Below are 56,626 nucleotides of genomic sequence, written 5' to 3' on the forward strand. Positions count from 1 at the left end.
AGCCGGTTCTTGGCGAACGGGGGTTGCTGGGGGGCGGGGGGTGGCAGGTGGATGTCGATGTCTATGGGGCCAGGGGCAGGGGGCGGCGGTGCGGGGTTGCTGGGGGGCGTCGGCAGGGCGCATCCGCCGAGAGTGAGCGCGAGGGTCGTGCTGAGGAAGAGCTTTTGCACGGTGGTCGGTATGTGCACGGCTTGACCCCTTCCTGAGGGATGGTCAGGTGGATTCGAGGGTGCGTATGAAGATGCTGAGGGAGGTGAAGAATTGGTCGGTGGTGCGCCAGGTGTTGGTGATGGCGTGGGCGAACTCGCTGGGGGCGGTTCCGATGATGTAGAGCACGATGATCAGCACCATCCAGAACACGATGCTCCGGGGGCGGGTCAGCATGGAGAACTCCCTGCGCTGCTGCGTGTGGTGCAGGTGGCGGTCGGATGGTGAGGCGGAGGTGGGAGGTGGGCGTGCGGTCCCCGTTCTCTCGGTGCCGGGAGCGTGGGACCAGGGCGCGGTGTGCGTCCGCCCGCGCGGTGGCGGGCGGACGCATCCGCGTCGTCACTCCGCGAAGAGTGCGGCGGCCTGGGCGCGCAGGTCGCGCCGGAGCTCCTTGGGCAGCGAGAAGGTGATCGACTCGTCGGCGGTCCTCACCGTCTCGACGTCCGCGTAACCCCGCTCGCCGAGCCACTCGAGCACACCGTCGACCAGGACGTCGGGCACCGAGGCACCCGAGGTGAGGCCGACCGTGGTGACGCCGTCCAGCCAGGCCTCGTCGATCTCGGAGGCGAAGTCGACCAGGTGGGCGGCCGGCGCACCGGCGTCCAGGGCGACCTCGACCATGCGGATCGAGTTGGATGAGTTCTTCGAGCCGACGACGATGACCAGTTCGGCGTCCTCGGCCAGCTTCTTCACCGCGATCTGGCGGTTCTGCGTGGCGTAGCAGATGTCGTCGCTCGGCGGGGAGAGGAGGTTCGGGAACTTGCTCTTGAGGGCATCGACCGTCTCCATCGTCTCGTCGACGGAGAGGGTGGTCTGGGAGAGCCAGACGACCTTCGACTCGTCGCGGACCTCGACGTTGGCCACGTCCTCGGGTCCGTCGACCAGGGTGATGTGGTCGGGGGCCTCGCCGCTCGTCCCGATGACCTCCTCGTGGCCCTCGTGGCCGATCAGGAGGATGTCGTAGTCCTCCTTGGCATAGCGCACAACCTCCTTGTGCACCTTGGTCACCAGGGGGCACGTCGCGTCGATCGTGGCGAGCTTGCGCTCGGCGGCCTCCGCGTGGACGGTGGGGGCGACGCCGTGCGCGGAGAACATCACGATGGAGCCCTCGGGGACCTCCGCGGTGACGTCGACGAAGATCGCGCCCTTCTTCTCCAGGGTTTGCACGACGTATTTGTTGTGCACGATCTCGTGGCGGACGTAGATCGGGGCCCCGTACTGCTCCAGGGCCTTCTCCACGGCGAGTACAGCGCGGTCGACTCCTGCGCACCAGCTGCGAGGTGATGCGAGCAGGACGCGGCCGGGCCGCCGCGCAGGCGTTGAAGAGGAAGGTGCCGGATTCATGTGGTCCTCGCAGTCGCGCTGAAGGCTATGGACCGCAATGCGGCCACCATGTGCACGGGTAGGTCGGCGGTGTCCAGGGTGGTCAGCGCCTCTTGACGGCGCTGGGCGATCATTGCTTCGACTGTTGTGCGGGCTCCGGTGTCGATGAGGATGGTGCGGACCTGTTCGGCGCCATCGTCGTCGAGAGTCCTGTCGCCGACGTGGCGGAGCAGCGTGCGGTGTTGCGCGGGGGTGGCGCTACGCAGCGCGAGGGCCATGAGGACGGTGGCTTTGCCTTCTCTCAGGTCGTCGAGGGCGGGTTTGCCGGTGTCGTGGGGATTGCCGAAGACGCCCAGGAGGTCGTCGCGGAGCTGGAAGGCTTCGCCCACGGGGATGCCGTAGGCGGTCAGGGCCGGCCTGCATGTGTGGCTGCCGGGTGCCGGGGCGAGGGACGCCCCGAGCAGTAGGGGCCCCTCGACGGTGTATTTCGCGGTCTTGTATCGGGTGATGGCCAGCGCTTGGTCCAGGCCGACGGTGGGTTGGCCGGTGTGGGAGAGGTCGAGGCACTGCCCGTAGATGGTGTCGGCGCGCAGGGTGTTGGCGACGGGCAGGGCCGCTTTGAGCTGGTCGGAGGTGAGGCCCGCGCCGTGGAGGAGTTCGTCGGCGAAGACGAGGGCGAGGTCGCCGATGAGGATGGCGGCTTCGGTACTGATCTTGCGGTGGACGGTGGGCCGGCCGCGGCGGGTGTCAGAGGCGTCGATGATGTCGTCGTGGATGAGCATGGCGGCGTGGAAGATCTCCAGCGACGCCGCAGCCCGGAGAACAGGGTGGGGGGGCACCGGTGCCCCCCGCGGCCTGCCAGCCGGCGACGCACAGCACGGGGCGGATGCGTTTGCCTCCCGCGTCGAGGAATCCACTCAACGCTTGGGCGGCCTGTTGCGGCAGGTTCCTGCGGTGGGCCTCGCGGGTCTGGAAGGCCAGGAAGCCGGTGAGGACGGTGTCGACCGCGCGTCGCACAGCGTCCTGGTCGAAGAAGGCTGCTGGGGCCTGGGTACTCATGAGGTCTCACCCTCTTCCGCGGCGGCCGCGTCGAGTCCCTCGCCCAGCCGGATGGCTTCCTCGACGAGTGCATCGACGATTTTCGATTCGGAGACGGTCTTGACGACCTTCCCCCTGACGAAGATCTGGCCCTTGCCGTTGCCGGAGGCGACGCCGAGGTCGGCTTCGCGGGCCTCGCCGGGGCCGTTGACGACGCAGCCCATGACCGCGACGCGCAGCGGGTAGGGGAAGCCGTCCAGGGCGGCAGTGACCCGTTCGGTGAGGGCGTAGACGTCGACTTGGGCACGGCCGCAGGAGGGACAGGAGACGATTTCCAGCCGGCGGGCGCGCAGTCCCAGCGACTGCAGGATCTGAATGCCCGTCTTGACCTCTTCGACGGGGGGAGCGGTGAGGGAGACGCGGATGGTGTCGCCGATCCCCTCGGCGAGGAGGATCGCGAAGGCGGTCGCAGATTTGATGGTGCCCTGGGGCGGAGGGCCGGCTTCGGTGACGCCCAGGTGCAAGGGGTAGTCGCAGGCGGCGGCGAGCCGCCGGTAGGCGGCGACCATGGTCATCGGGTCGTGGTGTTTGACGGAGATCTTCAGGTCGGTGAAGCCGTGCTCCTCGAACAGGGAGCATTCCCACAGCGCGGACTGGGCCAGCGCCTCAGGGGTGGCTTTGCCGTGCTTGGCCAGCAGCCGACGGTCCAGACTGCCGGCGTTGACGCCGATGCGGATCGGCACCCCGGCCGCCGTGGCGGCCTTCGCGATCTCTTTGACTTTGTCGTCGAAGGCTCTGATGTTGCCGGGATTGACCCGCACCGCGGCACAGCCGGCGTCCAGCGCGGCGAAGACGTAGCGAGGCTGGAAGTGGATGTCGGCGATGACCGGAATCTTCGACTTCCGGGCGATCGCGGGCAGGGCGTCGGCGTCGTCCTGGGAGGGCACCGCGACCCTCACGATTTCACAGCCGGCCGCGGTCAGTTCGGCGATCTGCTGCAGCGTCGCGTCCACATCCGCGGTGGGAGTGGTGGTCATGGATTGCACGGAAACCGGTGCTCCGCCGCCCACGGGCACGTTGGCGACGCGGATCTGCCGACTGCGCCTGCGTTCTGTCGCGGGGGGAGCGGCGGACAAGGTCGGCATGGGTAGATCGACAGCGGTCATCGGGGGCTCCCGTCGGGGGTCATGGTGTGGTCCAGGGGCTTTGCGGCGCCGGCACGCAGGGCTGTGGAAACGATCTGGACGGATGACAGGCCTGCGCGTGTGAGTAGTTGTTCGCGCCCGCCGTGCGCGAGGAAGGCGCGTGGCAGTCCCAGGACGTGTACGGGGGTGGTGATGGCGTGGTCGCGTAGGCACATGGCGAATGCGTCGCCGAGGCCGCCGGCGCGGGAGTTGTCTTCCACCGTGATCACCAGCCGGTGGCCGGCGGCCAAGTCGAGCAGCCCCGGTGTGACAGGGGCGGCCCACCGCGGGTCTGCGACGGTGACGCCGATTCCCTGCTGCGTCAGCTGCTGGGCCGCTTGCAGGCACATGGGTGCCATCGGTCCGTAGGAGAGCAGGAGTACATCGCGGATTCCCCCCTCCGACAGGACGTCGACACCGTCCATGTGACGTACGGCCTCGATGTCCTTGCCAGGTATCCCCTTGGGGAAGCGGATGGCGGTGGGCCCTTCGTCGTGCGCGGTGGCTTCGCGCAACAGGGCCCGCAGCTGGCAGCCGTCGCGGGGGGCAGCGATGCGCAGCCCCGGCACCATGCCCAGCAGGGAGGCGTCCCACATGCCGTGGTGCGAGGCTCCGTCGGGTCCTGTGACGCCGGCCCGGTCAAGAACGAAGGTCACGGGAAGCCGGTGCAGGGCCACATCCATGAGGACTTGGTCCGCCGCCCGGGTGAGGAAGGTGGAATAGAGGGCGACGACGGGGTGGAAGCCGCCCATGGCCAAGCCTGCCGCAGAGGTGACTGCGTGCTGCTCGGCGATTCCGACGTCGAAGACCCGATCGGGGTACTTCACCGCCATCGGATACAGGCCGGCGGGCCGGAGCATGGCTGCGGTGACGGCGACCAGTTCCTCACGTTCGTCGGCCAGCTCCAGCAGGGCTTGACCGAAGAAGCTGGTCCATGACGGGGCGGGCGGGCTCGTGGTGGCGACAGGCCGGCCGGTGACCGCGTCCACGGTTCCGACCGCGTGCAGGCAGTCCGCCTCATCGCCCTCGGCCGGCCCGAACCCCGAACCTTTGACGGTCACCGCGTGGACCAGCACCGGCTGCCGCAACGAGCGGGCCTGCTCCAAGGTGGCCTGCAGGGCGCCGATGTCGTGACCGTCGACGGGCCCCAGGTAGGTGAACCCGAGCTGAGTGAACACCGTCGTGACCGCCTGGCCCGTGGGGGCGCGGTCGCCGGGGCGCTTGAGGGTGCGCAGATGGTTGGCGAGAGCTCCGCCGGTCGGGGCGTAGGAGCGGCCGTTGTCGTTGAGGACCACCACCACTGGACGCTCGCAGGCACCGATGTTGTTCAGCGCTTCCCACGCCATGCCGCCGGTCATGGCACCGTCGCCGATCACGGCTACCACAGACCTGTCGGTACGCCCACGCAGCTCGTTGGCCTTGGCCAGGCCGTCGGCATACGAGAGTGAGGCGGAGGCATGGGAGTTCTCGTACCAGTCGTGCTCCGACTCACTGCGCGAGGGATAGCCGGACAGTCCTCCGGCCTGACGTAGCCGGTCGAAACCCGCGGCGCGGCCGGTCAGGATCTTGTGGACGTATGCCTGGTGGCCGGTGTCGAAAAGGATCGCGTCGCGAGGCGAGTCGAAGACGCGGTGCAGGGCGATGGTCAGCTCCACCACACCCAGATTCGGTCCCAGATGCCCGCCCGACGCACACACCGTCTCGATCAAGAACGTGCGGATATCTTTGGCCAGGACCTCGAGCTGCCCGGCCTGCAGGCGGCGCACGGCTTGCGGGCCATCGACAGCCGTCAGGTCACGATCTTTCATTGCGGTGAGTTGCCCGGTCATAGGTGCCTCGGAGAACTCAGTCATGTTGACCTCCAGGTCTCAGCAGGGACATCGCTGCGGTCCATGTATGCGTGCGTAGGCGAACTCGACGTGCCGAGGGGCAGGGCCACGGATGCGGTGCGGACAAGCGCGAAGGGGTAGCGGGCGAACGTGTGACGGCCTTCGAAGCACGTCCTTCCGCCGCAGCCGAACCCCACCCGATTCGACGACACGCGGTTCAGCCGCCCCGGCCATGCGGCGCGCTGGGGAACGCGCGCCAGTCGAGCAGACGGCCTCGCCCACACCGTGCTGCCTGGCAATTCGCCGACCGCGGCGGCAACTTGGCTGCCGCGGGGGTGACAGCGCGTGGTAGCTGTGGCTGCCTGCGCGGCCTCCCCGACCGCCGTACGCCTCGTCCTCTCACGGCCCGTATCGACTCGCCGGCACTCTGTCGCGTCCACGGGGACCGACCGCTCCTGCCGAACCCGCGACAGCGGCACGCGCACCGCGCTCATTCGCGCTGCGCGGCGCGGTCGCCGGAGTTCGAGGCGGAGGCCGGTCGCAGGACGACCGGTAGAGCGGCGAGGCCGTTGATCGCCGTGGAGATGACGGGCTTCAGTTCCGACTCGGGCACGGCCAGCCGCATGGCGGGGAACCGACCGAAGAGCTGGGAGAGGCCGATCGAACTCTCCAGGCGGGCGAGCGGCGCGCCGAGACAGTAGTGAGGGCCGGCACCGAAGGCGAGCTGGCGTTGGTACTGGCGGGAGTCGTGCACGTCGAAGGGCGCCGGAGCCGTCGCGTGTTGTTCGCGGTTTGCGGCGGCCAGACTGACGGCGATCGGCTCGCCGCGGCGCACGCTCACCCCGTGCAGGACGGTGTCCCGCAGTGCGTAGCGCATGAACACGGTGCGCACCGGGGCCTTCCAGTACAGGCCCGCCTCGACAGCGGCCGGCCAGCTCAGCTCACCGCCGAGGACCGCGGTGAGCTGGTCGGGGTGGCTGAGCAGGGCGAGGACGGTATTGGTGAGCGCGTTGACCGTTGTCTCGTGGCCGGCCGAAAGGATGAATTCCAGGGTGTCGATCAGTTCCTTCGGCGTCAGCTTTCCACCGCCGTCGTCGAGCGCCTCGATCAGCGCGCTGGTCAGGTCGCCGAGCGGGGCAGCGCGCCGGTCGGCGACCAGGCGTGCCAGGACTTCGCGCTCCCCCATGGTGGCCGCCTGCCGCTCGGCGCTGCTCACCTCGACGCTCAGTATCGTCCGGAAGTGCGCGCGCAGCTGGTGCTGCTGCTCGGGGTCGGTGAGACCGTAGAGCTCGCAGATGATGAGTAGCGGGAGCGGGTAGGCGAAGGTCTCCTTGAGGTCGATCACCTCCTCCGGCTCCACGGACTCCAGGCCGTCCAGCAGTTCCCGCGTGATTTCCTGGATCCGGGGCGCGAGCGCCTCGATGCGCCGGGGGGTAAAGGCGTGACTCACCAGGCCCCGGAGCCTGCGGTGAGCGGCCCCGTCCGCGTTCAGCAACGATTCCCCGACGATCAGGTGGAGCAGCGGCCATCCGGCGGGTATCTCCCCGCGGGTGTAGGCACCCCAGTGCCGCGGATCGCTGGAGAGGTCGGGGTGCGGATTCAGGACGCTCCGGGCCGCCTCGGCCGACACGGCTGCCCAGGCACGGACATCGTCCGGAAGAGATACCGGCACCACGGGGCCGTGCCGCTGCCACTCGGCTGCTTCCTCGTAGGTCCCCCGGCTCGGGTCGAGTGAGGACACGGGCTGGTCGAGCGAGAACTTCGAACGGTCGATGTACATCGGCAGCTCCAACTGGATGTGGCATACGTTTCCTTGGGTCCGTGTCCTTGCGTCCGTCTGCTGTGTTCGGCTCACCGCGACGGAAGCTGTACCGAGTCCGGGCCGAACGCCAAGGCCAGAACTGTTGTGAGGTGGGAGGCCTACGCCCTGAAATGCACACCGCTTGCGAGCTGTGGGGCCGGGGCGGACCGCCGATCACACGTCCCCCCGACAGCACCTACGAAAGTGCGGCAGAGCGGTATGAGTTCTCGTTCTCGTACCACTCGAGCACCGCGGCGCGAGGCGGTGCCGGACAGTCCGGCCGGCCTGACGTGAGTGGTCGAAATCCGCGGCACGGGCCGACCAGGCCCTTGTGGGCGTAGACCTGGTGGGTCGGTGTCGAAAGGACACGGCACGGGGCGATTCGAAGACGAGAGGCAGGGCGGTTCCGCCACGCCCACGCACGGTCCCGGGCGCCCGCCGGATGCACTTCCCTCTTCATGAGTAGCGTGCAGCCTGTCCTGCGCCGGAGCTTCGCTGTCTGGCCGTCATCGCGCGTACGGCTTCCCGGCCACTGATCGTACTGACATCCAAAACGGCGAGCGCTATGGCCTGCGCGGCCGGGGGTGCTTCGGGGAGCCACTCATGGCGTTTCCGGGTCTCTCTCGGAGCACTGCGAAGGCGGGAACGCGACCCCGCACCGAACGACGGATGGCGTACCGAAGACGGCGGAGGGGTGTGGGGGCAGGGCAAGATGGCAGTGCCATTTCGGGCGATCCTTCCGGCGCGGACAAACGTCTCGAGGATCGCGGGATCCGTCGTGGATGCACGGCCGTTGTGTGAGGGGAACACCTGTTCAGGTGCCCCTGTCTACAGGCCGCCAACACCGAAAGGGAGGGCGCACCAGGAGCACTGGGCGTAAATCAGCCCCTGGTCCGCGCCCCCGCACTCGCCACGCCGCACACCGGTGCACGGCTCAGTAGCGGCATCAGGAATCGGTGGCCCCACCTGCAGCAGCGCCACGCCGCGGCAGCGCAAGGTCGTCACGGCGCAAGCGAGAGTGTCCGCAGACAACGCAGGCCGGCCTGCCGCAACGGCATGACCGGAGGTCACATGCCTCTCTGCCTGCCTCGAACTGCCCCGGGCAGCCCGATCGCGGTCGGGCTGCCCGGGGTGACCGCAGTTGTCGCGGCCGCGGTCGCCTACTTCAACGTATGGCGTGCGCCCCGGTCGCGCTCCAAGGGCAGCGCGCACCCCCCTGTGTGCTGCGCGCTCTCCCCTCGTAAGGGTTGCGTCGACGTCCAGGAATGCCGAATGGTTGAGAAATGCGATCAACGTACTAACTGGCCGAACACCGGGTGCAGACGGCCGACAGCGGGTCATCGCACCGCCCACGATGCCGGGGGCCCGTCCTCCGTTCGGTCCCGGTCGTAGACGAGGGACGTCGGCCGGCGGCACATTCGATCGCAACATCCAACAGATCGGGAAATCCTCCATGTCCACAAGTTGGGAAAGCCTCGTCAATGAGGTCCTGGACCGGGCGAGCGATGTCGGCCGGAGTGCGCGTGACACGACGCGCAGAGCGCTCACCGGAAAGAAAAAGAAGAAGGAGAAGAACCGCAAGCTCGTCCAGCGCAACATACGCGCGATGGAGAAGCTCACCGTGCAACTCGACCGGTACATCGAGCACGACCGGGCCAAGCAGCAGGGCCGCGAAGCCGGCTGAGACCGCACGACACCCCCTCATTCTTCCGACACGTCAGCTTCAGACGGCGAGGGAGCGGGACCCCGGTGGTTGAACATCGCGCGCGACACACAGCTCATGTACTGGCCCAACTCGGTATGAAAGAAGTGTCCCGGGCCACCCGACGACGCCGCAGACAGGCCGACGGCATACCGGGGACAACCACCGAACAACAACGTGCCCGGGCGATCCGACAAGCCCTGGAACAGCTCGGCCCCCTCTATGTGAAGGTCGGCCAGATCCTGTCGACCAGACCGGACTTCGTGCCGGACTACATCCGCGAGGAGCTTGCTCTACTGACCGACCAAGCAACCGTGCGGCCGTTCGCCACCTTCGTACCCACGCTGGAGGCAGAGCTCGGGGCCGGCTGGCGAGAAGCATTCACTTCGTTCGAGACCGACCGGCCGCTGGGAGCAGCATCGCTCGCACAGGTGTACCGCGCCACTCGCCGGGACGGCACTCCATGCGTCGTGAAGATTCAACGACCGGGCTCCCACCAGACCGTGCTCGGCGACATGACTGTCCTGCGGCGCGTCACCGGCGTGATCAGACGGGTGGCACCACGGTTCAACGAGGTCATCGACACCGGGGCCATGCTCGACGTCATCTTCCGCGCCATGAGTGACGAGCTGGACTTCACCCGGGAAGCCGCCAACATGAAGAACGCGCGGAAGGCCGCGAGAGATTTCAAGACCATCAAAGTACCGAAAGCCCTCATCGCCACTCCGCGGGTCCTCGTCCAGACCCTGGCCGACGGGCAGGCCGCCCACCGGCTGAAAGAAGACGAACTGAGTCGAAAAAAGCGCAGGAAGATGGCCAAAGAGTTTGTCGCCTTCATGTTCAAGGCATTCTTCGTCGACCGAACCTTCCACGCCGATCCACACTCCGGGAACGTCCTGGTCAGTCCGGACGGAAAAGCCCACGTCATCGACTGGGGCATGGTCGGCCGCATCGACCGCAGCACCAGCGCTGCGATGCTCGGCACGATGATCGCCATGGCCTACAACGACGGACCGGCACTCGCGCAGTCCTGGATCCAGCTGGGCTCCACCACCCCCTGGAGCGACATCGGCGGCTTCACCGCCGACATCGCCCGCTTCGTGCCCCACGTCGCCGACGCCTCGCTGGCCGAACTGAACTTCGGCGTCGCCCTCACCGCCGTCCTCGCCTTCTCCACCAACCGCGGCATCCAGACCTCACCCAACGTCTCAATCCTGGGCAAAGCCGTGGCCAACATGGAAGGCACCGTCCGCCATATCCACGCGGACCTGAAGCTGTCTGACAGCATCCGCGACGTCCTGCAGGACATCCTGATCGAAATGGCCCGCGACAGCGTCTCGCCCGAACAACTGGCGCAGTACAGCCTCCACGCTCTACGTGCCCTGACCCAGGGACCCGGTCAGGGACTCCACACGCTGAACGACATGGCCAACCGCCAGCTCACCGTGCACAACCACACGCGCTTCAACGACACCCGAGCCAGCAAAACGACGGTGGCACTCACCCTGCTGGCCCTCGCAAACCGCCACCGACCGAACTGACACCCACGAACACCGTCCCGCAGGGGGACAACGCCGGTGCCCCGGAGCCCACCGACAGCATCCAGGCCAGCCACGCAGTAGCCCCAGCCGTCCCGACGCCCATTCAACCCGGACTACGACAGACCCCCTCACGGGGCTGCCCCCACTTTCCTCCCGCCGGGATGCCCACCACACCTCCACCCCCGGCTGCCCCGCCACCGAATCCCCCTGGAAACCATCGCCGAACGGCAGCGCCAGCAACCCCCGCATAAGGCATCTCGAAGCCTCGGATTCCCCGGGCATGGCACGCAGTGAAGCGGCGGACGGGATGGCAGCTGCTCCCGCTGACCGGCTAAGGGGTGTCCCGCAATTCCCGGTGGATCAGCGCGCGGCGTCAGATGCGGGGCAACGCGCGGCGGAGAGGCGTCCGCATACTGGATGTACAGGGGCGTTCCGACGACGCGCGAGGTGCCGCAGCCGTCGTCGCGCGCCCGCTGTGCATTGCGGGACAGCCCGCAGGCACCTCCAACTACGCCGTGGGACATAGCGCCCCTTTGGGCTACCCCCACCGACGGCCTGCCGTGCAGAACCCGGCGCGTCACATCCGGACGCCCACGCAGGGAGCGCAACCCGAAAGCCGCTCGAAATCCCGTCTCGGACACCGGCTCTGACGACCGTCGAAGGAGAACTCCATGGGTACCCCCCACGCTCCCAGCCTGGACAAGGCCCTGAGCGAGATGAACCGTTGGTCCACGACCTACTACCGGCCGATTACCCAGATGCCGGCCGGGCTCCAGGAGGCGAAGCTCTCCTTCTATTTGCTCTTCCGGGGCATCGACGAGATCGAAGACCACCCCGGGCTTCCCGCGTCCGTCAAGGACCGCCTGTTGACCGGAGTGGCATGCGCGCTCCAGACCCGCAACATAGGCGGTCGCCTGGATGCCGTATTCGCCGAGCATCGCGATGCCCTGCCAGAAGTGTCCCTGCGCCTGGCCGACTGGTGTGCGCTGGCGCCACCCTTCATCGCGCCACGAGTCGTGGACGCCGCGATCGCCATGTCCGACCGCATGGCCGTATGGTCCCGCGGCAACTGGCGCATCCGCGACGTCGACGACTTCGACCACTACGCCTTCTCCGTCGCCGGGGTTGTGGCCACCCTGCTGTGCGACATGTGGGCCTGGCACGACGGCACTCAGGTGGACCGCACCGCCATGATGAGCTACGCCCGCGGATGCCAAGCCGCCAACATCCTTGCAGATCTTGCCGTCGACCGGGCGCGAGGCATCGACTTCCTGCCTGATGGATGGTCGATCGCCGACCTGCGAACCTACACCCTGGCCGAACTGGAACTGGCCGACGTCATGCTTGCCGCACTTCCCGACCCCAGCCCTGCCCACACCTGGTGCAGTCGCGCGATGGAAGTGGCGTGGGCCCAAGTCCACAAGGCCGGTCCTGCCCGATCGCCGAAGGAGCACAGTCATGAGTGACCCCCGCACGGCCGAGACACTGACGATCCCTCCGCTGCCCGTGCTCTTCCAAGCCCGCCTTCACCTCCGCGCCGACTGGATCGATCAGCGCACCATCGACTGGATGCTGAGCCACCGGCTGATCGAGCCTGGACGGGAGGAAGCCTTCGCACGGCAGATGCACATGGGCCGGCTTGCGGCATGGAGCTGCCCTGACGCCGAGCCTGACCACGCCCTTCTGCTGGGCTGCGTGCTTGCCTGGATGGTCTTGCTGGATGACCGCCTTGTCGACCCGGTGGCTGACAAAGACGAGATGCGCGAATTGGCCGAGCGATGGCTCAGTTTCGACATCATCGTGCATGACCCCCAAGCGGCCACAGTCCACAACACCCCCATGGAGAGGGCTTTGCGCGAACTGTGCCGGCGCATCAGGCCCCTCGCCACCTTGGACCAGTGGTCCCGCATTCAGGAAGCGATCCTCCGCACCCTCATCGGTTATAGCGCCAAGGCAGGCCATAAGAGCGACAGCTACCGCCCGAGCCTCGCCCAGTTCCGCCTCATCCGCTACTACACCAGCGGACTGCTGATCTTTCCCCCGCTGCTCGAAATCTTCTGCGCAACCGAGCTGACACCCGACGTCGCGCTCGACGCAGACATACAGGCACTGAACACGACGTCCGCCGCAATAGTGACCACCATCCACGAGATCGCCACCTGCCCCCACGACGTACGCCGCGGCGTCCGCAATCTCCCCGTACTGCTCGCTGAGGAACACGGGTGTTCCGTTCAAGACGGCCTTCATCTGGCGGCCACCGAACTGGGTGACCTAACAGCCCGGTTCCGTGACCGGTGCAGGCAGGTAGAGGCCCGGAATCTGCCAGGCAGCGCTGCCTACATCAAAGCTTTGCAGCACCTCATCGCAGGACACCCGTGCTGGACGGAGGAGACCAAGAGGTACGCCCCTGGAGCGCCTGTCGAGTCGTGATCATTCTGCGGATCGCCTCGGTGACCGCCTGAACGGCGCGTACCGCTCAAGGCACGACGCCACAGACGGACCTGCCTCAGAGCGCGGCGCTGGGCGACCTGCTGCGGCAGCAGATCTTTCCGCAGGAGCAGGCCGCCTTGCTCTATCAGGGGTGGGAGCTGCAGAGCAGACCGACATCGTCACCATCGGCGTCGGCGGCATGCGCCTCAAGTGCCTGCAACTGGGCGCGATCCCCCGCCAGACCTGCCAGGAGTACTACACCAATCCGCCCGAGGGCGAGGAGAGCATCCAGGACAGGGTCGGCCGGGTCCAGGACGAGTACATCCAGATGCTGGCCACGATGCACGAGGCCGCGCCCAGCGCCCAGGTGATCACGGTCGGCTACCCGGCCGTCCTGCCCGAGGAAGGCAGCACCTGCAACCTCCCCGTCCTGACCGAACTGGGCTCGATCAAGCACACCGACGTCGACTGGCTGCGCGAGAACGCTCTTCAGCCGCTGAACAGCACGATCCAGCGGGCCACGTAGCTCTTCGGCGACCGCTACGTCGACGTGTACTCCTCCAGCGTCGGCCACGACGCCTGCCAGCCCGCCGACACCAAGCGGGTCGAGGACATCTGCGGCGACGCCGAGGTGGATATGGCCGGCGCCGTAGCGGTCAAGGGTGTCGGAGTGCGATGAGGTCGATCCCGTCCGGATTGGTCAGATCGATCGTGTCGGGTTCGGGCACGATCCGGGCCTCCTGCGCGTATCGGATGCAGGTGGATGTGATGTTCTCGGGCGATCCTTCGTTCCTCAGTCCCACCTGGACACCGGTCTTGTTGTTGTACACGTCCATCAGCTGAGCGTTGGGGGTCCAGTCCGGGTTCTTCCGCCCGTCGAGTTCGTGGGCGCGGGCCATCCTCTGCGCGAATCCCTGGTTGGCCCCCTCGGTCATGAGCCCGTTCCAGATGCAGTGCCGTGCGGCGTCGATCCGATTGTCGTCCGTCTCCGTCGCCTCGGGAAAGGCTTCCTTCGACAGGTTGTACGCAGGCCCACGCGCGTTGCGGACCCGGGCGCAGTCGTAGGGTTCGTCGTGGCATGTCAAGCGTTGCTCAGCCCCGAGGGACCACCACTCCTCCAGGGCGTCCCCCTTCGCCGCGATCATGGGAAACTCGATCGGATACGCAGTCGAGTTGCCCAGCTGGACCCGCAGCCTGTTGCCCTCAAAACTCGTCTGAACCGGTACCGATGCTCCACTCGCATCGAACCCCATGGGCAGTCCGACGCCCGCGACGACCGCTCCCGCCGAGTCGACGAGTTCGACCCGTTGCGGCGTCGCACGAAGGCTGTAACCAGCAGGTGCACCGAACAACAAGTCCAATGACGTGGGCGCCCCGGCGTCCAGCCGCACCAGCGAAGCCTCGAACGAACCGTCGTCGGCTACGCGCTGGAACCGGGCCTGGAAGCCGGGACCGTTCAGTACGACTCCCTCTGCCACGGCTTCGGGTCGGAGGTCGCCGGCCGACGGCACGCCCAGCGACAGCGCAACCCCTGAGGCGACGGGAATCGTCAGGCCGGAGCTGTAGATACGGTCGCGCTGGAACTGTTGCTCCTGGACTCCGCCCGGGTGGGTGACTGGATCGGCCGTCGGGTAGCCGTAGGAACTCACTTCGAATCCGGCGCGAGACCACTGGTCCAGGACAGCGCCAGTGACGGCGTACGCCCCTGTGCCGGGTGACCAGTAGACGACGCCGTGCTCGAAGCGGTTCATACGGCCCTGGCCGTCGGGCAACTTGGTCTCGTCGCTGATCGGGTAGCCGAGCCAGCCGCCTTCCGCACCGGACGTGGCCCACTTGTCACGGATTGCGCCCGTGACGTAGTAGGCCTCATTGAGTCGCCAGTAGATGGTGCCGCCCTGAAAATGCTGTCGCCGACCGACGTTGTCGGGGTTGACGATCTCGTCCGAGGTGGGATAGCCGAGCGACCCGGCTTCCCAGCCGTTGCGCTGCCAGGCGGCGAAGAAGTGGTTCACCACGGGGTGCGCGCCTCTTTCGGCCGACCAGTAGATGGGCCCGTTCTGGAAAACCGACCGTTTGCCGTGCCCATCGGGATTGGTCAGTTCGTTCGACGTAGGAAACAGGAGGAAGCTGTTCGGGCCACCGAGCGCGTTGTACTTGTCACGGATTGCACCGCACACCTCGTAGGGTGCGGGCCAGTACACCTGACAGTCGGCTGCGGCGAGGGACGCCTCCTGAGGCTGCGCCTGCGGGCCCTTGGCCCTGGCCAGCAGCGCGGCTTCCATCGTCTCGGCCCTGTCGGCCTGCTCCTTGGTGAACCCTGCGGGGATCACCGCGCAGTCGGACCGCATCAGTGTCGATACGACCGACGTCTGGGGGTTCTTCGTCGGCGCCCACTGCGCCGGTCTCACCTTCTGTTCAGGCGAGGCCGTCGAGCACGACTCAGCCGCGAAAGGTGCCGTAGCCGGCGAATGCGGAGCTTGCCCAACCGTCTCTACCGACGATCGCGGAACCGGAGTGACGGCGTTTACCGGCGGGCATGCGACCAAGGACATGACTGCCAGAAGTGCGGCAAGGCTGAGGCTGCGCAGAACACGTAACATGCGGTCCCTTCCGCGTGACATCGCGATGGGCGACCTGAACCCCGCGGAATCCGGCGACGGAAATGATATTTCGTTTCTAGCAGGCCGCACCCACGCGTCACAGCGACTAACAGGCCAAAGACATTGGCTTGCGTCTCGCCCTGCGGGCACGGCACCTTCTCCCCGTAAGTCCGACCACCGGGACCCTGCCCGCAGCGCCGGGAGAAAGATCCCGGAAACAGCACTGCACGTCGCAGGCATCTTCCTCCGATCTGCCCGGCGACCCGAACAGAGCGGCCCAGCCCGACACGACCGTTGACCGTGAATGCGTACTGCCACGAAGCCGACGCCGAGCTCGACGGCCACCGCACCGCCGAGCAGGAATCCCGCGACTCGATGGCCCGGACGGCCGTGACGCCGTCGTCCCGGAACGGCCCGGCCAGCAGACCGGTGGGCGACACACCGCCCTCGCAGCGATCCTGATCCGCACCTGAAGCTGTCCGAAGAGACAGGACCTAAGGGCTGTCCCGCACTTCCCGGTGGATCAGCGTGCGGCGTCAGATGCCGGGCATCGCAAGGCGGAGGAACGCCCGCATACCGGATGCATGTGGACGTTCCGACAACGCGACGAGGTGCCGTAACTGTCGTGGCGCGCCCGCCGTGAACTGCGGGACAGCCCTTAACCGTACGGGTTGAGGGCCCGGAAGCGGACGGTGTCGCTGCGACGGTCGAACCACATTTTGGTGGAGTGGCCGTTGCCGTCGCGGTCGAGCTCGGGCGACCGGATCCACTGGGGGTTCTCCGGCCCCTCCCCCTTGAGCGGCTTCTCGAACCACGAGGGGAAGTCATCAGCCGGCCCCTCGGGGACGAAGGCGTGGGCCGCCGTCAGTTCGGCAAGTTTCCCCCGTGTCAGCCGGGCGAAGCCCGAGATCACCAGCTCCGGCGACGGTATGCCCCGGTCGTTGTCCCGGCTGCTCACCCACTTGGCATCGGTGAGCGGGCCCAGCAGCGGGAATGCCCGCTGCAGCGGTGCCGTGTCGGTGTGCCAGTCCCCCTGGGCCCCGTTCGCCACCTGCCGCAGGGCCCACCAGGCGGGTAGGACCGCCAGCCCCGCCCCGATCCCGATCCCGATCAGCTTCCGTCGCTCCAACGAGATCCCCCTGATGCCTGACTTCGGAGGGCAGCATATCCGGCTCGAGCACCTCACCCGGAGCACCTATTGATCACAACCTCACACGCGCCCCAACCGCGGAAAGTTCCACGCGGCCCCGCTTCGGGCCCAGCACGACGCTTCCCGCAAAGTCCCTCACGGACCGATAACAGGACCGCGCACTCCCCGGACCCGGCATGACCGTTGCCCTCCGTCGAAAGCATGACCCGGGAGGAGATACCACCAGGCCCGAACAGCACACCGTCACAGACACCGACAAGACATCCGGCCACCACACGGCCCGGGCAACCTCGAACAGTCGGTCAACGACCGGAACCCCCGCACAACACCCCGACACGGACGCCCACCCACCACACCGACACCACACCGACGACGGCCCCGAACACACCCGCACCCGAACGGAAACCCCCACCCACCAACAGAGCACGCAGGAAGAAGCCCCCACCCCCACAACCCTGATGTGATGAGCCACCGTCTCCCGACCGCGGAGGTCCCCACATGACCACCAGCACAGCAACACCACCGCACACATTACGGAACGGGATCGACTCCCTCAACAGCCGCCACCACCAACTCGGCCTGCGCGTCTTCCTCCTCATCGTCGTCGCACACTGGGCCGAACACCTCGTCCAGGCCTACCAGATCTACGTCATGGGCTGGCCCATCCCCCAAGCACGCGGCGTACTCGGCATCCCCTTCCCCTGGCTCGTCACCTCCGAATGGATGCACTACGGCTACGCACTGATCATGATGATCGGCCTGGCCCTCCTACGCCCAGGCTTCACCGGCCTCTCAGGCACCTGGTGGAAAACCTCCCTCGCCATCCAGATATGGCACCACCTCGAACACCTCCTCCTCCTACTCCAAGCCCAGACCGGCACCCACCTACTCGGCAAACCCGCACCCACCAGCCTCATCCAACTCCTCATACCCCGCGTAGAACTCCACCTCTTCTACAACACCCTCGTCACCATCCCCATGATCATCGCCATGTACTACCACACCCGCACCAACCGACCCGACAACACCACCGCACCCTGCACCTGCATACCCAAACAACCCAACCCGTAGCACCGCGACGGGCTTCCGTGTGTAGAAGGTCTGTGCTCGGTCATCCTCGTGAACGCCGGCTCGTGACGCGGGCGGGTGCGAGACGTAGGGCGGGCCGGGGCGGATCAGTCGAATGGGATGGTCTCGGCGGCACCTGTCTGCGCGTACATGTCGTTGACGATCTTCTGGGCCAGCGTGCGGTGCCCGGGCGGGACCTCGATGCGCACCCAGAGCAGAAAGGCGTGCTGGGTGCGTTCGCTCTTGTCCTGCCAGGCCCAGAACCGTTTCATGGCCATGCGGTAGCGGTTGTCGCCGACGGAGCCGTTCCCGCACGGGCCCGTGCGCTCCTGTGCGCGTCGACGCGGGAGGCCATGAGTGCTGCCCTGTGGAAGAAGTACGTGTCACCCGACCTGGCCTACGACCCGCCCTGCGGCGGATGACACCGGCGCGCGAACCCCGGCATGCCGTGCCGCCCGGCAGAGTGGCACCACGGAAGGTCGCCGAGTCGTGCGAGCGGGGCACGGCCGAGTGTGCCCGGTGTCCACGTCCGACGCCATCAGGGTGCGGAGGCCGGTCCGCGACCTGCTGCACGCCGCTGACGCGCATGCGGCGGACTCACGCAGCTCCTGCCGGCCGCCGCCCCGGACGGGCTCGCCCTCACGCGCCGTCCGCACAGCTGGCCACGGGTGATCACTGCGGGTCACGACACATGTGAGCACTGGTCGTGCGCCATGCACTAGTAGCTGTCGTAGGCGGGCTTCCCGTTGGGCCGGTAGACGCCGAGGACGGTGCCACCCTTCGTCGTCGAAACGCTGACCGGCTCCAGCGCAGTGGGGATCGCGCCCCCGGCGAACAGGCGCTTGCCGGTCCCGATGATCACCGGGTGGATGGTCAGCCGGTACTCGTCGACGAGGCCGTGCCGCATGAGGGTCTGGGCGAAGTCTCCGCTGCCGACGACGTTGACGGCAGCGCCGTCGGACTCCTTGAGCGTGCGTACGGCGTCGACGACGTCCCCTTCCAGCAGTGTGGAGTTCTGCCACCGGAGGGTCTTCGGAGTCCTGGACGCCACGTACTTGTGCATGCTGTTCATCCGATGGGTGAACGGGTTGCCGGGATCGGCAGTCGGCCAGTACGAAGCGAAGATGTCGTACGTCTTACGGCCGAGCAGCATCGCGTCGGAGCCCTCGTACCAGCCGGCGACGGCCGTGCCGACCTCGTCGTCGGTCACCGGCTTCTGCCAGCCGCCGTACGCGAAGCCGCTTTCGGTGTCCTCGTCCGGACCCCCCGGCGCCTGCATGACACCGTCCAGCGTCAGGAACGTGCAAACGATGATCTCGCGCATGGTGCGCTCCCTTCGTCGGAAGAGTAGACCGCCCCGGCACCGTGAACTCATCGTGCCGGACTCCTGCGCTCCGGCTCGCCGAACTGCACGTACCCACGCCGGCGGACCGCAGCGGTACGGGGACTTTGGGACCGGTGCCGCAGCCGGCGGCGGGCGGCCCGGCCGCCGCACACACTCGTGGGATCACCGGTGCTCTCGCCGCGGCCGAGTGGGAGCCCTGGGCGGACATCGCCCCGTCTGCGGCCCGATCTTCCCGGACCGGTCCACTCGGCGGACCGGGGTGGCCGGCCGGGGCCGGTGCCTCGACCTCGTCACCTGGGGGAACGGATGTCCGGACGGTAACCGGACAGCGTCCGGCGAGGTTCCCGCCAACGTGCACCGACCGGCTGCGCCCCGGGTGCGCAGTCGATTGCACTGGACTCCGGACTCTTCGGAGAGGCCGGGAAAGTGCACAGGACACAAGCACGGGCGGGAGCGGATTTCACATGATGACGATCAACGTGGGGGTGCTGCTCGCGGTCATCGTGGTGATGCGGCTACGCCGCAGAACCCAGGCCAGAAGCCGCGTCGAGGAACGCAACACCGCGCTCTTCGTCCTGGCTCTGGGCATCGTGATCGCGCCGACCCCGGTGGGCCAGGGCATCTTCGACGTGATCAAGCAGCTGGTGAACGGCGTCTCGCAGGCCGGCACGTGAGCCCGCGCCCCCGTCCGGGCACTCGCAGCCCCTCGGTCAGCCGTGTCACGCGTGCCACCCGCCGGCGCGGTACGTCTCCCGCCTCCCGACGCCGGCCCGCACCGAGACGTCGTACGGCTCCCCACCGCCGGAGGCGGGCCTCCGGCCGGGAGCAAGCCGGTCTGCTGCTCCTGGTGCTCGCCGTGGTGTGGAGCCTGTTCGTCGGCGCGCTGCGGTGGCTGGTCGCACACCCCTGGGTGCCGGTCGCGCTGTTGTTGGCCGCAGCAGCGGCCGGTGTGGTGTGGGCGCACCGGCGCCGGGAGACCGCCCGCCGTGATCGGGTCCGGGAGCGGGGTCTGCGGTACGCGCTGCCGCAGATCGACGCCTTGCACCACCGGCAGTTCGAGGAAGCCGTGAGGGATCTGATGCGCCGTGACGGTTGCCCCGGCGCGGTCCGGGTCGGTGGGGCAGGTGACAACGGCGCCGACGTGAAGGCCACCGATCCCTTCGGCCGTCTGTGGGTGATCCAGTGCAAGCACCGCAGGGCCGGACTGGCCGGCTCTGCGGTCGGGACCCCGGATCTGCACGTCCTCAACGGCACCGGGAGGCCCGTCCACAAGGGGGATGTCGTCGTGCTGGTCACCAACGGCCGCTTCACGTCCAATGCCGTCGCCTTCGCCCGCTCCCAGGAGCTCCACCTGGTCGACCGCCAACTGCTCGCCCAGTGGGCCGCCGGGTCCACTCCGCTGTGGAGACTCCTGGGGGTGGTCCCCTCCCCTCGACGTCCCGCTTCCGGGTCCTGATCCCCCCGGGGGCGTGGGTGCACCAGCGACACCCCCTGCACGGGTGCCAGGCCGCCTGACTCTTCTTCGGCGGCGCAGCAGATCGACGATGTGCCGGGCACCTTCGACGGGGCGGCCGCCGCAGCGGGGGCTCCTGTGCCGTACGTCTGGAATCCCGACCATCCGATGCGGGTGGGGGTGGGGCCGAGGACCGGCGGGGCCGTCCGCTGGTTCGAGATCGCGCCGGTCTTCCACTCGCACGCGCTCAACGCCTACGACCGGGGCGACACCGTCGTCATGGAACTCACCACCATGCCCGCGCCGTTCCATGCCACAGGCCGGGGGAACGGAGGGCCTGGTGCGACCGGCGCGCCCGCGCTCGACCGCTGGACCATCGACCTGCGTGCGGGCCGCGTCCGCGTCGACCGGATCGACGACCTGCCGCAGGAGTTCCCCCGCGTCAACGAGTCCCTGGTGTCACGGCGGCACCGTTTCGCGTACGCGGCGAGCGCGGCGGAGATGTGGCGTGCCTAGGAGACGGTCGACGGCGTACCGCCGGACGACCGGTTCACCACCTGTCTGGTGAAGCACGACATGCTGCGCGGCAGTCGGCAGGTGCACCGCTTCCCGGACGGCGCGGCGGCCGGCGAGCCCGTGCTCGTCCCGCGGCGCGGGGCGCGGGACGAGGACGACGGCTACCTACTGTCCTACGTGCACGATCCCGACCGCGGCGCGAGCGACCTGGTGATCCTCTCCGCGCAGGACTTCACCGGCCACCCACTGGCCCGCGTGCACCTGCCGGGGCGGGTGCCGCTCGGTTTCCACGGGAGCTGGGTGCCGGACGCCTGAGGGAGCTTTCCCCCGAGCCCGGTCCATCCCGATCCCGGTCGCGACCCCGGGCGTCGGCCTGATTGACCAGGACCGAGCGGGCCGGCGCACCGCCGATGCAGTGCAGGTGAGGCTTCGGACGCACTCCCCCGGCCGCCGTGCTTCCCCCGAAGGAAGGTCCGGCTCCGCGTGAGCATCCCCCGGTCGGTGCTCGCGGTCACGGCGGGCAGGGGTATCGACGCTCATCGCGCCCGTCGAACCGCCGCCCCGGACGCCGGAGCATCACGGTCCGGCTTGTGCGCGGCGGCCTGTGCCCACCACGCAGGTCGGCCCACCCCACTCACCCTGTGCCGTTCGATGAGGAATACCTCATCATCGAACACGCAAGAATCTATGGTGGCGGGAGTAGACATTGAGTAGTGGCGTGGCTATGGTTTCTCTCGTAACGGAGATCGAGCAAAACCCGGCAGAGATGAACTGCCGTTCAGCAGTGCGCAGTTGCAGTGTGCAGGACGGTGCGGCGGTGGAGTTCCGAACCCATGGTGGTTGCAGGACGGCGACGGAGCTGACGGCCGGACCGGGGGCCCCGAAGTCATCAGGGGGCGCCATGAGCAGTACGGCAGTACCGACAACGCGGTTCTCAGTGGTACCCCGGTAAAGGCGTTCGACCGCGTGCGCGCGTACCGGGAAGTCCGGCAGTGGGATTCCGAGCCAGAGCAGACTCAGGACGGGCAAGGGAGCCGGTTGCCGGAAGTGGCGCAGTACGAGACGTACGAAGTCACCAGCAGTGCGCAGTTCCCCTTCGGTAAGTGATCAGTACAGAGGGAAGAACGGAGGAAGTGGGCGCCATCAGGGATCGCCCGGACCGAAGTCCGAGTCCGGGTACCGCAGGACATCGACAGCGAGGTGGTCTCCGGTCACGCAACCGCGATCCCCGCACCCCCGACAGCCAGCCGGTCGGGGCTGCGGAAAGAGAAGGCCGGCCCGGGAACAAGGCCGGTGGATGGTGTAGCAGTTCCTTCGGGGCCCTGGTGCCGACACGGCACCAGGGCCCCTCCGTGCGTTCCGCGGGCGCTCGTCGACGGTTCACCGCCCCGGCACGCCGTACACCGGCGCAGTGGCGCGTCACCTCCGCCAGGACCGCGACACACGCGACCTAAGACATCCTTCGACGACCCCGTAGCGGAACCGCACTTCGGGCGACCGGGGAAGGCGGGCGGCTCCGGATTCGGAGGGGAGACGGGGCGGCGTAGCCGTGCAGCGGCGGGGACGGAGACCTACAAGGCCACCTGTTCCGGTGCGCGGCGACGGGACCGAGCCGGTTCGGCACACCGGTCGGGCCGGCTGATCTCGGTCCACACCGCATCGAGCGAGAGACCGAGGACATCGGCGATCGCCGCGATGGTCGGGAAGGCGGGGGTGGCCACGCGTCCCGACTCGATCTTCCGGAGGGTCTCCGGTGATACGCGTGCGTCGAGTGCGACATCGAGCATCGAGCGATCTCCCCTGGCGCGCCGTAGAAGGGCACCGAGACGCTGTCCGCGCTCGACCTCTGCTGGAGTGAGCGGCAACCTGACCATGAACCCGATTCTAGTACCGGTATAGTATGGCCGGTATAGTTATTGGCAGCATGAGAAGGGCGCCGCATGATCGAGATCCTCAACCCCACCTTGGTCGCCCGAGCGAAAGACACAGGCGCCTTGGTCGCCGACATCCTGCAGACACTCAAGACCCGCAGCGCGCCCGGCACCAACCTGCTGGACATCGACCGGTGGGCCAAGACCATGATCGTCGAGGCGGGAGCGGTGTCCTGCTACGTCGACTACGAGCCGTCCTTCGGCCGCGGCCCGTTCGGTCACTACATCTGCACAGCCGTCAACGACGCCGTGCTCCACGGGCGGCCGCACGACTACACGCTCGCCGACGGCGATCTCCTGACACTCGACCTCGCCGTCTCCAAAGGCGGAGTCGCCGCGGACGCCGCCATCAGCTTCGTCGTGGGCGACACCAAGCCCCCGGAGAGCCTCGCGATGATCGCGGCGACGGAACGCGCGCTGGCCGCAGGAATCGCGGCTGCCGGACCCGGGGCCCGCATCGGCGACATCTCCCACGCCATCGGCACGGTCCTCAGTGAGGCGGGATACCCGATCAACACCGAGTTCGGAGGTCATGGCATCGGTTCGACGATGCACCAGGACCCGCACGTGTCGAACACCGGGCGGCCCGGCCGCGGATACAAACTGCGCCCCGGGCTGCTCCTCGCCCTGGAACCGTGGGTCATGGCGGACACGGCCGAACTGGTCACCGACGCCGATGGATGGACGCTCCGGAGCGCGACAGGCTGCCTGACGGCGCACACCGAGCACACCATTGCCATCACCGACGACGGAGCCGAGATCCTCACCCTGCCGAAGCAGGCACGACCGTAGGGCCGGAGCCGTCACGCTCCTCCCCGCCGAAAGACCGCACGGGGACGAGCGCGACGGCTTCGGGCAGAGCTTCGCGCCTCCGTCTCCCCCGGACAGCCGAGCGGACTCGACGGCGATCGTCCGCACCGCCGAGGAGCGGCAGGAACGGCCGTCGCCCTCCCGCCGGGCCCTCCTGGCTGTCCGGCGAGGGCCGGCACGTCGACCGTCCGTGCGGCGGAGGTCTGCGGACTCGATGACGCCGCCGACATCGACCGCCGTCGCTCAGGGCCGGCCGTGCGCCGTATGCCTGACGAAGGCCGCGGTCGAGAGGGGGAGCGGAACCCTCGCCGGCCGACGCGGCCCGCGAGACATCACCGTGAACGCCGCTGCCCGGCGCCACCAGGACGCCCGTCCCGCTCGCCGGTTCCGGCGCGTCGCGCTGCGGCGAGCTGACGCCGGAGCGGTTCCTCGTCCGGACCGTCGAGGCCGCGACGAGGGGGAACACTCGTCCCCTCAGTCGAGGCAGAACTCGTTACCCTCGACGTCCTGCATCCCGAGGCACGACTCGTTCTCCTCATCGGCTAGCAGAAGCTGCCCGCGCACCGCCCCGAGCGGGATCAGCCGTGCGCACTCGGCCTCGAGCGCGGCGAGGCGCTCCTCCCCCACCAGCCCGGTGCCGACCCGCACATCGAGATGCACCCGGTTCTTGACGGACTTCCCTTCCGGAACGCGCTGGAAGTAGAGCCGCGGGCCCACACCTGACGGATCGACGCAGGCAGCCCACGTGTCCCGCTCCTCGGGCGGCAGCGATCGCTCGTGTTCGCCCCAGGTGGCGAACCCCTCCGGAGGCGGCGGTTCGACATACCCCAGCACCTCGCACCAGAAACGAGCGACGCGTCGAGGGCTTTCGCAGTCGAAGGTGATTTGGACCTGCTTGATCGACGGCATCGGACCACCTTAAGGGCCGTCCCGCAGTGGCGCCCGCGGTTCGCCGGCATCCGGCTTCGTTCCTGCGGGCTTTCGTGATCTCGCGGGGCCTGCACAGGCGACTGCGGTCGAGGCCCGGTCGCGTCCGGTGGTCCGTTTCTCATCGGCCCCGGTGAGACGGTGCCCCGTTCGACGGGTCAGGACAGGGGGCACGGGGAGGACATTCCGGGCGGGGCCGCCCGTACCTGCCCCACTCGGCACCGGAGCCGGACGGCCGCGCTCCGTCAGCGAGCGAACTTGGCGATCGCGGCCGGGGTGACGGGCGTGAAGAAGTTGACGAGAGTGCCGTCCGGGTCGCGGAAGAGGAGCGACCGGTTGCCCCAGGGCATCGTGGTGGGCTCCTGGACGATGTCGGCCACGAAGCCCTTCAGGTTCCCGTGTACGCGGTCCACGTCCTCGACCAGGAACTCGATGATGACGCTGTGGTTGTCCGCCGGCCGGGCAGCGCCGGGCGCGAACATCGGAACGGTGCGGGTGCCGGCGATCGCCAGCGTGGCGGACGCAGTCCTGAGCTCGGCGAAGTCCTCGGTGGACCAGTTCGCCGCCACTCCGGTGACACGCTCGTAGAAGTCGACGAGGCGGGCGACGTCACCCGTGATGATGCGGATCGAGACGACGTTCATGCGGTACTCCAGATCGGTCGGTGCTGTGCCCCACACGCTAGAAGGGATACCGGACAGAATCCGCCCGGTATGTGCGGGAGACTTGCCGCATGTCCCGACCCGTCGCGCGCGTCCTCGTCCTGCTGGAACTCCTGCAGTCGGGTGGCCTGCGGACCGTGGCCGAACTCGCCGACCGGCTCGGCGTCGACGAACGCACGGTGCGCCGGTACGCCGATCACCTCCTCGACCTCGACGTACCCGTCGAGTCGGTGCGAGGCCGCTACGGCGGTTACCGGCTCGCCTCCGGCTACCGCATGCCCCCGCTCATGCTCAGCGACGACGAAGCCCTGGCCGTACTGCTCGGCCTGCTCGCGGGCCGCCGCGCGGGCCTGCTGACCGCCGCGGGCACGGCGAGCGACACCGCGGCCGCCAAGATCCGGCGCGTCCTGCCCGAACGGCTCGGCCGCAGGCTCGACGCCGTACTCGACTCCCTCGCCTTCACGGCTCCGCCCGGCACGTCGACAGCCCCCGAGGCCGGCGTCCTCCTTCCGATCGCCGACGCGGTGCGCCATCACCGGCCGGTCGCCCTCCGGTACGTCGCCGCCGACGGGCGGCGCAGCGACCGCACGCTGCATCCGCACGGGCTCGTGGCCCACTCCGGCAAGTGGTACGTCACCGGGGCGGACCTCACGGTCGGTGAGGACCGTACGTTCCGGCTGGACCGCATCGACCACGCGAGGACCCTGCCCGGCTCGTTCGACCCGCCCGTCTCCTTCGATCCGGCGGAGCGCCTCCTGTCGGTGCTCGCCACCGCCCCGTACCGGCACGAGGTGGCCGTGCTGGTGCGGGGAGCGGCCGACGCCGTCCGGGACCGGCTTCCGGCCGGCCTCGCCGTCGTGGCGGACGTGGCACCGGAGGACCGCCCCGAGCCGGGACCGGGGGTGTGGTCCCGCGTCGAGATGCGTGTGGAGCGGCTCGACTGGCTGCCTGCCGTACTCGCTTCGCTCGACCGTCCGTTCGTGATCGAGCGGCCGGACGAGCTCCGCGGACTCGTCATCGCGTTCGCCGCCCGGCTGGCGGACTCGGCAAGGAGCGGACCGCCCACGGAGGAATGACGTCCCCGCTGCCCTTCGGCCGGCCGCCGTCTCCGGCAACCGGTCCGGGCGGCCGGCCCGCCGGGTCCGCATACCGGCCTCGCGGGCCGCGTGAGGCGACTCGGGACTCCGGCTCCTGCGCTCCTTCCCCGGGAGGATCGACGGCTTCAGCACCCTGGAGACGCAGGCACCCACCGGGTGCTCCCCCGGGGGGCCGGTACCGGTCGACCGTCGCCGGAGGCGGGGCGCCGGAGCCCGGCGGCAAGGGCCGCCGGTTCCGTACCCTGGGTGGATGCGCATGCGCCCCACTTTGAGCTGGACCCCTACCGAGGACCTGTCGCCGGGCACGACCGATCTGCAGCCGGTCACCGACATGCTGAGCGCCGGCGGTGTCCTGGTGCTCAGCGGCGCGGGCATGTCCACGGAGTCGGGCATCCCCGACTACCGGGGCGAGGGCGGGAGCCTGAGCCGGCACACCCCGATGACCTACCAGGACTTCACCGCCGGCCCTCAAGCCCGCCGCCGTTACTGGGCGCGCAGCCACCTCGGCTGGCGTACCTTCGGCCGTGCCCGGCCCAACGCCGGGCACCGGGCCGTGGCCGCTTTCGGCCGGCACGGTCTGCTTTCCGGCGTGATCACCCAGAACGTCGACGGTCTGCACCAGTCCGCGGGCAGCACCGGCGTCGTGGAACTCCACGGAGGCCTGGACCGGGTCGTCTGCCTTTCCTGTGGGGCCCTCAGTACGCGCCGCGAACTCGCCGGGCGCCTGGCGGAGGCCAACCCGGACTTCGGTCCGGTGGCCGCCGCGATCAATCCGGACGGTGACGCCGACCTCACCGACGAGCAGGTCGGGGATTTCCGTGTGGTGCCCTGCACCGTGTGTGGCGGCATCCTCAAACCGGACGTGGTGTTCTTCGGCGAAGCGGTACCTCCCGCGCGGGTCGAGCAGTGCCGTGCACTGGTCCGCGCGGCGGCCTCGCTGGTGGTTCTGGGCTCCTCGCTGACGGTGATGTCCGGGCTTCGCTTCGTCCGCCAGGCGGCGCAGGAGGAAAAGCCGGTACTGATCGTCAATCGCGATCCGACCCGGGGCGACCGCCATGCCGTCACGCGCGTCGCGCTGCCCCTGGGAGCGGCCCTCACCACCGTGGCCGGCCGGCTGGGCGTCCCCGTCGGTGACTGAGGGCCGTCGGTGACCCCCGTACCCGGGCCCCGCATCGGCCGTACGGTGACGCCTGTACGACGTCGTGCTCCCACGGGCTGTCCCGCAGGTCCCGGTGGATCGGCGCGCGGCGTCGGACGGGGCACCGCACGGCGGAGGAACGTCCGCGTACGGGATGTACGGGGACGTTCCGGCAACGCGGCGAGGTGCCGTGGCTGACGCCGCGCGCCTGCCGTGAAGTGCGGGACAGCTCTTACCCGGTGTGCTCCGGGCGTAGGCTTCTGCCCGTCACGGACAGGGGGCGGAACGGATGACGGCCGAGGCAGTGCAGAGGTGGGGCTCGACCCTCGATTCGGTAGTGGTGTACGAGCAGGGTGCGGTCTGCCGCCGCCTGGCCCGGGGCAGCGTGCCGCCGGACGGCAGGGTGAGGGTCACGGGTCTTCCCCGGTCCATGGATCCCGGTTCGCTGCGGGCCCGCGTCACGGGTGCTGCAGGGATGCGCGTCGGTGAGGCCCGGGTGGAGGTGGAGGCGCAGCCGCTGGGCGGTCCGGCGCCCGACGGTCCGGCGCAGGAGGTCGAGCGGCTTCAGGACGTGGTCGCCGCGGCGCGGTCCCGCCGGGACCGGCTGACGGGCCTGATCGAGGAGATCGGGGCGCTGCGCCCGGTGCCGCCCACCCGCCGCCGTGAGGACCCGCACCGCCGGACGCCGGTCGACGCGTGGCTGGAGCTCGCCGACTTCGTGGACGAGCGCCTGACGGGCCTGCACACCCGCCTCGTCGAGGCGGAGGAGGAACTGCTCGAGGCCGAGCACCGGCTCGGCATCGCCGTGGACCGGCTCGCCCGCGCCTCCACCGACGCTCCGTCGGCGCACGTGGAGACCACGGTCTCGGCCCTGCTGGTCATCGACACCTCCGGCACCGGGCACGCGGAGGCAGAGGTGGAGCTCGAGCTGGAGTACGGGGTGCCGGGCGCCGTATGGGTGCCCACCTACCGGCTGTCCCACCGCCGGGGCGGGAGCAGCGGCCGGCTGGTGATGCGAGCCTCGGTCGCCCAGCGGACCGGTGAGGACTGGAGGGGTGTGTCCGTCGCCCTGTCCACAGCTGATCTGCGGCGCGACACCGGTCTGCCGAAACTCCGCTCGCTCCGGATCGGACGCCGGCAGCCCGCGTCCGTGCCCACGGGCTGGCGCGAACCCCCGGCGGGCCTCGCCGGCCTGTTCGCCGGGTACGACGCGGCGGGCCCCCGCCCGGCCGCCACCGCCGCGCCCGGGACCGCCGGATCCGTGCCCGCTCCCCCACCGCCCCCCGCCCCGCAGGGGTACGGCGGGGCCCCCGTCGTGGGCGGGAGGTCCCCGGAGTCCTACGGGACCCCCGTGCCCGCCCCGTCCGTGCGGGCACGTACCGGCGCCCCCGCGCCGACGGCGCCCGCGGCTCCGGGCGGAGCCCCACCGCCGCCGGTCACCGAGGTACCGGCGGCCGGGCCGCCGCAGCCGAGCGGCGACGAACTCGACTACGCCGCCCTCGTCCTGTGCGGCCCCGACGACGAGGCCGGCCGCAGGGGCCGGCTGTTCCCCGGCTCCCCCTTCGACCCGGTGGCGGCCGAACACCGCCGCCGCGCCGAGTCGGTGGCCGCGCTGCCGCTGCCGGGGCACGCCGTACGGCCCCGCGAGTCGGCGGGCTCGTTCGACCACCGCTTCGACACCGCCGCCCGCGCCGACATTCCCTCGGACGGCACCTGGCACACCGTCACCATCGGCGAGGTCCCCGTGGGTACGGACACCGAGTACCTGTGCATACCGTCCGTGGAACAGACCGTGTACGCGACGCTGGTCCTCTCCAACGCCACCGACCAGGCCCTGCTCGCCGGTCCGGTGGACGTCACCGTCGACGACGACTTCCTGCTGACCACCGCACTGCCCACGCTCGCCCCCGGCGCGGTACGCCGCGTCGGGCTCGGCCCGGCCGAGAGCGTCCGGGTCACCCGCCGTACGCATCTGCGGGAGTCCACCTCGGGGCTGCGCAACAACACCGCCGTGCTCGACCACCGCGTCCACATGGAGCTGGCCAACCGGCTCTCGGTCCCCGTCGACCTGGAGATACGCGAGCGGGTGCCCGTCACCTCCGATCCCGATGTCCGGATCGAGGAACGGCCCGGCTGGACGGCACCCGAGAACGGCCAGGGGCCCGACCGCCACGCCCCGGGCACCCGCGTCCGGCGGGTGGTGCTGCCTCCCGGCGGCACCGCCGAGCTCGACGGCGGCTACGAGATCCGCATCCCGGCCGGTAAGGCCCTCGTCGGCGGCAACCGCAGGAGCTGACCACGCCATGACCACAGCCCCGAAGCCGATCGCGCTTCCCGTCACCGCCGTCACCTGCCTGGAGGACCGCGCGCACGTCGAACGCGACGTCGTACTCGACCTGGAGGCTGGGGTCCGGCGACTGCGCCTGGGACCGGTCACCGCGCTGGCCGTCGACCGCACGCTCCACGCGGAAGTGACCGCCGGCCACCCGGCGACCGTGCTGGACGTACGGATCGTCCGCACCTGGACACCGCGGGCGCCGCTTCCGCTCACCGGCGAGGACTCACCCCTGCGTCTGCGGATACACGCCCTCGAAGAGGAGCGGCGCGCCCTCGGACAGCGGAGCGACCGGCTGCGGGCGCGCCGGGACCTCCTCGGCCGTCTCGCGGCCGATTTCCTGCGGGAGATCGGTGAGGGTGCCGGCTCGGGAGAGACCGACAGGCCTCGCTGGACCCGTGAGCTGGACCGGATCGACGACGAGCGCGCCGCGTGCGAGGAGCAGCTGCGTACCGCACAGGTGCGGTCGGCCGAGCTGGCGAAGGAGCTCGCCCAGGCCGGGCAGGCCCTGTCCGCGGCCGAGGAGGAGCCCGCCGAACTCGTCGGCCACATCGAGCTGACCGTGGACACCCCGGTCGCCGGGCGAGTCGGCCTGCGGCTGAGCCACCTCGCCCCGTGTGCGCTGTGGCGGCCCGCCTACCGGGCCGTCCTCGACGAGGGCTCCCCGACGGACGACGGTTCCCTGACCCTGGAGACCGACGCGATCGTCTGGCAGCGCACGGGCGAGGACTGGCACGACGTGCGGCTGACGCTGTCGACGGCGAGGTCGGCGCTCGCCGCGGATCCGCCGCGCCTGCGCGAGGACCGGCTGACGCTCACGGACCGTAGCGGCGCGGAGCGCCGTTCGGTCGACGTCGAACTGCGCGAGGAGGAGATCGGCACCCTGGGGCCGGCACCGGTCCTCGGCCTGCCGGGGGTGGACGACGGCGGCGAGGCGCGGGTGCTGCGGTCGCCGGCGCCGGTCTCCGTACCCGGCGACGGCCGGGCGCACCGCGTGCCGCTGTCCGCTTTCAGCACGCCCGCGCGCAGTGAGTACGCCTGTTCGCCCGAGCTTTCTCCCCTGGTCACCCGGGTGGTGCGGGGCGAGAACCTGGCCGGGCACGCGCTGCTCGCCGGCCCGGTGGAGCTCGTCCGTGACAGCGGCTTCAGTGGCCGGGGCACGCTGGACTTCACCGCCCCCGGCGCCCCCGTCGAGCTCTCCTTCGGCAGCTGCGACGACCACCGGGTGGTCCGGCGTGCCGAGGAGTCGCGCTCCTCCGCCGGGCTCACGCAGCGGACCGTCGTCACCCGTACGGTCCGGCTGCACCTGTCCCGGTTCGGCGCACCCGGTGAGCGGGGCGACCGCGTGGTCGTCCTGCGGGAGCGGATTCCGGTCTCGGAGGTCTCGGCGGTGGAGATACGGCTGCGGGAGGAGGCCTGCTCCCCCGCGCCCGGCGCGGTAGACGCCGACGGCATCGCCCGGTGGGACATCGTCCTCCCGCCCGGTGGCCATCGCACGGTGACCCTGGTCTACGAGCTGTCGGCGAGCGGCAGGGTCACCGGCCTCTGAGCTCGGGGACCGTCGGCCCGGCTTCTCCGACCTGATCGCCCTCTTCCAGCCGGAACGCATCCTCGTAGGGGGCTGGGCGGGTCTCCAGCCCGGTACGCGTTTCCTGGACCCGGTGCGGGCCCATGCCGCGTCGTACGCGCTCGCGTACCCGGCCTCGCACGTGCGGATCGAACTCGGCCGTCCGGGCCCGGACGCCGTCACCGTCGGGGCGGCGGCCCTGCCGCTCGCCGGCTTCTTCGAGCGGGGTGGCCGGCCCGAGGAGCCGGTGCCCGCATGGCGGACGACCCTGCGGGACCGGGCGGCGCACGGATGAGGTGACGTACCGGGGCGCGTCCTCCGGAGCTGTGGCGAGGCCGTCGCTCGTGTCCCCGTCCGAGCCGGATCCCTGGAGGGACGGGAGCCGTTCATCCCGCCCCTCCGGAGGGTGCGGCGGGTACACGCGCCGCGCTCCGGCGCCACCTCGGGTGCGGGGGGCGCCGGAGCCTGGACGCTCCACGGGTCCGAGCGCGGAGCGGGCTGCGCCGGTGTCAGCCGTTGGGCAGGATGACGGCCCGGCCGTTGATCTTCCCGGCGTGGAGCCGTTCGTAGGCACGCGGGGCCTCGTCGATGGAGTACGTCTCCACGTAGACCTCCACGGCTCCGGAGTGGGCGAGCTCGATCACTTCGGCGAGTTCCCGGCGCGTGCCCCAGTACGGTGCGGTGACCGACGTGGAGAACGGCAGGACGCCGAAGCCGACCGGAAGCAGGCCCCCGCCGATGCCGACGATGGTGATGTCGCTGTCGACGGAGGCGGCCGCGCCGGCCGTCCTCACGGTCGGTTCCGCGCCGACGAAGTCGAACACGACCCGGGCGCCGACGCCGCCGGTGAGCTCGCGGATCGTGGCGGCCGCGTTCCCGTCGGAGATCACGGTCTCGTGGGCGCCCACGGTCCGGGCAAGGGCCAGCTTCTCCTCGGAGACGTCGAGTGCGATGACACGGACCGCCGTCATGGCGCGCAGCAGCTGGATGGCCACGTGCCCGAGGCCACCGGCGCCGATGACCACGGCGGTGGTTCCGGGCAGGAGCTTCGGCAACGACCGCTTGATCGCGTGGTAGGGGGTGAGACCGGCGTCGGTGAGGGACACGGTCCTGACGGGGTCGAGGTCGCCGATCGGCACGAGGTGACGGACGTCGTCGACGATCATGTACTCGGCCATGGCGCCGGGGTTGCCGAGCCCCGGTGGGTTGATGCCGAGGTCGGCGGCGCGCAGGCAGTAGTTCTCCCGGCCCTCCGCGCAGTTCACGCAGGTGCCGCAGCCCCAGGGGCCGTAGACGGCCACGGGGTCGCCCACCGAGACGCCCTCGGCGCCCTCACCGAGGGCGGCGACGGTTCCGACGCCCTCGTGGCCGAGGGTGAGCGGCAGGGGGTAGGGGAAACCCTCCGCGGGCCAGCTCATCACCACGGAGTCGGAGTGGCAGACTCCGGCGGCGCTGACCTTGAGGAGGACCTGCCCGGGCCCCGGTTCGGGTTCGGGTATCTCGACGACCTCGGGCGCGGCGCCGATGGTGCGGTACTGGACGGCTTTCATGGCTCTCCTTCGCTCCCCCCGCTTCCTTTGTGAGCCCCCCGCTGTCCGTGCGCCACTCGGGCGAGGTCACGGAGCCGAGTAACCGCCGTCCACCAGGTGGTAGCTCCCGTGGATGAAGGAGGCACGGTCGGAGAGCAGGAAGGCGATGAGCTCGGCGACCTCCTCCGGTGTACCGAGGCGGCCCGCGGGGTGCAGCGAGATCAGGTGGTCACGGGCCGGGCCGTCGGTGTCGCGGAGCAGCGGGGTGTCGATGAAGCCGGGGCCGACCGCGTTGACGCGGATGTTCCTGTCCGCGTATTCGAGTGCGGCGGTCTTGGTGAGGCCGACGACTCCGTGCTTGGCGGCGACGTACGCCGGGGAGCCCGCGAAGCCGTTGGTGCCGAGGATCGAGGAGACGTTGACGATGGCGCCACCACCCGCGGCGAGGATGGCCGGGAGCTCGAAGCGCATGGAGTAGAACACGCCGCTGAGGTTGGTGGCGACGACCTTGTCCCACTCCTCGACGCCGTACTCACCCGTGGGGCGGGAGGGGCCCCCGATGCCGGCGTTGTTCACGGCGAGGTGCAGGGCGCCGAAGGTGTCGACGGCGTGCCGCACACCGGCCTCGACGGAGGCGGGGTCGGTGACGTCCAGGGCGACGGCGGCGGCGCGGGCGCCACCGGACGCCAGCTCGGCCACGGCCTCGCGGGCGGCCTTCTCGTCGTGGTCGGCGACGACGACGGTGGCGCCGCCCGCGGCGAGGCGCCGGGAGAGGGCGAGCCCGATGCCGGACGCACCGCCGGTGACGAGGGCGGTCCTGTGGGCGAACTCCGCCTCGGGGGCGGCGGGGAGGTGGGTGCTCATGGTGATGCGCTTCCTTGAGTGGTGCTGTGGGGCGGCGGGGTGTCCTGCCGGTGTTGCAACAGGTCCGCGGAGAGGGCGTCGAAGGCGTGTACGACGTAGGCGGGAAGGGCTTCGGGGCGTCCGCCCCGCACCCATGCCGTCTGGGCGGCGAGCAGCGCTCCGGCTCCCGCGGCCACGGCCACGGCGGGACGGAGGTCCCGACGGGGGTCGGTACCGAGCCGTTCCGCGAGGATCGCGACCGACTCCTCCTGGGCGTCGACACGGATGTGGTGGTAGGCCGCGTACAGGGTCGGTTCCTCTTCGGCCAGCAGGAGCAGGTCGAAGATGCGCGGCCGCAGGTGCCACGGCTCCGCCTCGGGGTCGTCGAGCCAGTCCAGGACGGCCCGGCGGTAGGCGAGGAGCGGCGGTTCGGCGGCGGGACGCGCGCGGAGGGCGCGGTTGATCCGGTCGCCGTCGCCCCGGACCGCGTCGAGCGCGGCTGCTTCCTTGCTCGGGAAGTAGCGGCTGAAGGTGCGGCGGTCGACGTCGGCCGCCTGGGCGATCTCCTCGACGGTCACCTCACGCAACCCGCGTTCGAGCACCAGCTCGAACGCGGCTCGCGCCAGCGTGTCCCGGGTCCTGCGTGCCTTGCGGCTGCGTCGCTCGGGGCGGTTCCCCATCGGATCCATGACCGCACCCTACACCCTCGAATGTCCCAATGGGACAGTTGTCACGATGGGACATTATAGGGAGACCCTGTCGGTGCGGCACCCCGCCCGCCCGGGACCGGGGCGGAAGGGCACCACCGTCAGTACTCGCTGTCGATCCCCGTCACCACGGCAGCCCCCAGCGGCGCATCCGCCTCCGCCACTCCGCTCTCCCGCAGCGCGGCCGTGGCCAGGCGGACCGCCCGTGCCTCCGCACCGGCGCGGTCGTCGGCATCGACCTTCAGCCGGATGGAGAAGGTGCCGCCGTCCCGCACCGTCAGGAGGTCCAGCTCCTCCGTCGTCCCGAACTCGGTGTTCTGCGGATCCCTGGGGCGCAGCCTGCGCTCCACCTCCGAGCGCGTCGCGTCGCTGACGCCGTGGACGAACGTGCCGGGGACGGTGATGACGTACGTGGTCACAGTTACTCCTCACGTGTGCGGCCCTCGCCGTACCGGCCGGGCTCCGGATGTCAGGGGGTGCTCCCGGAAGGGCCTCGCTCCCCTCGTACCCCCTGCGACGGATCTGTCGCCCCGTCCGGCCGGCCGAACCGGAAAGACCCGGCACGTCATGCCGGAGACCGGCGGTGCGGGATGGACTCCGCGGGATGTGACAGCGTGGGAACGCGGCCGGCCGGCCGCCGCGCCCGCACTCCCCCGGGGCCGGGCGCGCAGCACCGGAAAGAGGAGAGAACATGTCGAAGCCGCCGCTTCCCGACGCCGCGATCGCCATGCTGCGGAAGGCCAACCCGGCCGTCATCGCCACCCTCCGGGCGGACGGCCAGCCGGTCTCCACGGCCACGTGGTACCTCTGGGACGACGGCCGGGTACTCGTCAACATGGACGAGGGCCGCAAGCGCCTCGACCATGTGCGGAGGGACGCCCGGGTCACCCTGACCGTGCTCGACGCCGCCGACTGGTACACCCACGTCACCCTGATCGGGCGCGTCGTCGAGATCCGCGACGACGCGGGCCTCACCGACATCGACCGGCTGTCCCGTCACTATCTCGGCCAGCCGTACAGCCGGCGGGACCGGGCGCGGGTCAGCGCCTGGATCGAGATCGACCGCTGGCACGGCTGGGGCGGACTCCGGGACAGCGGCCAGGCCACGGGCTGAACGGCTCCGCCCCCGGTCCCCCGTCGTCGGTGGCCGGCCCCACCGCACGTGGTACCGCCTCGATCGAGGCGGTACCACGTGCGGACATCGGCCACCCGGAGGGCGGGAGTCAGCGGGCCAGCAGCGCCCGCAGGGCCCCGGTGACCTCGGCGGGGGACTCCTCCGCCATGAAGTGGCCGCTGGTCGTCGTGGTGTGGACGAGGTCCGGGGCCCAGGCGCGCCACAGCGCGGCGGCGTCGTATCCGAGGGCGGACCCCCAGTCCTGCTGAAGGACGGCGACCGGCATCGGCAGTACGCGGCCGGCAGCGCGGTCGGCGCGGTCGTGCTCCACATCGATGCCCGGCGAGGCACGGAAGTCCGCCACGATCGACGGCACAGCGGCCCGGCAGGCGTCCAGGTAGGCGGCGCGGATCTCGGCCGGAACGGCCTCCGGGCTCACTCCCCACCGGTCGAGGAAGTGACCGAAGAAGACGTCCGGGCGGGCGGCGATCATCTCCTCGGGCAGGCCCGGGGGCTGGGCCATCAGGTAGAGGTGGAAGCCGACGGCCGCGGAGACACCGTGCAAGGCGTCCCACATGTCGACGAGGGCGATGCGGGTGGTGTTCGGCGTGCTGGGTCCGTTGCAGGCGCGGGCCGCGGTGGGCGATTTCGCGGTGGCCGACGGGGAGGCGGCGGCGGTCGCGGAACTGGCTCGACGTCACGAGAGGCCGCTGGCCGTCGTGTTCGTGGCGTGGTACGAAGCCCTGCGGGCCGCGGAGCTGGAGGGCCGTGCCGCCGGGACGGTCGCGTACGCGCGTGCCGTCGGTCTCCTGGAAGGGTGCGGGATGCCCGGGCTGGCGGCGGGGCTCCCCGCCCTGACCCGGCTCTCCTGGCCGGTGCGGGAGGGACGGTTGCCCCGGCCGGGCGACTTCGCCGGCCTGGACTGGGGTCCGTACGCCCCGTGGGTACGGCCGTTGCTGCTGGCCGGGGCCGGCAGGGCGGAGGAGGCGCGGGACGCCCTTGACGTCGCTCCGCGGCCCCCGCGCGACCTGCTGGCGGAGGCCATGTGGTGCGTGCTGGGCCGGGCGGCGCTCGCCGTCGGCGACCGCCGGGTGATGGAGCGGGCCGAGGCTGAACTGAGCCCCGCCCGAGGAGAGTTGGTCGGCGCGGGGAGCGGGCTGATCTCGTTCGGCCCCGTGTCGGGCCATCTGGACGCGCTCGCCGCGGGGCTCGGGAGGGGCTGACCGGCCGCAGCCCGCGGCCGCAGGAGCTCTCCGGTGCCCCAGGGCCGGGCCCCGCCGGAGAGGAGGCCCGGCCGGGGCACACTCAGGCGTTGGGATCGAAGGGGACGCCCGCCGGCAGGGCCCGCGCCAGGTGGGTCTTGAAGCTGCCGTCCTTGATGCCGAGGACGGCGCTGCCGAAGTCGGCCTGGGTCAGCTTGTCCCGCAGGCCCTCGGGATATCCGTTCCAGCCGACGAGGGCGGGGAACTGCCACGCGTGGCGGTGGTTCTCCGGGGGCTCGTCGCCGGAGTTCGCGGGACGGAAGCAGTGCGTGCCCAGCCCGTCCTTGTGGTAGACGACCTTGGGATGGCTCCCCTCCCACCGGATGCTGTCACGGCCGTAGACGTCGAAGTCGCCGTGGGCGGAGGTGGACACGTACTTCGCCTCGTCGTTCTGCACCCACACGACCACGTGCTCCCAGTCGTGTCTGTGCCCGCCGAGGCCGCTGCCGGCCACGGCCTGGTCCTTCTCGAAGTAGAGGCCGTACATGACGGCGCACCAGCCGTTGTTGCACGTGTGGCGGGAGTAGCTGTTGGTGTTGTCCAGGTCCCACGCGTCGCGGCAACTGCCGTTGACCGCGCCGGTGGTCTTCAGACCCGGGGCGATCGTCCCGTCGGGGCCGATGGCGGGGGTGGGGTAACAACCGTCCGTGTCGTAGTCGAAGGCGGGCTGGAAGGTCTGCTCGATCGCGTCCGCCCGCGCGGGTAACGCGGTCGGCGGATCCGCGAGGGCGGTGCCGGCCGTGGTCATGACGAGCACGAAGGCACCGGTGGCGGCGAGGGGGATTCTGCGGAACGACGGGCTGCGAAGCATGGGGGTCCTCCCGGTCGGCGCGCGTGGGGGCACGCGACTAGGCTTGGCATGCCCACCGCAAAGCGATCGAACCCTCGTCCGCGCACCCGGGACGGCGGCAGCCCGGTCGTCAGCGGGCCCCGGCCGTCGCCGAGACCCCCGTACCGTCCCGTACCGCCCTGCCCGGACGCAGCGTCCAGGGCACCGGGTCGGTGTTGGTCAGCCACCCTCCGGCGATCAGGCGTCGTACGACGAGGACGCGCAGCTCACGACGCTGCTTGCCCCAGCCCATGCCCAGGCAGAGCTGCTTCACCGAGGGGCCGTGGCCGTGCGACGCGCGGAAGGCGGCGGCGAACCGCGCGGCGCGCGGCCCCTCGTCGGGGTGAGCGGCCTCCCACGCCGCACACGCGGCACGCACCTTGTCGTCGGCCTGTACGGGAACGGCCGCGCGCATGAAGGCCTCTGCGACCTTCTCCGTGGGCAGCGCGCATTGCGGGCAGTTCTCCACGGCCTCCACGTGCCGTCGCAGCGCCGCGCTCGCCCGCGCCTTCCACTCCCCCCAGGTCGGCGCGGGTGTCGCCGTCCCGCCGTCCGCCCGGGAGGGGACGGGGGGCGGGGGGCGCATTCCCGACAGGTGCCGCACCGGATCCGCGAGTCGGTAGCGGTCGGCGTCCGCGTCGAGGAGGAACCCCTTGGCCAGGAGTTCGGGCAGTGCGGCCCGGCACCACCCGGGCAGTTCGCCGGGGATCGGGGCGTAGGCGTCGGAGGGACCATGGGCGGCCAGGAAGAGTGCGGTCAGTCGCGCTTCGGACGAAGTCTTCCTGAGGGGCTTGGCCGCAAGGGTGCGGGTGGTCCACCCGGAGACACGGGACCGCATCAGCTTGCCGAAGGGCAGCCGGTTCTCCGGCCCGGCCCCCAGGTCCGGCACGGTGACCGGCACGGGGACGTCCGGGCTGTCCCCGAAAAGGGCCTCCTGCCCCCGCCACCCCAGGACGGCCACAGCGGCGACGGCACCTTCCGCGTCGGACAGACGCAGCGCACGCAGGTCCTGGGCGGTGAGGTTGCCGATTCCCGTGCGGGCGGCACGAATGGCGACGACCGTGGCGAGGAGCTGCGCGTCGGCCGTGTGCAGCGGCAGTGCGGCCACGTACCCGAGGAGCCGGCGGGCGGCGACGCCCTGCTGGTGGGTCAGCAGGAACGGTCGCGGAGTGGTGCCCGGGGCGGAGGGGGCCGGGGCAGGACGGGGGCTGGAGGAAGAGTGGGGCACATCACCTACAACGTGCCGACAGGACCGAGGTCACCACTCGTACTTCCGTACGGTCACAGGTGCGGTCGCGCCTGCCGGCATCGGCTGTGAACCGCGCGGCCCCAGCGTCCCGGTCTGCGGCCGAACGGTACGACCCGATACCACCCTGGACAAGGCCGGTGGCGCCGGCCCGTACCGGCTTCGCACAGACCGGCACGACCGTGCTGAACAGCCGTCCGGGCCTGCGTTTCGTCCGGCCTCCCCCCTTCGGGTCCGCCGGGCCGGAGACCGGGTCCGGCGGGATACGCGTCGGTGGCGGACCGCGTCGCGGTCCGCCACCGACGCGTGAGGCCGGGGAGGGGTCAGTCGTCGCTGACTTCCGCCTTGATGACGGTGTCGGTGGCCGCGTCCACCTCGAAGTCGGTCTTGTTCCAGTCCTTGCCGACCACCTCGACCTTCCAGACCAGGACCTGGTCGGAGTTCTCGTCGAGGTCGGCCGAGGTGACCGTGCCCTTCGTCTTGTCGGTGGCCGTCTTGGCAGCCTGCTGCGGGGTCACCTTCGCCTTGGCGATCCACTCGGACATCTGCTGCTTCTCGGCATCGGTCTGATCGGTGACCGGCTTGGAGTCGAGCACGGCGCCGGAGACCGCGTCGATGGTCACCACGTGCGCGGTGCCGTCCTTCTCCACGACCTCCGCGACCCACTTGGCGCCCGCGGAACTGCCGCTCGGACTGGGGCTGCCGGTGGCGGTGCTCGGACTCGGGCTCGCGCTGCCGCTGGGAGAGGTGCTCCCGCTGCCGCTCGGGCTCGGGCTCCCGCTCGCCTGGTTGCCGTCGTCCAGGCCCTTGAGGTCGAGCTCGGCCAGCTTCCCGCCGGACACCGCGCCGAGGGCGGTGGTGGCCGCCTTGTCGAAGGTGACCTTGACGGTCGAGAGGAAGCTCTTGCGCGCCATCTGGTCCTGTGTCAGCTGGGCCGTGCTGGACGGGCTGCCGGAGACGCTCCCGGACGGGCTGGCCGTCTGGTTCGGCATGACCTTGGCAGCTTCCGAGGTCGCAGCGGTTGTCCGGTCTCCGCCGTCCTGCCCGCAGCCGGTCACCAGGGCGGAGGCAAGGACTGCGCACAGGGCTCCGGCGACGTGGAGCCGGCGGGTGCGCGGGGAAACGTGTCTGTTGCGTCGGGGCTGAAGTCTCATACCGCATGACTAGCCGCGCCTGCGGACAGTCATGTTGGGCGACCGGCGGCTGTCACCCGAACGACGGTGTGGTCCCCCCGTTCGCCGTCGCGCTGCGCCTCGGCCCCGCTCCGCGATCCGTCCGGGCCTCGTGGCCCCTCCCGGTAACCGTTCCGGGGCCCTCGGCGCCGCCGTCCGGGCCCGGACGGCGAAACGACGCCGGTCCGCGTGCACCGGCGTCGTTCTCCGAGACCCGCGGGCGGCGTCAGGCAGTCAGCTGCACCTCGGACGGAACCGTCCCGCCCACCGGCCCCGCGGACGGGACGGCGCGCAACTGCGCCTCCGCGGCGAGCAGGGCGTCCGGCACCGTCCGGGTCCCCGTGGTGACGCAGAGGGTGTAGGAGACGTCCTCGAGACGACGGCCGCTCTCGGAGGTCCCGAGCCGTGCGTGGGCGCTGCGCAGTGATTCGTAGCGCTCGACGAGATCACGCAGCGTCGCGGGATTGGCCATCAGCACGGCAGTTCCTCTCCACAGGGCGGCCGGGGGCCAGCGCCCCGCACCGACGATGTCCGATCGCGCCGGCGGTCCGCCTGGCGTCACGGGCGCGGCCGTGCGAAGTGGTCAGCACGTGTCCGGTCCCTTGCAGATGATGGTCGCCCCGCCTCACGAAAAGCGCATCCGGAATCGCGGGCGGTCACGCGTCCGCTCCCCCGGAGTCCCGGTTGCTCCATCTGCGCCATGTGCGCCGGTGCGGAACAATGAAGACGTCGGGTGGCTCGCTGCTGCTCGCGGCCCGGTCAGGAGGCGGTCATGGATTACCCGGAAAGTTACGAGCTGATATTCCAGGCGACCGGCGCCGCGGACGACGTCGTCGTCGTCCACCTCACGGCCCGGTCGGGTGCGGGCGGGTATCCGATCTACGAGGACGAGACCGGCATCGTGCGCGCGGAGATCAGCGAGCGGGGCGAGGTCCGGATGCAGGCCAGCGGGGGGCATCAGGTTCTCCGTGTACCGCTGCTCGCGAGGCCGCTGAGCCACGGACGCCGCACCGGCTGAGAGAACCGGGCGTCGGCTCACCACTCCGTTCCGGCGCCCCTTCACATCACTCGATGCCCGAATGTGTTTACTTTCCTGCCACGCAACCGTAGTCTGCCGCTCAACCAACAGACTCGGGCATGGAACGGATACGTAACCACATGTACGCACCGGAGCGGCAGCAGGAGATCCTGCGCCTCGCAGGCGAGAGCGGCCGCGTCGACGTCCTCTCGCTGGCCGAGCAGTTCCAGGTGACCGCCGAGACCGTCCGGCGTGACCTGAAGGTCCTCGACAGTGCGGGGCTCCTGCGCAGGGTCCACGGCGGCGCGATCCCCGCCGGGAGGCTCGGCTTCGAGCCGGATCTCGCCGAGCGGGACACCGTGGCCGCGGACGAGAAGGACCGCATCGCCGCCGCCGCACTGGGGGAACTGCCCGCTCAGGGCAACATCGTCATCGACGCCGGTACGACGACCGCCAGACTCGCGGCCGTCGTACCGATCGACTCGTGCCTCACCGTCGTCACCCATGCGCTGCCTGTGGCGGCCCGGCTCGCCGACCACCCGGGCATCTCCCTGCACCTGGTCGGCGGGCGGGTCCGCCACCGCACCCGCGCCGCCGTCGACGCCTGGGCGCTGCGCGCGTACGGCGAGATCAACGCCGATGTCGTCTTCCTCGCGACGAACGGCTTCTCACCCGGCGGCGGACTGACGACCCCGGACCTGGCGGAGGCGGCGGTCAAGCGTGCGGTGATCGCGGCGGCCCGCAGGGTCGTACTGCTCGCCGACTCCGGCAAGGCGGGCCAGGAGCACTTCGCCCGCTTCGGCGACCTCTCCGACGTCGACCTGCTCATCACGGACACGGGGCTCAGCCCCGAGGACGCCCGGGCCATCGAGAACCTGGGCACGGAAGTGGTACGCGCATGATTCTGACCGTCACCCCCAATCCCAGCCTGGACCGGACCTACGAACTGCCGGGGCTCACCCGGGGCGCCGTGCTCCGGGCCACGCTGGACCGTGTCGACCCCGGCGGCAAGGGGGTCAACGTCTCCCGCGCCGTCGCCGCCGCCGGACACCGCACCGTCGCCGTGGCACCGCTGGGCGGCCCCGAAGGAGCGTTGCTGGCCCGGTTGCTGGGCGAGCACGGCATCGAGGCCGCCGGGGTCCCGATCGCCGGCAGTACCCGCGTCAACGTCACCCTGGTCGAGCCGGACGGCACGCTCACCAAGGTCAACGCCGCCGGGCCCGAGATCGGGCCGGCCGAGGCCGAAGCCCTCCTGGACGCGGTGCGGGCACGGTCGGCGGGTGCGGACTGGATCGCCTGCTGCGGCAGTCTGCCCCGTGGGCTGCCGCCGCGGTGGTACGCGGAACTGGTGGCCCGCAGCCATCGCGCCGGGGCCCGCATCGCCCTCGACACCTCGGGTGCGGCACTGGTCGCGGCGCTGCCGCAGCGCCCGGACGTCGTCAAGCCGAACACCGAGGAGCTGGCCGAGGCGGTCGGCCGTCCGCTCGTGACGGTCGGTGACGCCGTCAAGGCGGCGCAGGAGCTGTGCGAACGGGGAGCGCGGTCCGTGCTGGCAAGTCTGGGCGCCACCGGGCAACTGCTGGTGGAGGAGGCCGGAGCGTATTTCGCCTCCGCGCGGGTGGATACGGTCCGCAGCAACGTGGGCGCCGGGGACGCGTCCCTCGCGGGCTTCCTGACCGCGGGCGGGACGGGCCTGGCCGCCCTGGCCTCCGCCGTGGCGCACGGCGCTGCTGCGGTCCAGCTCGCCGGGAGCGTCATGCCGGCCCCGGACGGCCTCGACCTCTCCGCAGTGGTGACGACCGCTGACATCCCGGTGGACCTCGCCCTGAGCGAGCCGGCTCCATGACCGCCCTGACCTGGCACTGCCCTCCCGCACCCCCTCACCCCCGATCCGCCCCCCAGGCCCGTCCCCGGACGGCCCACGAGCAAGGAGCCCCGCGATGAGCGAGCTGATCACCGCGGACCTGGTCGACCTCGATCTGTCCGCCGAGACGAAGAGCGCAGCGAGCCGTTCCCTGGCCGAACGGATGGCCGCGGCCGGCCGCGTGACCGACCTCGACGGCTTTCTCGCCGACGTGGCGGCCCGAGAGGCCCAGATGCCGACCGGCCTGGACGGGGGGATCGGCATACCGCACTGCAGGAGCGCCCACGTGACCGCGCCGACGCTGGCCTTCGGCCGCAGTGCCCGCGGCATCGACTTCGGCGCACCCGACGGGCCCGCGGACCTCGTGTTCCTGATCGCCGCGCCGGCCGGCGCGGACGACGACCACCTCACCATTCTGTCCGCTCTGGCGCGGCGGCTGATGGACCCGGCGTTCACCGACGCGCTGCGGGCGGAGACCGACCCGGCCGCCGCCGCGGCCCTGGTCCGCGGGGAGCAGGTCCCGGCGCCGTCCGCCCCGGGAGCGACCACAGGTGACCCGGAGACGGCCGAGGCGCCGGTTCCGGCGGGTACGCCGGGACCGGCGGGTACGCCGGGACCGGCGGGTACGCCGGGACCGGCGGGTACGCCGGGACCGGCGGGTACGCCGGGACCGGCGGGTACGCCGGGACCGGCTGCTGCCTCGGGAGCCTCCGAGGCAGCAGGGGAGCCGTTCCGGATCGTCGCCGTGACGTCCTGCCCCACCGGCATCGCGCACACCTACATGGCCGCCGAGTCGCTGGAGGCGGCCGCCCGCGCGGAAGGAGTCGTCCTCAGCGTCGAGACCCAGGGATCGGCCGGTTTCGAGCGGCTGGACCCGGCCGTCATCGCCTCCGCGGACGCGGTCATATGGGCGCACGACGTCGAGGTGCGGGACAGGGCACGGTTCGCCGGCAAACCCCTCGTGGACGTCGGGGTGAAGGCGGGGATCAGCCGGCCCGCGGAGCTCGTGGCCGAGGCCCGCCGCAGGGCCGAGCGCGGCGAGATCGGCCGGGTCGCCGGCGGCGACAGCGCCGAGGAGGGTACCGGCGGCGGTGCGGGCGGCGTCCCGGCGCACTTCGGCGTCCGGCTGCGGACGTACCTGATGTCCGGCGTCAGCTACATGGTGCCGTTCGTCGCGGCCGGCGGGCTCCTCATCGCGCTGTCCTTCGCCCTCGGGGGCTACGAGATCGCGAGCGCGAAGTCGGTCGCCGATCACTTCGTCTGGGGCGAGGTGGACAGCTGGGCCGCACTGCTCAACCAGATCGGTACGGCCGCGTTCGGTTTCCTGGTCCCGGTACTGGCCGGGTACATCGCGTACGGGATGGCGGACAGGCCGGCGCTCGTCCCCGGCTTCGTCGGCGGCGCCGTCGCGCTCACCGTCGACGCGGGCTTCCTCGGGGGTCTGGTCGCCGGGCTGCTGGCCGGTGCGGTGGTGATGGCGATCCAGCGGGTGAAGGTGCACCGCACCCTACGGGGCATCATGCCGGTGCTCGTGATACCGCTGCTCGCGTCGATCGCCGTCGGCTTCCTGATGTTCATCGTGGTCGGCAAGCCGATCGCCTCCCTGCAGAGTGCTCTCACCGAGTGGCTGAACGGGCTGTCGGGCTCCAACGCGGTCGTGCTCGGCGTCGTCCTCGGCCTGATGATGTGTTTCGACATGGGAGGCCCGCTGAACAAGGTGGCGTACGCCTTCGCCGTCGGCGGTCTGGCCGACCCCACACCCGGCAGCCTCAAGGTGATGGCCGCGGTCATGGCCGCGGGTATGGTCCCCCCGCTGGCGATGGCGCTGGCGACGACGGTACGGGGCGGGCTGTTCACCCGTACCGAGCGGGAGAACGGCCGGGCCGCGTGGGTGCTGGGGGCGTCCTTCATCAGCGAGGGCGCCATCCCCTTCGCCGCCGCCGACCCCATGCGGGTGATTCCGTCCGTGATGGCCGGCGGAGCCGTCACCGGCGCTCTTTCCATGGCCTTCGGCTGCACACTCCGCGCCCCGCACGGCGGCGTCTTCGTCGTCCCGCTGATCGGTGAGCCGTTCCTGTATCTGGTGGCGGTCGCGGCGGGCACTGCGGTGGCCGCCGGCCTGGTCGTCACCCTCAAGGGCCTGAGGCGCAACCCGGAGGCCGCCGCCGTGGCAGCCGGGAAGCCCGAAGTCCCCGTCACCGTCTGAGCGTTCCGGAACCGTCCGTGAGCGCGTCCGTCACCCGTCCTCAGGAGGAACCCCATGTACCAGCGCACCGTCTCCGTCGGCTCCCCCGGCGGGCTGCACGCCCGGCCGGCTTCGCTCTTCGTCCGGGCGGCCACGCGCCAGCCGGTCCCGGTGACCGTGGCCCGTGACGGCCGCGATCCCGTCGACGCGCGCAGCATGCTGTCGGTGCTCGCCCTGGCGGCCCAGCACGGCGACGCCCTGACGCTGTCCGCTGTCGGCGAGGGCGCGGCGGAGGCGGTGGACGAACTGGCCGCCCTGGTCGCCCAGGACCTCGACGCCACGGCGTGAGCGTGGAGCACTGGGACACGGAGGCCGCGGGGGTGCTGCGGCTGCCCTCCGGACGTACGGTCCGCGGTCGGGGTCTGCGGCGCCCGGTGCCGGCGGGCCTCACCCCGACCTTCGCGGTCCACCTGCTGGGCAGGCAACCTCCCCCGGTTGCCTGGGAGTCCCGGTGGCTTCGCTGGCCGGACTTCCGGCTTCCGGCCGATCGCCGGGTGGCCAGCAGCGTGCTCGTGGAGGCCTGGCGCCGGGCCGCGGAGGAGCGGGTGGAGGTCGCCTGCGGAGGTGGCCGGGGGCGCACGGGGACGGCTCTGGCGTGTCTGGCGGTGCTGGACGGTGTGCCGCCGGAGGAGGCGGTCGGTTTCGTGCGGCGCGAGTATCACCCCGGCGCCGTGGAGACCCCCTGGCAGCGCCGGTACGTTCTGCGCTTCGCGCAGCCGTGACCGCCTGGCGGCGTACGCGCACTCACGGCCGTGCGCCACCGTCACGGCCGTCGAGGCCGCGTCGGAGACGGCCCCGGCCCCCGGGAGGCCCGGCCGGGGTCACTCCGCCCCCTGGGGGGTGGGGACGGTGGCTCCGTTCCCCGCGCGGATCGCCTCGACGACGCTCTGGTGGAAGGAACGGCTGGCTTCCTCGGAGGGACACGGCACCGGACTGCCTGCCAGCGTGAACCAGTCGGAGGCGCCGCTGAACTGCACGGCCACCTCTGCCTGTCCCTCGGACCATGTCGTGTGTACGGTCAGATCGCCGTTCACGACGCCTACCTCTTCGGTGCGCACTCCGCCTGATCCCGCGAAGACACCGCAGGTAGTCCACGATGCCCAGTTCATGACGCGTCGCCTTTCGGGACACAAAACCTGTCGAGCGGACTGATTCGAGTATGGCACCGGACACCAGCAATCGCACACATGTGCCCGCGAGTGTCCGTTCGGTGACACCGTGGGGTCACCGCGGCCGACGGGGCGCGGGTCAGGGGTGCATCGACGCGCCTCCAGGATCTTGTCCACCGCGTTCCGCGGCCCGTGGACAGCGAGGCCCACCAGATCCGTCGCGTCCCGTCCCACGGGACGGACGGCCGCCCGGTTCGCCTTGTCGTGACCGGTGGCGAAGAGGTCGGAGGTGAACACAGCCATGGTCGCGTCCCGGCCGACCGCCCGGGTGTGTGCCGTGGTCAACAGCTCCTTCGGCCCGGCGAAGACGAGGACGGGCCGGCGGAACATCGGCAGGTACGGCGTGCCGTCCGCGTCGGCGTACGGCTCTCCGATCACCTCCGGCACCTGTGTCCCGAAGCCGCTGACCAGGAAAGCGGTCACGTTGAGCCGCTGCCGGGCCGCGAGGTCGTCACGGAGCAGAACAGCGATCTTGGTGTCGAGGCGTACCGGCGTGCCGTCATCGGTCATGCGGGAAGCCCGCCGAGCGACCCTCGGTCCGTCTTGTACGTCGAGCCCGGGCCACTACGCGCGTCCGGGAAGGACGTCACCGGCTACCCGCGCTCCAGCACCCCGCGGACGTACGCCGCCTGACCCACGTGCTGCAGGTCGTCGGAGACGACGCTGATCAGCCGTACGCCGAGGGTGACGGGCGGCGACCAGGACTCGTCCACGATCCGGTCCAGGGCGCGGCCGTCGAGCCCCGCGACGAATTCGACGGTCCTCTCGTGCACGGCGTCGTGGTAGCCGAGGAGGAGACCGGCCGAGGAGACCCGTACGGAGGCCACCTCCTCGCTGCTGTGGCCGTAGCCGGTCGAGCCCTTCGCCAGGGGCAGTTCGAAGCGGGAGGCCCAGTCCTGCGAGAACCAGACCTGCTCCCTCCCCTCGGCGTCGGCGAGGTGGTCGTCCTGGACACGCGTGAGGTGCCATACGAGCCAGGCGATCGAGTTGGCCCCGTCGTCGAGCCTGGCGTTGAGCGTGTCCGGGGAGAGCCCCTCGACGGTGGCGTGCACTTCTTCCTGGATGCGCGAGAACGCTTCGGTGAGCAAGCCTGCACTGTTCATACGACCACCATGGCCGGTCGGCGCGCCGGGCCGGGGCTGCGACACGGCGGGGGCCCTGGGCACCCGCCCGGCGCAGCGCGCACGGGCGGGCGCGCCGTACGGCTCAGGAGCGGGGGCCCACGTAGGTCACGGTGACCTTCTCGAAGCCCAGCGATCCGAGAAGTCCCCGGAGCATCGCGGCGGTGTTCTTCTCCGCCCGGTCGGTGAGGTCGCTCTCCTCGGCCGCTTTCCCGATGTGCTCGACGGCCACTTTGTTGACCGCCTGTTCGCTGCCGGGATTGTCGGAGAAGAGGTCGCCGAGCCGGTCCAGCAGGCCTCGCTGCTTGGACACGGCGTAGGAGCGGTCCGGGTCCAGGGCCGGCTTGCCCAGTACGGCGTGGGGCAGGCGGAGTTCGGCTGTCGTCCGGTCCTCGTCGACGACGACCCCGTCCTCGGCCACCTTGCCGAGGTCGACGGATGCCTGGACGGTTCCGGCGCCCACGTAGAGGGTTCGGGTGCCGCGGATGGCGTCGGGAAGGAACTTCGCGTCCTTCTCCAGGTCGACGACGACCTGGAAGTTCCCGGAGGCCGCCTCGTAGGCACTCATGTCCTGGATCGATTTGAGTACCGCGGGACCGGAGCGGTCCCTCGTCTCCTCGCCGAAGAGACCGCCGAGTCCGGGCAGGAGGCTGAGCCTGCTGCCCAGGAGCAGCAGGACGAGGCCGGCGGCGCACACGCCGGCGAAGGGCAGGCATCCTCGCGTGCGCGAACGCGGGCGCGAGTGGGGCCTGTTGCCGTCGTCGGGCTCTCCGGCGCTGTCTGTCCTTACGTCAGTGGACGTCATGCCTTCCATGTGACCCCGCTCGCCGATTTCAGTCCGCCCCGCACACCGATTACGCCAGATCCTGTACGGGCGGGTGTGCGCTACGCCCCCGTCACCCCGTCCAGGCGTTCCCTCAGCAGGTCGGCGTGGCCGATGTGGCGCGCGTACTCGGCGATCATGTGAACGTGCACGAGCCGCAGGGAGTGGACCGTCCCCTGGTGCGTGAAGGTGTCGTCGAGCGACGCGTCGGCCACCGCTTCGTCCGCGAGGCGCATCTCCTCGACGAGCCGCGCGTAGTCGGCGGCGGCGTCGGCCGGCGCGAGATCCTCGAAGTCGGCGTCCTTGCCCTTGTCCCGGTCGTACATCGGAGGCATCGAGAGGCCGGCGAACCGTTCACGGAACCACGTGCGTTCGACCTTCGCCATATGCCGGATCAGGCCGAGCAGGGTGAGGCCGGACGGCTGTACCGTCCTCTCGGCGAGCTGTTCGCCGGTCAGGCCCGCGCACTTCGCGAGGAGCGTGGTGCGGTAGAAGGCGAGGAAGGCGGTGAGCGTCTCGCGCTCACCGGCGGCGAGGGGGCCGAGGATTCGGGTGACCTCAGGTGCTGTCCATGTCATCGTGCGATCATGCCTGGCGGCCTCGGGCCGGCGCCAGGCATGTGGCGTGCCCGGCGCAGCTGCCCGTATCCGGCGGGGCGCCCGCGGGCTCGGTGGGGCCGGTGCCTCCGCCCGCCGGCCCTCTTCCCCCCTTCAGACGCCGGACGCGGAGGACCGCACCGGCTCGGGGCACCCGCCTCACGCCCCGGCGGGTCGGGGCCCGTCACCGCGCCGGGTGCCCCGCCGGCGCCGGCGGGGCACCCGGCCGCCGGTGACGGCCGGCGGCCGGGTGCCCCTGACGTACGCTCACTCACTCAGTCACTCGAGGAGATCGGCATAGGCCCCCAGGGCGAGCGCGATGTCGGCCTGCGCCCAGAACCGGTGGTAGGTGAAGACCGGTGCGGCTCCACCGTCCAGGTAGCTCTGCACCTTCGGCCAGTTCGGGTCGTCCTTGTAGAACGAGCGGATGGACAGGAACGTCGAGTCCTTGTCGACGGTGTCGCCGTTGGGCATCGCGCCCGTCCAGCCGCTGGGTACGTAGACCGGGTCGTCGAAGCGGTTGTAGTCGGCGCGGGTCTCGGGGACCGCCACTCCGGCATCGTCCTGGTAGTGGCTCCACATGCCGTCGAGCAGTGCCTCGGCCGTGGCCTTTGCCTGCGTGTCACCGGACTTGGCGGCGTAGTAGGTCAGCGTCCGGGCGTAGGCACCGGCCACCCCGACGTCGTTGGTGTAGTCCGCGACCGTGACGTGGAGGCCCGCGTTGGACCCGGGGTTCGACGCGTTCCAGGTGTCCGGCGCACCGGACCACTTGAGCGTCGAGGGCACGAGGTAGGTGCCGTCCGGGTTGACGGTCGTCTCGGAAAGGGCCCAGTCGACCCACTTGTCGAGCACCGCCTTGGCCTGTGCGTCACCCGATTCGTGGTAGTACTCGGCGACGCGCTCCATGGACCACGCCTGGAAGCCGAACCACTGGTTGGACGGCGGGTCGTGGTAGACGGGCTTCTCGTCGTAGTACATGCCGTAGAAGGTCGGTGTGCCGGCCGGCGGCTGGGCGTATCTGCCCTTCCAGCTGTTGGTCGCGCCGCCCGCGATGGCTCCCTCGTCGGACTGGAGCCACTGGTAGAAGTCCAGCTGCCGGTCCAGGCTCTTGGCCCAGTCCTGCTGTCCGGTGGCCGACTTGGGCTTGAGGTCGGCGACGGAACTCAGCGCGTAGGCCGCCATCGGGTTCTGGTACCCGCCGTGGGCGTGGCTGGAGCCGATGCGCCAGGACCAGCCCGCCGAGGTGTCGGTGGCGCCGCCCCAGGCGTAGTACCAGGACATCAGGTAGTGCGCGCTGTCCTTGCCGGAGCCCGCGGGGCAGGTGGTCGGGCCGACGCAGTTGCCGACCTTCTTGAAGTACTTGTCGAACATGGAGTAGCGCAGGTAGTCGCCCATCTTCGCGGCCTTGCCGACGGTCGCGGCGACCTCGCCCGACTTGCCCTGTTCCCTGGCCCAGACGTCCGCCCAGTAGGCGGCCTGGACGGCACGGGCGTCGGCGTCGGGCGCGTTGGTGAACTTCCACTGCTTGGCGTAGGAGGAGTCCCCGGTGAACAGGTCGAGGTATCCGTTCCGGCCGCCGTAGGAGAAGTTGTCGCAGGTCGGGTGGGTGACGGTCTCCCAGACCGACTCCTGCGGACCGCGCTGGAAGGTGTTGATGTAGGACGGCCCGGTATCGGCGGGGCCGGCCGAGCACTTCCCGGGCGTGTTGCCGTATCCGTAGACGTTGTCGACGTCCTGGATCCAGTGCATGCCGTAGATGTCGTCGGTGCCGTACGCGCTCTTCAGCTCCGCGGCGATCGGGTCGGAGCCGGAGGACGCCGAGCCGTCGAGGACCGCGGGGTACTCGTTCGGGGTGTCGTGCTCGGGCGCGTAGGTGGCGGGCTTCGACGCGTTGTAGAAGGAGTTGGTCGGCTGATCGGCGTGGGTGGGGATCATGTACTTCTCCATGGTCGCCCACGCACCGTTGAACTTCGTCCAGTCGCCCGTGATCTTGCCGTACATGGCCTGCAGCCAGATGAGGTAGCTGTACGCCTCCGATGTCGTCTCGTGGCCCTGGTCGGGGGCCTCGACGATCAGCGTCTCGACGGAGTGGTAGGGGATGCCCTCCGGTGAGAAGTAGCCGTTCGCCGGGTCGGTGATCTTCCCGTAGAGGCCGAGGAAGCGCGCGTCGTACTCCTTCGACCCGGCCAGCTGGGTGACGACGACCTCCGCCTTGCCGTGGCCGGGGGCCGTGGCGGTGAAGGTGGCGGCGCCCTTACCGGAACTGTCGGCCGCGACGGTCACCTTCTGTGCGGTGGACCAGTTCGCCGGGGTGAACGTGAGGCTCGCCCCGCCCGTGACGCTCAGCCCGGTGTTGCCCGCGGTGCGGGCCACGGTGACGGTGACGTTCGCCGGCGGGGCGGTGGACAGCTTCACGTCGAAGGTCCCCGACCTGCCCTGCTGAACGCCCAGTTGTGCGGGCGTGGCGACGACGGCGGGGCCCGCCACGACGGTGATGCCCGCGGGCGCCGACTCCGCCGAGGCGCCGAGGCTGTCGTAGGCCCTGGCGTACACGGAGTGGTTGCCGGCCGCGAGGCCCTGGGCGCTGAAGCTGTAGGGGGAGGTGGTGTCCGTGCCGAGCAGGGTCGTGTCGTCGTAGAACTCGACCTTGCTGATTCCCGCTCCGTCGGCGGCCGCCGCGGTGGCGGCCAGCGGGACCGCGTCCCCGGCGGAGAAGACGCTGCCCGCGGCGGGGCTGGTGAGGACGGTGATCGGCGGCTGGTGTGCGCCCGCGCAGACCGTGCCGTTGACGGCGAAGGCGGTGGGTGCGGTGTTGGTGCCGCTGTACGAGAACTGGGCGCCGGTCGTCACGGCGGCCCCGGCGGCGACGGTCCCGTTCCAGGCGCTGTTCTTGACGGTGACGGTCCTGCCGGCCTGAGACCAGGTGCCGTTCCAGCCGTTGCTGAGCTTCTGGTTGCCCGCGTAGTCGTACGTCAGGGTCCAGCCGTCGATCGCGGCCGCGCCCCGGTTGGTGAGGGTGAGCTCGGTGGTGAAGCCCGAACCCCAGTCATCCGTCCTGTAGTCGACACTGCACTGCACCGCGGCGGCCTGGGCAGGAGTGCCGGCTGCGGCGGTCAAACCCAGAGGGAGGGCGAACGCGGCCACGGACGCGGTCCACAGCCGCCTGCGTCCGACTCGGCGGAGTCTCTTCGGTAACCAGGTTCTTCGTGCGGTTCCCGTCGGCATGCGCGGGTACCTCCTCGCGGCTCGGCGACATGGGGGGCGTGCGGGGATCGAGCACAAGCCTTGAACCAGTGGGAGCGCTCCCAGCATGGAGACAGGGAAAATCGGAGTCAAGAGACGTGAAGAGTCGAATAATTTCGATGACAGGAGATCTCAACTGGCCTGTTGACCGACACCACTTGACGCTCTAACGTCAAGCCACACCAGTGGGAGCGGTTCCATCAGTGGACGTGCCGTAGGGGGCGCGTCCGATCTGGAAGGGGTCGCTCATGCATCACTCCCCGCACGTGAGGCACACCACCGCCGCGGTCACCGGCCTGGGTCGTCCCACCAGGAGGTGTAGCTCCTTCGGACGCGAGCTGCCGGACGTACGGACGGTGGACACAGGGCGGGAACGCCCGGTGGTCCCGGTCCGGCAGAAGTCGTCGCGACGAGCCGGAGCCGCGACGGAAGGCGTCCGCACGGTGCGGGAACCCTCGCCGGCCTCCCGGCATCCGGGACGGGCCCGGGCTCCACGCCGACGCGTACGGGCTCGACGGCACGCTCCGCACCACGGATCCCGAACCGGATCCGACCGACCCGACGGGCATCACGGCTCCGGCGGACCCGACCGACCTCGTCGGCCGCGTCGGCCCGGTCCCTGACGTCCACGACTCCCACGTCCGCACCGACGGGCACTCCTGTGCCCGCCCGTTCGCCCCGGTCCTCGCCGAAGTCCCGCTCCTCATGGGCCGCGACGGCGTGAACACCTGCTCCCACGGCCTCGCCGACCGGGTCACGCAGAGGTTCGAGGACCGCGGACACGTCTTTCCCGGACGGACCCGCATGACCCGGGACCCTTCTCAGGTCCGTCCACGTCCGCGACTACGACGGTACCCCCACCCCGTACGAAACGGGCTGCGCGGAACATCCGCGTGCCCTCGACAGCTGAGGAAACAGAATTCGTATGAGCCGCACGAGCCGCACCTCCCTGCGCCGATCCAGAACTGCACTCATAGCGGCGGGAGCACTCGTCGCCGCAGCCGCGGGTTCCGCCGCCGCGGTGGCGCCCTTCTCGGCCTCCGCCGCCGCGGCGGCCGGATGCACCGTCGACTACAAGATCGACAATCAGTGGAACGGCGGACTCACCGCCTCGGTGAGCGTCAAGAACCTGGGCGCCGCCCTGTCCGGCTGGCAGCTGGAGTGGTCGTTCGCCGGTGGCGAGAAAGTCAGTCAGGGCTGGAACGCCACTGTCACCCAGAGCGGCTCGGCCGTCACCGCGAAGGACGCCGGTTACAACGCCGCTCTGGCCACCGGGGCCTCCACGTCCTTCGGTTTCAACGCGACCGGGAACGGCAACAGCACCGTCCCCGCGACGTTCAAGCTGAACGGAGTCACCTGCGACGGTGGCACCACCGGCCCCACCGATCCCCCGGACCCGACCGACCCTCCCACCGACCCGCCCGCGGGCAGCAAGGTGGACAACCCGTACGCGGGCGCGAAGGTCTACGTGAACCCGGAGTGGTCGGCGAACGCCGCCGCCGAGCCGGGAGGCAGCCGGATCGCCAACCAGCCGACCGGCATCTGGCTCGACCGGATCGCCGCGATCGAGGGCGCGAACGGCGGTATGGGACTCCGCGACCACCTGGACGCGGCCCTGGCGCAGAAGGGCTCCGGGGAGCTCGTCGTCCAGCTCGTCATCTACAACCTTCCCGGGCGCGACTGCTCGGCCCTGGCCTCCAACGGTGAACTCGGCCCCACCGAGATCGACCGCTACAAGACGGAGTACATCGACCCGATCGCGGCGATCCTCGCGGACCCGAAGTACGCAGGTCTCCGCATCGTCAACACGGTCGAGATCGACTCGCTCCCGAACCTGGTCACCAACGCCGGCGGCCGTCCGACCGCCGTGCCGGCCTGTGACGTGATGAAGGCGAACGGCAACTACGTCAAGGGCGTCGGCTACGCGCTCAACAAGCTCGGTGACGCGCCCAACGTCTACAACTACATCGACGCGGGACACCACGGGTGGCTCGGCTGGGACGACAACTTCGGCCCGTCCGCCGAGATCATCCACCAGGCCGCGACCGCGGAGGGCGCGACCGTCAACGACGTGCAGGGCTTCATCACCAACACGGCCAACTACAGCGCGCTGAAGGAGAACAACTTCTCCATCGGTGACACCGTGAACGGCACGTCCGTGCGCCAGTCCAAGTGGGTCGACTGGAACCGCTACACCGACGAGCTGTCCTTCGCACAGGCGTTCCGCACCAAGCTCGTCTCCGTCGGCTTCAACTCCGACATCGGCATGCTGATCGACACCTCCCGCAACGGCTGGGGCGGAGCGAACCGGCCGACCGGACCGGGTGCGACCACCAGCGTGGACACCTATGTGGACGGTGGACGCTACGACCGTCGCATCCACTTGGGCAACTGGTGCAACCAGTCCGGGGCGGGCCTCGGCGAACGGCCGAAGGCGGCACCCGAAGCCGGGATCGACGCCTACGTCTGGATAAAGCCTCCGGGTGAGTCCGACGGCTCCAGCAAGGAGATCCCGAACAACGAGGGCAAGGGCTTCGACCGGATGTGCGACCCGACCTACACGGGCAACCCCCGGAACAACAACCACATGTCCGGTGCTCTGCCCGACGCGCCGATCTCGGGTAAGTGGTTCTCCGCCCAGTTCCAGGAGTTGATGAAGAACGCCTACCCGGCGCTCTAGGGTCCTTCGTCCGGACCGCGCGAACGGCGCGGTCCGGACGGAACACCCGGGATTTCCCGGCCGGACCGTGCCGGGCCCGTGGGGTCCGGGAGCTGGCACGGTCCGGCCGGGAGGCCCTACGGGCGGGCTCCGGGTGCTCCCCCGCCGGGGCCCGGCCGACGGCCGCGCCACCGGTCGACGAGAGCGCGTCCGCGGTCAGCCGGCGCGGGCGCGCTCCGGCGTGCCGCCGCCGTCTTCCCCGCCGGCGCCCCGGCTCCGGCGGTGGGCTTCCGGCCCGGCCGCCAGGTCCTGGCTCCGGGGCGGGGCCCGGAGTCCGCTTCGGGCTCCGGTGCTTCCGGCCCCGGGGCCCCTGCCGCCTTCTCCCGGACCGGCTCGTCCAAGAGGGTGTGGTAGCGGTGGCTGATCCGCCGCCCCACCAGCAGGTACCCCAGCAGGGCTCCGGTGGTGTTGAGGATCACGTCGTCGATGTCGAAGGCCCGCCCCGTGACGAGGGCTCCCTGCGTCAGTTCGACGACCACCATGACCAGCGCCGTGAGGACGGTCATACGGATCATCCGCAGCCGCCGGGGGACGAGGATCGGCAGGAGCACGCCGAACGGCATGCCGAGGACGAGGTTGCCGCCCGCCTGTTTGCAGGCGGCGAGGAAGGTGTACTGCTCCGCGTACTGGCGCAGGGAGTGTCCCGGCCTCAGATTGGACGTCACGATGTCCTCCGAGGCGGGGGACGGCGTGAGCGTCACCTTGGCCAGGACGTAGGAGAACACCACGAGACCTGCCGACGCTGCGATCAACACCGCCACCCGCAGCAGGAGTCGGCCTACAGGTCTGCGTCGCGCACCGGATTCCACCTCTTCAGTCATGGCCAACGGATGCCCCCACCCCTGGCGGTCACACCCGGACGCGAGTGCGAACATGGGGTGATGAGCGCACAGAACAAGGACCTGCTGTTGGCGGAGGCCGTCGCCCTTCGGGAGCAGGGCCATCCCGAGCAGGCAAGGGAGCGCCTGCTCTCGCTGACCGCCGCCTTCCCGGACGACTCGGACGTGGCCTACCAGACCGCCTGGGTCCACGACGTCCTCGGTCTGGAGGCTGAGGCCGTCCCGTATTACGAGCGCTGCCTGCAGGGCGGCGATCTGGGCGAGGAGGACCGCAGAGGCGCGCTGCTCGGGCTCGGCAGCACCTACCGGGTGCTCGGCAGGTTCGGGCAGGCGGTCGAGACGCTGCGCCGCGGCGTGGCGGAGTTCCCGGACGACGGTGCCCTGCGGGCGTTCCTGTCCATGGCGCTCTTCAACACGGGCGAGCACCACGAGGCGATGCAGCTTCTGCTGCGGCTGCTCGCGGCGACCAGCGACAGCCCGCGGGTCCAGCGGTACCGGGCGCCCATCGAGCACTACGCGGAGGACCTGACGCGGATCATGTGAGGGGTGGCGGCCCGCCCCTCACGCCGCCGGAACGGTACTCCTCCGCGAGCGCAGGCCGGCCGCGGAGACGGGAGAGCACGGAAAAAAGGG

51 protein-coding genes and 4 pseudogenes are annotated in these 56,626 nt (G+C 70.5%); 26 read left to right on the forward strand and 29 right to left on the reverse strand.

The genetic code is table 11. The features are described 5' to 3' along the window. The 7 genes and pseudogenes from BA175_RS31465 to BA175_RS24885 all read right to left on the reverse strand — a co-directional run. Positions 1-188: pseudogene (locus BA175_RS31465) on the reverse strand (hypothetical protein); the annotation flags it as partial. 25 nt (positions 189-213) lie between these two features. Beyond that, positions 214-384, reverse strand: coding sequence for a hypothetical protein (locus tag BA175_RS31300; protein WP_175420918.1), 171 nt, complete (start codon positions 382-384; stop codon positions 214-216). A 162-nt stretch (positions 385-546) separates the two neighbouring features. After that, positions 547-1,551 carry a 4-hydroxy-3-methylbut-2-enyl diphosphate reductase gene (locus BA175_RS24865; protein WP_079159795.1) on the reverse strand — a complete coding sequence of 335 codons (1,005 nt, stop codon included), beginning with the start codon at positions 1,549-1,551 and terminating at the stop codon, positions 547-549. After that, on the reverse strand, positions 1,548-2,369 hold the full coding sequence (locus BA175_RS24870) for a polyprenyl synthetase family protein (RefSeq protein WP_254667978.1): 822 nt from the start codon (positions 2,367-2,369) through the stop codon (positions 1,548-1,550). The genes BA175_RS24865 and BA175_RS24870 overlap by 4 nt, the downstream gene beginning before the upstream one ends. Before the next feature lie 216 nt (positions 2,370-2,585). Then, entirely contained in the window at positions 2,586-3,734 is a 1,149-nt protein-coding gene (ispG, locus tag BA175_RS24875) for a flavodoxin-dependent (E)-4-hydroxy-3-methylbut-2-enyl-diphosphate synthase (RefSeq protein ID WP_069173761.1), read from the reverse strand. Next, positions 3,731-5,560, reverse strand: a complete 1,830-nt coding sequence (locus BA175_RS24880) for a 1-deoxy-D-xylulose-5-phosphate synthase (protein WP_079159836.1) — start codon at positions 5,558-5,560, stop codon at positions 3,731-3,733. Before BA175_RS24880 ends, ispG begins: the two co-directional genes overlap by 4 nt. 511 nt (positions 5,561-6,071) lie before the next feature. After that, on the reverse strand, positions 6,072-7,361 hold the full coding sequence (locus tag BA175_RS24885) for a cytochrome P450 family protein (protein ID WP_079159796.1): 1,290 nt from the start codon (positions 7,359-7,361) through the stop codon (positions 6,072-6,074). Between the two features lie 1,474 nt (positions 7,362-8,835). On the opposite strand from BA175_RS24885, the gene BA175_RS24890 reads away from it, so the two are divergent. From BA175_RS24890 to BA175_RS32150, 6 genes are all read left to right on the forward strand, one after another. Continuing rightward, positions 8,836-9,066 carry a hypothetical protein gene (locus BA175_RS24890; RefSeq protein ID WP_069173763.1) on the forward strand — a complete coding sequence of 77 codons (231 nt, stop codon included), beginning with the start codon at positions 8,836-8,838 and terminating at the stop codon, positions 9,064-9,066. Positions 9,067-9,131: 65 nt separating this feature from the next. Next, the gene (locus tag BA175_RS24895) at positions 9,132-10,625 is read left to right on the forward strand and encodes an ABC1 kinase family protein (protein ID WP_079159797.1); all 1,494 of its coding nucleotides are present in this window, start codon (positions 9,132-9,134) and stop codon (positions 10,623-10,625) included. Positions 10,626-11,296: 671 nt separating this feature from the next. Next, positions 11,297-12,091, forward strand: a complete 795-nt coding sequence (locus BA175_RS24900) for a squalene/phytoene synthase family protein (RefSeq protein ID WP_079159798.1) — start codon at positions 11,297-11,299, stop codon at positions 12,089-12,091. Continuing rightward, the gene (locus tag BA175_RS24905; RefSeq protein WP_069173765.1) at positions 12,084-13,055 is read left to right on the forward strand and encodes a terpene synthase family protein; all 972 of its coding nucleotides are present in this window, start codon (positions 12,084-12,086) and stop codon (positions 13,053-13,055) included. Before BA175_RS24900 ends, BA175_RS24905 begins: the two co-directional genes overlap by 8 nt. 151 nt (positions 13,056-13,206) lie before the next feature. Next, a complete protein-coding gene (locus BA175_RS24910; RefSeq protein ID WP_069173766.1) occupies positions 13,207-13,581 on the forward strand; it encodes a hypothetical protein in 375 nt (124 codons plus the stop codon). A gap of 24 nt (positions 13,582-13,605) precedes the next feature. Then, positions 13,606-13,734 carry a hypothetical protein gene (locus BA175_RS32150; protein ID WP_302622500.1) on the forward strand — a complete coding sequence of 43 codons (129 nt, stop codon included), beginning with the start codon at positions 13,606-13,608 and terminating at the stop codon, positions 13,732-13,734. Here BA175_RS32150 and BA175_RS31470 read toward each other — a convergent pair. Together BA175_RS31470 and BA175_RS24920 are read right to left on the reverse strand one after the other, a co-directional pair. Beyond that, positions 13,712-15,655, reverse strand: a complete 1,944-nt coding sequence (locus BA175_RS31470; protein WP_217493241.1) for an LGFP repeat-containing protein — start codon at positions 15,653-15,655, stop codon at positions 13,712-13,714. The two genes, BA175_RS32150 and BA175_RS31470, sit on opposite strands and share 23 nt — an antisense overlap. 658 nt (positions 15,656-16,313) lie before the next feature. Continuing rightward, positions 16,314-16,784, reverse strand: a complete 471-nt coding sequence (locus tag BA175_RS24920) for a hypothetical protein (protein WP_254667979.1) — start codon at positions 16,782-16,784, stop codon at positions 16,314-16,316. Between the two features lie 519 nt (positions 16,785-17,303). Between BA175_RS24920 and BA175_RS24925 the strand changes: the two genes are divergently transcribed. Further along, positions 17,304-17,876: a hypothetical protein gene (locus BA175_RS24925; protein ID WP_069173767.1), complete on the forward strand. Its 573-nt coding sequence runs from the start codon at positions 17,304-17,306 to the stop codon at positions 17,874-17,876. 104 nt (positions 17,877-17,980) lie between these two features. Here the strand turns inward: BA175_RS24925 and BA175_RS31305 are convergent, their stop codons facing one another. Continuing rightward, positions 17,981-18,145 carry a hypothetical protein gene (locus tag BA175_RS31305; protein ID WP_175420919.1) on the reverse strand — a complete coding sequence of 55 codons (165 nt, stop codon included), beginning with the start codon at positions 18,143-18,145 and terminating at the stop codon, positions 17,981-17,983. A gap of 446 nt (positions 18,146-18,591) precedes the next feature. Beyond that, on the reverse strand, positions 18,592-19,197 hold the full coding sequence (locus BA175_RS24930) for a dihydrofolate reductase family protein (RefSeq protein ID WP_069173768.1): 606 nt from the start codon (positions 19,195-19,197) through the stop codon (positions 18,592-18,594). Positions 19,198-19,682: 485 nt separating this feature from the next. Between BA175_RS24930 and BA175_RS24935 the strand changes: the two genes are divergently transcribed. The 3 genes and pseudogenes from BA175_RS24935 (at position 19,683) to BA175_RS24945 (ending at position 21,502) form a co-directional block, all read left to right on the forward strand. Continuing rightward, entirely contained in the window at positions 19,683-19,892 is a 210-nt protein-coding gene (locus tag BA175_RS24935) for a hypothetical protein (RefSeq protein ID WP_069173769.1), read from the forward strand. 164 nt (positions 19,893-20,056) lie between these two features. Then, positions 20,057-20,674, forward strand: a complete 618-nt coding sequence (locus BA175_RS24940; protein ID WP_107407656.1) for a restriction endonuclease — start codon at positions 20,057-20,059, stop codon at positions 20,672-20,674. A gap of 135 nt (positions 20,675-20,809) precedes the next feature. Next, positions 20,810-21,502 (forward strand): annotated as a pseudogene (locus tag BA175_RS24945) (carotenoid oxygenase family protein). 1,256 nt (positions 21,503-22,758) lie between these two features. Here BA175_RS24945 and BA175_RS24955 read toward each other — a convergent pair. Beyond that, a complete protein-coding gene (locus tag BA175_RS24955) occupies positions 22,759-23,061 on the reverse strand; it encodes a helix-turn-helix transcriptional regulator (RefSeq protein WP_069173771.1) in 303 nt (100 codons plus the stop codon). Positions 23,062-23,127: 66 nt separating this feature from the next. Here BA175_RS24955 and map point away from each other — a divergent pair, with 66 nt between their 5' ends. Beyond that, positions 23,128-23,910 carry a type I methionyl aminopeptidase gene (gene map, locus BA175_RS24960; protein WP_069173772.1) on the forward strand — a complete coding sequence of 261 codons (783 nt, stop codon included), beginning with the start codon at positions 23,128-23,130 and terminating at the stop codon, positions 23,908-23,910. Between the two features lie 492 nt (positions 23,911-24,402). Here the strand turns inward: map and BA175_RS24965 are convergent, their stop codons facing one another. After that, complete coding sequence (locus tag BA175_RS24965; RefSeq protein ID WP_069173773.1) at positions 24,403-24,837, reverse strand: VOC family protein; 435 nt, start codon at positions 24,835-24,837, stop codon at positions 24,403-24,405. A gap of 263 nt (positions 24,838-25,100) precedes the next feature. Continuing rightward, positions 25,101-25,499, reverse strand: coding sequence for a VOC family protein (locus BA175_RS24970; protein WP_069173774.1), 399 nt, complete (start codon positions 25,497-25,499; stop codon positions 25,101-25,103). Between the two features lie 89 nt (positions 25,500-25,588). Between BA175_RS24970 and BA175_RS24975 the strand changes: the two genes are divergently transcribed. The 5 genes and pseudogenes from BA175_RS24975 to BA175_RS24995 form a co-directional block, all read left to right on the forward strand. Next, positions 25,589-26,593 (forward strand): helix-turn-helix transcriptional regulator, encoded by a 1,005-nt coding sequence (locus BA175_RS24975; RefSeq protein ID WP_069173775.1) that lies wholly within the window; start codon positions 25,589-25,591, stop codon positions 26,591-26,593. Positions 26,594-26,864: 271 nt separating this feature from the next. Further along, entirely contained in the window at positions 26,865-27,752 is an 888-nt protein-coding gene (locus tag BA175_RS24980) for an NAD-dependent protein deacetylase (RefSeq protein ID WP_069173776.1), read from the forward strand. Between the two features lie 289 nt (positions 27,753-28,041). Further along, complete coding sequence (locus tag BA175_RS24985; RefSeq protein WP_069173777.1) at positions 28,042-30,048, forward strand: DUF4139 domain-containing protein; 2,007 nt, start codon at positions 28,042-28,044, stop codon at positions 30,046-30,048. 7 nt (positions 30,049-30,055) lie between these two features. Continuing rightward, positions 30,056-31,636 carry a mucoidy inhibitor MuiA family protein gene (locus BA175_RS24990; RefSeq protein ID WP_069173778.1) on the forward strand — a complete coding sequence of 527 codons (1,581 nt, stop codon included), beginning with the start codon at positions 30,056-30,058 and terminating at the stop codon, positions 31,634-31,636. A gap of 19 nt (positions 31,637-31,655) precedes the next feature. After that, positions 31,656-31,949: pseudogene (locus tag BA175_RS24995) on the forward strand (sugar kinase); the annotation flags it as partial. Between the two features lie 214 nt (positions 31,950-32,163). On the opposite strand, the gene BA175_RS25000 reads toward BA175_RS24995, so the two are convergent. The 4 genes from BA175_RS25000 to BA175_RS25015 all read right to left on the reverse strand — a co-directional run bounded on the left by BA175_RS25000 (position 32,164) and on the right by BA175_RS25015 (position 35,152). Continuing rightward, the gene (locus tag BA175_RS25000) at positions 32,164-33,204 is read right to left on the reverse strand and encodes an NAD(P)-dependent alcohol dehydrogenase (protein ID WP_069173780.1); all 1,041 of its coding nucleotides are present in this window, start codon (positions 33,202-33,204) and stop codon (positions 32,164-32,166) included. Between the two features lie 66 nt (positions 33,205-33,270). Next, the gene (locus BA175_RS25005) at positions 33,271-34,047 is read right to left on the reverse strand and encodes an SDR family NAD(P)-dependent oxidoreductase (protein WP_069173781.1); all 777 of its coding nucleotides are present in this window, start codon (positions 34,045-34,047) and stop codon (positions 33,271-33,273) included. Then, positions 34,044-34,715, reverse strand: a complete 672-nt coding sequence (locus BA175_RS25010; RefSeq protein WP_069173782.1) for a TetR family transcriptional regulator — start codon at positions 34,713-34,715, stop codon at positions 34,044-34,046. Before BA175_RS25010 ends, BA175_RS25005 begins: the two co-directional genes overlap by 4 nt. A gap of 119 nt (positions 34,716-34,834) precedes the next feature. After that, complete coding sequence (locus BA175_RS25015) at positions 34,835-35,152, reverse strand: hypothetical protein (protein WP_069173783.1); 318 nt, start codon at positions 35,150-35,152, stop codon at positions 34,835-34,837. 272 nt (positions 35,153-35,424) lie between these two features. Here BA175_RS25015 and BA175_RS25020 point away from each other — a divergent pair, with 272 nt between their 5' ends. Further along, complete coding sequence (locus BA175_RS25020) at positions 35,425-35,847, forward strand: PPOX class F420-dependent oxidoreductase (RefSeq protein ID WP_069173784.1); 423 nt, start codon at positions 35,425-35,427, stop codon at positions 35,845-35,847. Between the two features lie 109 nt (positions 35,848-35,956). On the opposite strand, the pseudogene BA175_RS25025 reads toward BA175_RS25020, so the two are convergent. Further along, positions 35,957-36,430: pseudogene (locus BA175_RS25025) on the reverse strand (alpha/beta hydrolase); the annotation flags it as partial. Between BA175_RS25025 and BA175_RS25030 the strand changes: the two are divergent. Then, positions 36,423-37,070 (forward strand): hypothetical protein, encoded by a 648-nt coding sequence (locus BA175_RS25030; protein ID WP_069173785.1) that lies wholly within the window; start codon positions 36,423-36,425, stop codon positions 37,068-37,070. The pseudogene BA175_RS25025 and the gene BA175_RS25030 overlap by 8 nt on opposite strands. A gap of 82 nt (positions 37,071-37,152) precedes the next feature. On the opposite strand, the gene BA175_RS25035 is transcribed toward BA175_RS25030, so the two are convergent. From BA175_RS25035 to BA175_RS25050, 4 genes are all read right to left on the reverse strand, one after another. After that, positions 37,153-37,920 (reverse strand): NPP1 family protein, encoded by a 768-nt coding sequence (locus BA175_RS25035; RefSeq protein WP_069173786.1) that lies wholly within the window; start codon positions 37,918-37,920, stop codon positions 37,153-37,155. 109 nt (positions 37,921-38,029) lie between these two features. Continuing rightward, entirely contained in the window at positions 38,030-39,166 is a 1,137-nt protein-coding gene (locus tag BA175_RS25040) for a hypothetical protein (RefSeq protein WP_069173787.1), read from the reverse strand. A gap of 341 nt (positions 39,167-39,507) precedes the next feature. After that, positions 39,508-40,338: a PepSY domain-containing protein gene (locus BA175_RS25045; RefSeq protein ID WP_069173788.1), complete on the reverse strand. Its 831-nt coding sequence runs from the start codon at positions 40,336-40,338 to the stop codon at positions 39,508-39,510. Between the two features lie 244 nt (positions 40,339-40,582). Further along, entirely contained in the window at positions 40,583-40,834 is a 252-nt protein-coding gene (locus tag BA175_RS25050; RefSeq protein WP_069173789.1) for a DUF5133 domain-containing protein, read from the reverse strand. A 294-nt stretch (positions 40,835-41,128) separates the two neighbouring features. Between BA175_RS25050 and BA175_RS25055 the strand changes: the two genes are divergently transcribed. The 6 genes from BA175_RS25055 to BA175_RS25080 all read left to right on the forward strand — a co-directional run bounded on the left by BA175_RS25055 (position 41,129) and on the right by BA175_RS25080 (position 46,205). Beyond that, positions 41,129-41,374 (forward strand): DUF6296 family protein, encoded by a 246-nt coding sequence (locus BA175_RS25055; protein ID WP_069173790.1) that lies wholly within the window; start codon positions 41,129-41,131, stop codon positions 41,372-41,374. Positions 41,375-41,514: 140 nt separating this feature from the next. Beyond that, complete coding sequence (locus BA175_RS25060; protein ID WP_069173791.1) at positions 41,515-42,276, forward strand: DeoR/GlpR family DNA-binding transcription regulator; 762 nt, start codon at positions 41,515-41,517, stop codon at positions 42,274-42,276. Next, positions 42,273-43,220, forward strand: a complete 948-nt coding sequence (pfkB, locus tag BA175_RS25065) for a 1-phosphofructokinase (protein ID WP_069173792.1) — start codon at positions 42,273-42,275, stop codon at positions 43,218-43,220. The genes BA175_RS25060 and pfkB overlap by 4 nt, the downstream gene beginning before the upstream one ends. Before the next feature lie 94 nt (positions 43,221-43,314). Continuing rightward, positions 43,315-45,444: a fructose-specific PTS transporter subunit EIIC gene (locus BA175_RS25070; RefSeq protein ID WP_069173793.1), complete on the forward strand. Its 2,130-nt coding sequence runs from the start codon at positions 43,315-43,317 to the stop codon at positions 45,442-45,444. 54 nt (positions 45,445-45,498) lie between these two features. Continuing rightward, positions 45,499-45,771, forward strand: coding sequence for an HPr family phosphocarrier protein (locus BA175_RS25075; RefSeq protein WP_069173794.1), 273 nt, complete (start codon positions 45,499-45,501; stop codon positions 45,769-45,771). Next, on the forward strand, positions 45,768-46,205 hold the full coding sequence (locus BA175_RS25080) for a protein-tyrosine phosphatase family protein (protein ID WP_254667981.1): 438 nt from the start codon (positions 45,768-45,770) through the stop codon (positions 46,203-46,205). The genes BA175_RS25075 and BA175_RS25080 overlap by 4 nt, the downstream gene beginning before the upstream one ends. A gap of 99 nt (positions 46,206-46,304) precedes the next feature. Here the strand turns inward: BA175_RS25080 and BA175_RS32015 are convergent, their stop codons facing one another. The 5 genes from BA175_RS32015 to BA175_RS25110 all read right to left on the reverse strand — a co-directional run bounded on the left by BA175_RS32015 (position 46,305) and on the right by BA175_RS25110 (position 52,417). After that, the gene (locus BA175_RS32015; RefSeq protein WP_107407644.1) at positions 46,305-47,162 is read right to left on the reverse strand and encodes a DUF2000 domain-containing protein; all 858 of its coding nucleotides are present in this window, start codon (positions 47,160-47,162) and stop codon (positions 46,305-46,307) included. A gap of 83 nt (positions 47,163-47,245) precedes the next feature. Further along, entirely contained in the window at positions 47,246-47,755 is a 510-nt protein-coding gene (locus tag BA175_RS25095) for a mycothiol transferase (protein WP_069173797.1), read from the reverse strand. Between the two features lie 103 nt (positions 47,756-47,858). After that, a complete protein-coding gene (locus BA175_RS25100) occupies positions 47,859-48,578 on the reverse strand; it encodes a DUF4230 domain-containing protein (RefSeq protein ID WP_069173798.1) in 720 nt (239 codons plus the stop codon). A gap of 80 nt (positions 48,579-48,658) precedes the next feature. Beyond that, positions 48,659-49,174 (reverse strand): DinB family protein, encoded by a 516-nt coding sequence (locus BA175_RS25105; protein WP_069173799.1) that lies wholly within the window; start codon positions 49,172-49,174, stop codon positions 48,659-48,661. Positions 49,175-49,471: 297 nt separating this feature from the next. Continuing rightward, positions 49,472-52,417, reverse strand: a complete 2,946-nt coding sequence (locus BA175_RS25110) for a glycoside hydrolase family 48 protein (RefSeq protein ID WP_069173800.1) — start codon at positions 52,415-52,417, stop codon at positions 49,472-49,474. A gap of 943 nt (positions 52,418-53,360) precedes the next feature. On the opposite strand from BA175_RS25110, the gene BA175_RS25115 reads away from it, so the two are divergent. Beyond that, complete coding sequence (locus tag BA175_RS25115) at positions 53,361-55,115, forward strand: glycoside hydrolase family 6 protein (RefSeq protein ID WP_079159800.1); 1,755 nt, start codon at positions 53,361-53,363, stop codon at positions 55,113-55,115. Between the two features lie 116 nt (positions 55,116-55,231). Here the strand turns inward: BA175_RS25115 and BA175_RS25120 are convergent, their stop codons facing one another. Further along, positions 55,232-55,975, reverse strand: a complete 744-nt coding sequence (locus BA175_RS25120) for a VanZ family protein (RefSeq protein ID WP_069173801.1) — start codon at positions 55,973-55,975, stop codon at positions 55,232-55,234. Positions 55,976-56,035: 60 nt separating this feature from the next. On the opposite strand from BA175_RS25120, the gene BA175_RS25125 reads away from it, so the two are divergent. Next, entirely contained in the window at positions 56,036-56,536 is a 501-nt protein-coding gene (locus BA175_RS25125; protein WP_069173802.1) for a tetratricopeptide repeat protein, read from the forward strand. The last annotated feature ends 90 nt before the right edge of the window (positions 56,537-56,626 follow it).

Source organism: Streptomyces griseus (assembly GCF_001715295.1).
Lineage (GTDB): Bacteria > Actinomycetota > Actinomycetes > Streptomycetales > Streptomycetaceae > Streptomyces > Streptomyces griseus_G.

Bases quoted from the DNA above. Each gene is read 5' to 3' on its own strand.
- BA175_RS31300 (WP_175420918.1), bottom strand. From the start codon at position 384: ATGCTGACCCGCCCCCGGAGCATCGTGTTCTGGATGGTGCTGATCATC.
- BA175_RS24865 (WP_079159795.1), bottom strand. From the start codon at position 1,551: ATGAATCCGGCACCTTCCTCTTCAACGCCTGCGCGGCGGCCCGGCCGC.
- ispG (WP_069173761.1), bottom strand. From the start codon at position 3,734: ATGACCGCTGTCGATCTACCCATGCCGACCTTGTCCGCCGCTCCCCCC.
- BA175_RS24880 (WP_079159836.1), bottom strand. From the start codon at position 5,560: ATGAAAGATCGTGACCTGACGGCTGTCGATGGCCCGCAAGCCGTGCGC.
- BA175_RS24885 (WP_079159796.1), bottom strand. From the start codon at position 7,361: ATGTACATCGACCGTTCGAAGTTCTCGCTCGACCAGCCCGTGTCCTCA.
- BA175_RS24890 (WP_069173763.1), top strand. From the start codon at position 8,836: ATGTCCACAAGTTGGGAAAGCCTCGTCAATGAGGTCCTGGACCGGGCG.
- BA175_RS24900 (WP_079159798.1), top strand. From the start codon at position 11,297: ATGGGTACCCCCCACGCTCCCAGCCTGGACAAGGCCCTGAGCGAGATG.
- BA175_RS24905 (WP_069173765.1), top strand. From the start codon at position 12,084: ATGAGTGACCCCCGCACGGCCGAGACACTGACGATCCCTCCGCTGCCC.
- BA175_RS31470 (WP_217493241.1), bottom strand. From the start codon at position 15,655: ATGTTACGTGTTCTGCGCAGCCTCAGCCTTGCCGCACTTCTGGCAGTC.
- BA175_RS24925 (WP_069173767.1), top strand. From the start codon at position 17,304: ATGACCACCAGCACAGCAACACCACCGCACACATTACGGAACGGGATC.
- BA175_RS31305 (WP_175420919.1), bottom strand. From the start codon at position 18,145: ATGAAACGGTTCTGGGCCTGGCAGGACAAGAGCGAACGCACCCAGCAC.
- BA175_RS24930 (WP_069173768.1), bottom strand. From the start codon at position 19,197: ATGCGCGAGATCATCGTTTGCACGTTCCTGACGCTGGACGGTGTCATG.
- BA175_RS24935 (WP_069173769.1), top strand. From the start codon at position 19,683: ATGATGACGATCAACGTGGGGGTGCTGCTCGCGGTCATCGTGGTGATG.
- BA175_RS24955 (WP_069173771.1), bottom strand. From the start codon at position 23,061: ATGGTCAGGTTGCCGCTCACTCCAGCAGAGGTCGAGCGCGGACAGCGT.
- map (WP_069173772.1), top strand. From the start codon at position 23,128: ATGATCGAGATCCTCAACCCCACCTTGGTCGCCCGAGCGAAAGACACA.
- BA175_RS24965 (WP_069173773.1), bottom strand. From the start codon at position 24,837: ATGCCGTCGATCAAGCAGGTCCAAATCACCTTCGACTGCGAAAGCCCT.
- BA175_RS24970 (WP_069173774.1), bottom strand. From the start codon at position 25,499: ATGAACGTCGTCTCGATCCGCATCATCACGGGTGACGTCGCCCGCCTC.
- BA175_RS24975 (WP_069173775.1), top strand. From the start codon at position 25,589: ATGTCCCGACCCGTCGCGCGCGTCCTCGTCCTGCTGGAACTCCTGCAG.
- BA175_RS24980 (WP_069173776.1), top strand. From the start codon at position 26,865: ATGCGCATGCGCCCCACTTTGAGCTGGACCCCTACCGAGGACCTGTCG.
- BA175_RS24985 (WP_069173777.1), top strand. From the start codon at position 28,042: ATGACGGCCGAGGCAGTGCAGAGGTGGGGCTCGACCCTCGATTCGGTA.
- BA175_RS24990 (WP_069173778.1), top strand. From the start codon at position 30,056: ATGACCACAGCCCCGAAGCCGATCGCGCTTCCCGTCACCGCCGTCACC.
- BA175_RS25000 (WP_069173780.1), bottom strand. From the start codon at position 33,204: ATGAAAGCCGTCCAGTACCGCACCATCGGCGCCGCGCCCGAGGTCGTC.
- BA175_RS25005 (WP_069173781.1), bottom strand. From the start codon at position 34,047: ATGAGCACCCACCTCCCCGCCGCCCCCGAGGCGGAGTTCGCCCACAGG.
- BA175_RS25010 (WP_069173782.1), bottom strand. From the start codon at position 34,715: ATGGATCCGATGGGGAACCGCCCCGAGCGACGCAGCCGCAAGGCACGC.
- BA175_RS25020 (WP_069173784.1), top strand. From the start codon at position 35,425: ATGTCGAAGCCGCCGCTTCCCGACGCCGCGATCGCCATGCTGCGGAAG.
- BA175_RS25030 (WP_069173785.1), top strand. From the start codon at position 36,423: ATGTCGACGAGGGCGATGCGGGTGGTGTTCGGCGTGCTGGGTCCGTTG.
- BA175_RS25035 (WP_069173786.1), bottom strand. From the start codon at position 37,920: ATGCTTCGCAGCCCGTCGTTCCGCAGAATCCCCCTCGCCGCCACCGGT.
- BA175_RS25045 (WP_069173788.1), bottom strand. From the start codon at position 40,338: ATGAGACTTCAGCCCCGACGCAACAGACACGTTTCCCCGCGCACCCGC.
- BA175_RS25055 (WP_069173790.1), top strand. From the start codon at position 41,129: ATGGATTACCCGGAAAGTTACGAGCTGATATTCCAGGCGACCGGCGCC.
- BA175_RS25060 (WP_069173791.1), top strand. From the start codon at position 41,515: ATGTACGCACCGGAGCGGCAGCAGGAGATCCTGCGCCTCGCAGGCGAG.
- pfkB (WP_069173792.1), top strand. From the start codon at position 42,273: ATGATTCTGACCGTCACCCCCAATCCCAGCCTGGACCGGACCTACGAA.
- BA175_RS25070 (WP_069173793.1), top strand. From the start codon at position 43,315: ATGAGCGAGCTGATCACCGCGGACCTGGTCGACCTCGATCTGTCCGCC.
- BA175_RS25075 (WP_069173794.1), top strand. From the start codon at position 45,499: ATGTACCAGCGCACCGTCTCCGTCGGCTCCCCCGGCGGGCTGCACGCC.
- BA175_RS32015 (WP_107407644.1), bottom strand. From the start codon at position 47,162: ATGACCGATGACGGCACGCCGGTACGCCTCGACACCAAGATCGCTGTT.
- BA175_RS25095 (WP_069173797.1), bottom strand. From the start codon at position 47,755: ATGAACAGTGCAGGCTTGCTCACCGAAGCGTTCTCGCGCATCCAGGAA.
- BA175_RS25100 (WP_069173798.1), bottom strand. From the start codon at position 48,578: ATGACGTCCACTGACGTAAGGACAGACAGCGCCGGAGAGCCCGACGAC.
- BA175_RS25105 (WP_069173799.1), bottom strand. From the start codon at position 49,174: ATGACATGGACAGCACCTGAGGTCACCCGAATCCTCGGCCCCCTCGCC.
- BA175_RS25110 (WP_069173800.1), bottom strand. From the start codon at position 52,417: ATGCCGACGGGAACCGCACGAAGAACCTGGTTACCGAAGAGACTCCGC.
- BA175_RS25115 (WP_079159800.1), top strand. From the start codon at position 53,361: ATGAGCCGCACGAGCCGCACCTCCCTGCGCCGATCCAGAACTGCACTC.
- BA175_RS25120 (WP_069173801.1), bottom strand. From the start codon at position 55,975: ATGACTGAAGAGGTGGAATCCGGTGCGCGACGCAGACCTGTAGGCCGA.
- BA175_RS25125 (WP_069173802.1), top strand. From the start codon at position 56,036: ATGAGCGCACAGAACAAGGACCTGCTGTTGGCGGAGGCCGTCGCCCTT.